This is a genomic window from Lysobacter sp. 1R34A, from assembly GCF_051217035.1.
In the GTDB taxonomy this organism is placed as follows: Bacteria; Pseudomonadota; Gammaproteobacteria; order Xanthomonadales; family Xanthomonadaceae; genus Lysobacter.
On the sequence record NZ_JBPKJP010000032.1, the window covers coordinates 1 to 40,609 of the forward strand.

The window sequence follows — 40,609 nt, forward strand, 5'->3', positions numbered from 1 at the left end:
CACCCGCAGCCGCGCCGCCGGCCGCAGCGCCGAGGCCAAGCGCATCGCCGCCGGCGGGCTGGCGCACGCCGGCAGTTCCGATGTACGGCGCACGCCGAACCTGTCCGAGGAAAAACGCATCGCCGCGCAGCGCATCGCCCACGACCTGGTCGAGCGCATCGGCACCTTGCAGGCGCTGGGGCTCGGCTATCTGGCGATGGACCGGGCGACGCCGAGCCTGTCGCCGGGCGAACTGCAGCGCCTGCGCCTGGCCACCCAGATCCGATCCAATCTGTTCGGCGTGGTCTACGTGCTCGACGAGCCTTCGGCGGGCCTGCATCCGGCCGACAGCGAAGCTTTGCACCGAGCGCTGGACCAACTCAAGGCCGCCGGCAACACGGTGTTTGTGGTCGAGCACGACCTGGACACCCTGCGCCGCGCCGACTGGCTGGTCGACGTCGGCCCGGGCGCCGGGCAGCACGGCGGACGCATCCTCTACAGCGGCCCGCCGGAAGGATTGCGCGCGGTCGAAGCGTCGCGCACCCGGCCGTACCTGTTCGATCTCGTCGCCGCCGCGCCGCGCTCGCCGCGAAAACCGTCGGGCTGGCTCGAAGTGCGCGGCCTGCATCGCAACAACCTGCACGGCCTCGATGCGCGCTTTCCGCTGGGTGCGTTCACCGCGGTCACCGGCGTGTCGGGTTCGGGCAAGTCGAGCCTGGTCAGCCAGGCCCTCGTCGAACTGGTCGGCGAACACCTCGGCCACGAACCGGTGGTCGAAGAGAGCGACAGCGATGCACCGCAGCCCGGCCCGATCGCGCGCGCCTCCGGGCGCCTGCACGCCGGCGCCGATGCGATCAAGCGCCTGGTCAACGTCGACCAGAAACCGATCGGCCGCACCCCGCGTTCGAACCTGGCCACCTACACCGGCTTGTTCGACCACGTGCGCAAGCTGTTCGCCGCGACCGCGATGGCGAAGACCCGCCGCTACAACGCCGGCCGGTTTTCCTTCAACGTCGCCCAGGGCCGCTGCGACACCTGCGAGGGCGAAGGCTTCGTCCAGGTCGAACTGTTGTTCATGCCGACCGTATACGCACCGTGCCCGACCTGCCACGGCAGCCGCTACAACGCCAAGACCCTCGAAGTCGTCTGGAACGGCCGCAACATCGCCGAAGTGCTGGCGATGACGGTCGACGAAGCGCTCGCGTTTTTCGACGGCGAAGCGGCGATACGCCGCTCGCTGAGCCTGCTCAGCGAGATCGGCCTGGGCTACCTGCGCCTGGGCCAGCCGGCGACCGAACTGTCCGGCGGCGAAGCGCAGCGCATCAAACTGGCGACCGAGCTGCAGCGCAGCCAGCACGGCGACACCTTGTACGTGCTCGACGAGCCGACCACCGGCCTGCATGCGGCCGACGTCGACAAACTGATGGCGCAATTGCACGGCCTGGTCGAGGCCGGCAACACCGTGGTCGTGGTCGAACACGAAATGCGCGTCGTGGCCGGTGCCGACTGGGTGATCGACATCGGACCCGGCGCGGGCGAGCAGGGTGGGCAGATCGTCGCCAGCGGCACGCCGCAGCAGGTGGCGCGCGCGAAGAAGAGCCGCACTGCGCCGTACTTGCGGGGGGTGTTGGGGTGATTGGCGGTCGGGGCGTTCGCACCCGGCTTGTGTAGGAGCGGCGTGAGCCGCGACCGCGGGACGCGCGGAGGCCGCAACGCCGAGGCCATTGATCGAAGCGGTTGGCTCTCGCGGGTAGGAGCGACGCAAGTCGCGACGGCGTCGCCTCCCTTAGCGGCGCCACTGGCCGTAAGGCGGTGCACAACATCAACAGCAAAGCTTCCGCCCCCTAAAGAGTGCGGGTAACTTTCTCGTCCAAAGCAACAAAAGAAGGCCACCAAAGAAAAGTGCTTCTTCCTGCAAGGGCACCAGCCCGCGCGTTCGATGCCGACGCAGGGATGCTCCAGACGGGCCATCCATAGCCTGCTAGCGCACGCCCCGCCTCCGTGCGGCCCGCCCGGCGGGTCTTCATTTGACCGGCAAAGCGGAAATCAGAATCTCGGCAACGCAACGGCAACGGCAGGCGCTTCGCGTCTGCTCTTGGGTAGGAGCGGCGCAAGCCGCGACCACGAAACTCCGAATGCCCGCGCCGCCTGCCGCAGATTCGCGGTCGCGGCTTGCGCCGCTCCTACCCCGGCGATAGCGCACCACTTCGATGGATGGCATAGGCATTGATGTCTCTGCGCGTTCCGCGGTCGCGACTCACGTCGCTCCTACAGGGATGGTGACGTCGCACGCGCCAGTTGTTTGCGATTGCGCCTTTGCTTTGGCTGTGCGCCGCCTCGCACTCGCGAAGCCCATCGAAGACCCGGAGGGCGACCCGCAGAGATGCGGGCCGTTTTTCATCGGGACAGGAAGGTCCCGGATGTAGCTCCCCGCGGATGCACCGCTCGTGCGGGCCCTTGATTCAAATGAAAAGCGACTTCTATGGTTAGCTTTCTTTTGTTGCTCTAGACAAAAGAAAGTAACCCGCCGCTTTGGTGGCGGAAGCTTTGGGTTTGATGTTGATCTGGATCTTCCTGGATCCATACGCCGCAAGACCGTAACGGCGCGGTCGCGGCTTGCGCCGCTCCTACCCCGGCGGAAGCACACAGCTTCGATGGGCGACACAAGCATTGGAGTGTCAGCGCGTCGCGCGGTCGCGACTCACGTTGCTGCTACACAGAGCCCCGACGGCGAGGCGAGATCGAAGCATGACGGTCGCGGCTTGCGCCGCTACTACCCTGGCTGAGGGCACGGCGCTTCGGCGAACGACTACGGCCCCGTCGTCTCTGCGCGTCCCGTGTCGCGACTCACGTCGCTCCTACAGGGAGGGGAGACGCTGGCCTAACCACTAGACGACCGGTCTAATTGCCGCTATCGTGCCGTCCATGAACGCTGCCTCAGCCTCCATCGACGTCCGCCGGCACATCCTCGAGGTGGCCCATCCGTTGTTCCTGCGCAAGGGCTTCACCGCGGTCGGGCTGTCGGAGGTGCTGGCCGCGGCGCAGGTGCCGAAGGGCTCGTTCTATCACTACTTCGGGTCCAAGGAGGCTTTCGGCGAGGCCGTGCTCGAGGTCTATTTCGCCGAATACCTGGGGCGGATGGACGCTCTGCTGGCCCAGCCGGGCACCGGAGCGCAGCGGGTGCTCGCTTTCTTCGAGGACTGGCTCGACTCGCAGACCGGGGAGGAAAGCCAAAGCCGCTGCCCGGTGGTCAAGCTCGGCGCCGAGGTCTGCGACCTGTCGGAAAGCATGCGCGCGGCGCTGGCGCGGGGCACGCGCGGAGTCGTCGATCGTCTGGCCCAGTGCATCGAAGCCGGGCGCCTGGACGGCTCGCTCTCCCGCCTCGCCGACACATCGGACTCGCACGCGACCGCGGTCGCGCTCTACCAGAACTGGCTCGGCGCCAGCCTGCTGGCCAAGATCGCCCGCGACCGCAGCAGCCTCGACCTGGCCATGGCCGGCACGCGAGAGCGGCTGGGCCTGGCCGAAGTCACCTGAGGGATACCTGAGGCGGGAACGCGTCTGCGTTCCCGCCTTTGTTTTGCCTGTTTCATAGACGACCGGTCTATTTGCGCTGTAGGCCTGGCCGGCCCTCCATACCGGCGCGGCACCGCCGGTGCCGCGATCCAACTCAACTGCTCGAGGAATGCACTCATGCCGCAACGCGATACCGTCAACCGCCGCATCGTTCTGGTGAACCGCCCGAGCGGCCTGCCGACGCCGCAGGACGTCCGCCTCGAAGAGACCGCCGTACCGGTGCCCGGCGAAGGCCAGGTGCTGCTGCGCACCCTGTACCTGTCGCTCGACCCCTACATGCGCAATCTGATGGACGAGGCCGGAACCAGTTATGCGCCGCCGGTGGCGCTCGGCGCGCCGATGGTCGGCGGCACGGTCAGCCGCGTCGCCGCGTCGCGCCATCCGCAGTTCCGCGTCGGCGAGGTGGTGCTCGGCAATGCCGGCTGGCAGGACTACGCCTTGTCCGACGGCAAGGACCTGCAGGCGCTCGGCGAGATGGCGCAGCCGTCGCTCGCCCTCGGCGGACTCGGCATGCCGGCCTTCACCGCATACGTCGGCCTGCTCGACATCGGCCAGCCGCAAGCCGGCGAAACCGTGGTCGTGGCCGCGGCTACCGGCGCGGTCGGTTCGGTGGTCGGGCAGATCGCCAAGCTCAAGGGCGCGCGCGTGGTCGGCATCGCCGGCGGCGCCGACAAATGCCGCCACGCGGTCGAGGAACTCGGCTTCGACGTCTGTCTGGACCGCCACGACCCGCAGTTGGCCGAGCGGCTCGCCGCGGCCTGCCCGGACGGGATCGACGTGTACTTCGAGAACGTCGGCGGTGCGGTGTTCGATGCGGTGCTGCCGCTGCTCAACATCGGCGCGCGCGCGCCGGTCTGCGGCGTGATCGCGCAATACAACGGCGGCGCGCACGCGCACGGCCCCGACCGGCTGGCGCAGACGATGACCGCGGTGCTGCAAAAGCGCATCCGCATGCAGGGCTTCATCATCCTCGACCACTACGGGGAGCGCTTCGAGACCTTCAGCCGCGAGATGGGCCAGTGGGTCGCCGAGGGCCGGGTGAAGTTGCACGAAGACGTGGTCGACGGCCTGGAGAACGCGCCGACGGCGTTCATCGGCTTGCTCGAAGGGCAGAACCTCGGCAAGCGCGTGGTGCGCGTCGCCGCAGCCTGAAACCAGGCCCGGCCCGGACCCGCGATGGCCCGGGCCGGACGCGGGTTTCAATCGGCGCCGGGCCGTTGCGCGATCGCGTACACCGCCTGCACCACTTTCGCCATGCGCGCGTAGTCGAGCTTGTCGTAGGTGTCGCTGGCCTGGTGGTACGTGTCGCTGCGCAGGAATGCGGTGTCGCTGACCATGAAGGCCGGATAGCCCTCGTGCCAATAGCTCAGGTGATCGGAGAAGTCGATGCCCTGCAGCAGCGGCGGGGCATTGATCGAATGCACCGGCAGGTCGCTGGCGCCGGCCATGATCGCCTTGAGCCGGCGCAAGGCGCGGAAGTCGCTCAGCCTGCCGACCAGGATCACGAAATCGCCGCGGTCCGGATACAGGTGCCCCATGCCGCGCAGCGGATAGCGCTGGCTGCCGGGGCGGTCGCTGAAGCGGCCGATCATTTCCAGCGACAGCATGAATTCCACTTCGCGGCCGCCGGCCTTGAGCGCGCGCGCATGCCACGCGCTGCCCATGTGCCCGGTGCGGAAATGCGGCGGTTCTTCCAGCGTATAGGCGACCAGTTCGACCGCGTGCGCGGGCGGTTTGCGGCCGAGCAGGCGCGCCAGCTCGAGCAGGCCGGCGACGCCGCTGGCGTTGTCGTCGGCGCCCGGGGTGTGGGTGCGCGGCGAATAGCCGCGCGCGTCGTCGGTGTCGATGCCGACGTCGGCGAAGGAGTCGTAATGCGCGCCGATCACCCGCACCGGTCCGGTGTCGGGGCCGAAACGCACGATTACGTTGCGGTAGCGGCTCTCTTCCACCGCCACGTCCTGGTAGGACACCCGGCCGCCGCTGCGGGCGAATTCGTCGTGGATGAAGCGCGCGGCGCGCTCGATGTTGTCGAACTGGTCGTAGCTGCGCGGGTACAGATCCACCGACAGGTGTTTGACGTCGGCCTTCAGCCGGGCCGCGTCGACGGCGACGGGCGGCGAGGGCAGGGGACTGACGAAGGGTTGCACCACGGCGGCGACGGTGCCGACGGCGATCGAGGCGAGCACCGCGAGGAGCAGGAGAAAACGACGCAACAGCATGGGGGCGACGGCCTTGTCTGCGGGACGGCCAGGACGCGGCCGGAAGCACAGATATACCAGCGAATGCGCCGGCACGGCGAAGCGGGCGCCGCTTCGCCTGCGTGGCCGGGGCGCTGAGAAGGCGGCCCCGGCTTGGGAGTCGGGGCCGCCGCGCCCGACTCAGCCCGGGAAATCCGCGAGCGACTGCCACACGTCCGGCCTCACCCCGATGCGCAGATCGATCAGGTTCACCCCCACCGGCGACATCACCAGCAGTTCCTTGGGCCGCGCAAACCAGATCACCGCGATCTTGGTCGCCGTGTCGAGATCGTTGCTGTTGAGGTACAGCTTCATCTTCGCCACGTTGTCCTTGCCGAGCACCGTCCACGGCTGCTGGACCAGGCCGTTGGTATTGATGCGATAGAAGTACTGGTAGGTGTCGTAGGCGGTTTCCTCATCCAGCCCGGTGCTGAAGAACCAACCGTTCTCGCGGTTCTTGTCGATGCACCAGCGCTCGGCTTCGACCGCCAGGGTGCCGTTGTTCACCAACTGCCTGAGGTTGGCGCGGCTGGTCTGGATGTCGTCCGACCTCCAGGGCCTGAAGCCGCCGGATCGTTTGACATCGCCCGGGGTGCGCCCGGGTTTGCCGCCGCTGGGGCCGTCTTCGCCGCGATAGGCATAACTCGTCATTGCAGGTCTCCGTTTCGATGAGGGAGGCGATCGCGCGCCGCATGCGCAGCCGCGGTCGACCACGGGCGCGACGCTGGCCGTACCCGCATCGGAAACGAACGTCATCGGGGGAGCGAACGTGAAGAGCCGATCGGCAGACGCAGGCAACGCGGCCGCGGGCGCGTGTCCGCTCATGCGCCGGCTGGCGACGTCGCGCTATCAAGCCGCGCCACGCAGTCACGTCGGCCCGATCTCCAACTCGACGGGCGGCTCGCGCGGCCGCGGCCATCGCGCCCACTCAACTTCCGTTGTAGTCCTTGAGGGGCTGCCATACATCCGGGTTCTTGCCGGTGCGCAGGTCGATCAGGTCGACGCCGACCGGCGACATGACCAGCAACTGCCTCGGGCTGGCCATCCAGATCACCGCGATCTTGGTCGCCGTATCGAGATCGTCGCTGTCGAGGTACAGATTCATCTCCGGCGCGCCGATATTGCCGAGCACCGTCCATGCCCGCCGGCTCAAACCGGTGATGTCGAAGCGGTAGAAATAGGGGGACCCCTGGTCGTCGGCCGGTTCGTCGAGATCCGCGCTGAAGAACCAGCCGTTCTCGCGGTTTTTATCGCTGGACCAGCGCGCCGCCTCAAGGGCCAGAGTGCCGTTGTTCACCAGCCTCCTCAGGTTGGCGCGGCTGATCGCGAGGCTGTCCGACCCCCATGGCTTGAAACCGCCGGCGAGCTTGACCTCGGCCGGTGTCGATCCGAAAGCGCTCTGGCCAGGGCCATCCGCGCCGAGATAGGCATGAATCATTGCAAGTCTCCCTTTCGGTTGGGGCGTGTTCGGTTGGGGGCGTGTCGGTTGGGATCGTGTCCGATGCCGCTTTGGGCGTGTCGGGCTAAGTCGTAGCCGGCAGCGGCGCCCGCGCGCCGGACTCGGCGCCGAGCCGGCTTGCGATGCGCTTGCCCATGCGGATGCCCGGCTCTTCGACGTAGCGATAGCCGAGCAGCGCGCTCGCGCAAAGCAGCAGGGCGCAGCCCAGGTAGACCAGACAGAAGGCCGGGCCGCTGCCGGCGGCATAGGCGCCCACGCCGGGGATCGCGAACACCGCGACCAGGATCAGTCCTTGCGAGAGGTAGATGCCGTAGCTGAGGTTGCTCAACCGGCGCGAGGCCGGCCACGCCAACACGCCGAACAGGCGGTTGCCGGAGCAGACGATGAAGAAGAACGCGCCGGCCAACGGGCACAGCAAGAACAACTGCGCCAGTCCGATGCGCGGGGCGCCCGCAATCATGATGGCGAACACGGCGGCCAGGCAGAGCAGGGCGACGACACTCCACACCGGTTGCAGCCAGCGCCGGCGCGCGCCGAAGCCGGCGTGCAGCAGCGAGGCGACGAACATGCCGGTGCCGAGCATCAACGCCAGCTCGGCCAATACCGCCAGCAGCAGGACCGGTCGCGGCTTGACCCCGGGTTCGAAGCCGCCGTTCCAACTCGCCGCGGCGATCGTCAATAGGCACAGGGCGACCAATCCGCTGGTGAAGGCCAGGTGGCGGCCGCGGCGCACGAACCAGGCCGAGATCGGCAAGGAGAAATAAAACAGCCACTCGAAGAACAAGGTCCAGGTCACCCCGGCCAGGATCGTGCCCGTGTCGGCATACCCGTTGAGGGTCGGCGGTGGCGGCACGATGCCGAGCGCCAGCCAGCCCAGGGCCGAGGCGATCGCTTGCGACGGCGGCACCCGCCATTCGAAACCGGTTCGATAGGCGACGATCGCGATCATCGTCAGCACCGCGAGCAGGTACATCGGCCCGAGCCGGAACACGCGGCCGACATACAACGCTTTCCAGCCCGGGCGGCCGCCGGCCCTGAGCAGTTTGTTCCAGAACAGAAAGCCGGTGATCATGAAGAACAGGCAGATCCCGAGCAGGCCGGCGGTGTTGTAGAACGCCGACGGCGAGGGTTTCCACACGCCGGTGCGCAGGTATTCGTGATGCACGATCGCGTGGCTGGCGAACACGCTCAGGGCGAGAAAACCGCGCAGCCCATCGAGGGTGTCGCTGCCTTGGCCGGCCCGCGGCGGCCTCCGCTCGGCACCGCGGAACCAGGGCAGAGCGGCGAAGGCCAGCGCCGATGCCAGCATCGCGAAGTACGGCCATGCCTGATGGATATCGACCATGCCGGGTCCGATGCGGGGCGGGAATGTCCGCCGAGACTAGCTGCGCCCCCGACGGGCTTCCGGTGGCTGGATCACGCTTCCTCATGCGCCGCCCGGCGGATGTCGAGACTCGGAACGCAGTTGCGGTTCGAACGGGCACCGGTCGCATGCGCGCCGCTTTGGCGCAGACATCGGCCCAGCGCGTGATTCCGCCTCGCTTAGGCGCGCGACGTCATGGCGCTTGCATCGACCGGTGGCCTGGGGCAGCTTCCTGTCGCATGACGCCTGATTCGACGACGGTCCTGGACACACGGCACGCAGCGCCCCCGGCGGCATTCGCCGCGAAGTCGCTCTGGCTGCGCGGGTTACTGCTGGCGCCGGCGATCGTGCTGAGCGCCGCCTGGGGCGGCCTGGCCTTGTGGTATCGGCTGCCCCTGGCGCCGACGTTCAAAGGCGCGATCGTCGCGGCGTTCGTGTTGACCGCATTGAGCGCATTGGCCGCATCGGCTGGCGTAGGTCGGCTCGGCAAGCCGGCCTGGTGGCTGTATCTGCTGGCCCTGGCCGGCGTGCTGCTGTGGTGGAGTACCTTGCGGCCGTCGCAGGACCGGGCCTGGGCCGACGATGTGTCCCGCCAGTTGCATGCGCAGGTCGACGGCGACCGGGTGCGGCTCGACAACGTGCGCAATTTCGACTGGCGCAGCGACAGCGACTACACGCCGCGTTGGGAACGCCGCGATTACGACTTGTCCCGGCTGGAGTCGGCGGACCTGGTGCTGTCCTACTGGATGGGGCCGGCGATCGCCCACACCCTGGTCTCGTTCGGTTTCGACGACGGCCGCAAGCTGGTGTTCTCGGTCGAGATCCGCAAGGAACGCGGCGAAGCGTTCTCGACCGTCGGCGGTTTCTTCCGCGAGTTCGAAACCGCCCTGGTCGCGGCCGACGAGCGCGACATCCTGCGGGTGCGCAGCAACGTGCGCAACGAAGACGTGTACCTGTACCGGCTGCGGCTGCCGAAGGCGGCGCTACGTTCGTTGTTCCTCGGCTATCTGGCCCAGGCGCGCGAGTTGGAGAGGCAGCCGAGCTTCTACAACACCCTGACCAGCAACTGCACCACCATCGTGTTCGACCTGATGCGGCAGATCGCCCCGGGCTTGCCGCTGGATTACCGCTTGCTGCTGTCGGGCTACCTGGCCGAGTACGCCTACGACCAAGGCGGCCTGATGCCGGGCTACGACTACCGCAGCCTGCACGAGCGCGGGCGCGTGACCGATCGCGCCCGCGCAGCGGGCGACTCGGCGGCGTTTTCGGAACTCATTCGCGAAGGCGTGCCGGGCGCGGCGTCCGAACCGGCTCGCGCGCGCTGAGGCCTCGCCGGGTCGCGTCGTGGCCGGCGCTCAATCGACGCGCGACAGGCCGAAGCCCTGCAGGTATTCGTCGGTGACCTCGGGCATGCCCGGGCCGCTCCAGACGAACGAGAAGATCGCATCCTCGCGGACGATGTCGGTGATCTTCGGCGCGTTGACGCCGGGCACGCCGTCCAGGGCGGCCACGCCCAGGTCGGACAAGGGGACGGGCGACAGCTTCGGATTGCCGTTGCGTCGCAATCGAATCGATAGGCGCATGTCTTTCCCCCAAGTGATGCACGCTGTGTGCGATGTACCCTAAGCCCCGGGCCGTGACTGCTCCGTCAGTTCTCCCGGGCTGCGGGCATAAGTCGCATGCGCCGGGATGCGGCAATGCAGATCGGCCCAGGAGCGCATGAGCCCCAAGTCGGCGAGGCAGCGGTCGTCGAGATCCGGCTCGGCGCGCCGCCGCCATGCGAAAGACACGCACACGCAGGCCGGCGGCTGCCACCCGATCTCGGGGGCCGCCGAGCCGGGCATTGCGTTGATGGCCTGCAGGGCGAGCTCGGCAACGGTGTGGCCAGGAATCGCGGGTCCGGCGTCCGCCTCAATGCCGCGACCCAGCGCGATCCCACTTGCCGGCCGGTCGCCGCGCGGTAAGCGCCGAACTCCTGCGCGCGCTGGTCGTTCGGATGGACGCAGCCGCGCCCGTTCGCGCCGCCCATGACGTGCCCGGCCGCGGTATATGCAGTGAGGTCGCGGTGGCCGTTGCCTGGCCTTCCTGTCGGTAGCTGCATGGGGCGTCCCCTGGCGGAAGTGTGCCTTCCGTAGCCAGCATGGACGCCCCGGGTGACTGCCCCTAACCCCGGCGGCGACGGTTCAGTCCGAGCGCTCGCGTCCGTGCCGCATCGCGTTCGGCCCGGGAGACCATGGCCGCTGCTCCGGCACGCCGCTCATTCGGCGGTGGACTCCAGCATCGTCAGCAGCTCCGACAGTGCGTCGTCGAGCGCGGCCAGGCGGGCCGGCGCCAGCGGCGCCATGATCCGGCGCTCGTTCTCGATATGCGCCTCGACCGCGCGGTCGATCAACCCCAGGCCGGCCGGCGTCAGCCGCACCAGCAGGCTGCGCGCGTCGGCGGGATTGGCCTGGCGTTCGATCCAGCCGGCCGCCTCCAGCCGTTGCAGGCGGTGGGTCATGGTGCCGGAGGTAATCATCAGCGCCGAAAACAGCGCGGTCGGCGCCAGGCAATAGGGCGCGCCGGAACGCCGCAGGGTGGCCAGCACATCGAACTCCCAACTGGTCATGCCGAATTCGGCGAAGGTCCGGTCCAGGCGGCGCTGCAGCAGCGCCGCGCAGCGTTTGGCCCGGCCGATCGCGCCCATCGGGCTGGCATCGAGGTCGGGCCGTTCGCGGCGCCATTGCTCGAGGATGGCGTCGACCGAATCGGGCGGGCGTGGGGTCTTGGCCATGCGGTCTCCGGGATTTGTCTTGACTTCAAGACAAATGGTCGTCAGGCTGGGCTCTTGTCTTGAGTTGAAGATAGTTCCATGAGCTCTGTTTCGCAACGTCCGGCCTCGCCACCCCCGGTCTGGATCGACATCCTGCTGACCGCCCTGGCCCCGGCCATCTGGGGTTCGACCTACATCGTCGCGTCCGAACTGTTGCCGCCGGACCGGCCGTACACCGCGGCGCTGATCCGTACCCTGCCGGCCGGCCTGCTGCTGGTCGCCTTCATGCGCCGTTGGCCGGCGCGCGGCGAATGGCTGCGCCTGCTGGTCCTGGCCGGCTTGAACATCGCCTTGTTCCAGGGCCTGTTGTTCATCGCTGCCTACCGCCTGCCGGGCGGCCTCGCCGCGGTGGTCGGCGCGATCCAACCCCTGCTGGTGATCGGCCTGACCTGGGCCATCGACCAGCGCCGGCCGGTGCAACTCGTGGTCTGGGCCAGCGTGCTGGGCGTGGTGGGCATGGCCGTGCTGCTGCTGTCGCCGAGCACGCACTGGGAGCCGGTCGGCATCGCCGCCGCCCTGGGCGGCGCGGCCTGCATGGCGGTCGGCAATTATCTGACCCGGCGCTGGCGCAGCGACCTGCCGGTGTTCGCCCTGACCGGTTGGCAGTTGTTGCTCGGAGGGCTGATGTTGGCGCCGGTCGCGCTCGCTGTCGATGCGCCGCTGCCGCATCTGAGCACGGTGCAGATCTCCGCCTATGCCTATCTGTCGATCGCCGGCGCCCTGATCTCTTACGCCTTGTGGTTCCGCGGCCTGGCGCGTTTGCCGCAGGTCGCGGTGTCCTCGCTCGGGCTGCTGAGCCCGCTGACCGCGGTGATCCTCGGCTGGGCCCTGCTCGGCCAGTCGCTCACCGGCCTGTCCTTGCTCGGTCTGCTGATCGTGCTCGGCAGCGTGCTGGCGGTGCAATGGGGCAGCAGCCGGCCGGCTTGACCCTTCGCCCGAGCGGGCGGGTTCGCTCAGGGCTTGGGATGGGCGAGAAAGAGATCCCAGCTGGGGTTGCCGGCATCGGGGCCGGAGGGATCGCCGTACAGGCTGCAGGGACAGCCGCCCGGGTCGGCATGCCCGGCGCCGTCGATCGGATAGGGCTCGATCAGGGACGGGCCGCCGGCCGCAGCGCGATGGATCGTGTGGGTATAGGGCCGATGCTGTAGCGCGAGCGCTGCTTGTCGGCGATGCCGTCGATGATCGACGGCATCGCCGAGGCGAGGCTCAGAGTTCGATGCAGTCGAACTTCACGTCCGGGTCGACCTCGGCGTCGTAGTCGACGTCGCTGCGCTCGAAGCCGAACAGCTTGAGGAACTCGTGCTTGTAGGCGGCGTAGTCGGTGAGCTCGAACAGGTTCTCGGTGGTCACCTGCGGCCACAGCGCCTTGCAGGCGTCCTGGACGTCGTCGCGCAGTTCCCAGTCGTCCAGGCGCAGGCGATGTTCCTCGTCGGTCTCCGGCGCCTGGCCGTCTTCGCGGTAGAGGCGCTCGCGGAACAGGCGGTTGAGCTGGTCGACGGTGCCCTCGTGCAGGCCCTTTTCCTTCATCACCTTGAACACCAGCGAGATGTACAGCGGCATCACCGGGATGGCCGCGCTGGCCTGGGTCACCACCGACTTCAGCACCGCCACGTTGGCGCCGCCGCCGATCTTGCGCAGCCGCGCATCCAGGCGCTGGGCGGTGCGGTCGAGGTCGACCTTGGCCTTGCCGAGCGCGCCGTGCCAATAGATCGGCCAGGTGATCTCGGTGCCGATGTAGCTGAAGGCGACGGTGCGCGCGCCCGGCGCGAGCACGCCGGCGCGTTCGAGCGCGTCGATCCACAGCTCCCAGTCCTGGCCGCCCATCACCGTGACGGTGTCTTCGATCTCCTGCTCGGTGGCGGGCTCGACCGTGGCCTGGATGATGGTGTCCTTGTTGGTGTCGATCGCGGTCGAGACGTAGGGCTCGCCGATGGTCTTCAGCGCCGAGCGCTTGAGCTCGCCGGTGTCGGGCAGCTTGCGCACCGGCGAGGCCAGCGAATACACGATCAGATCGATCTGGCCGCCCATCTCGTTCTTGATCAGCTCGATCGCGGTGTCGCGCGCTTCGTTGGAGAAGGCATCGCCGTTGATCGACTTGCTGTACAGGCCCTCGGCCTTGGCGAACTTGTCGAACGCGGCCGAGTTGTACCAGCCGGCAGTGCCGGCCTTCTTGTCGCTGCCGGGCTTCTCGAAGAACACGCCGAGAGTGTCGGCGCCGAAGCCGAACGCGGCGGTGATGCGCGCGGCCAGGCCGTAGCCGCTCGACGCGCCGATCACCAGCACCTTCTTCGGACCATCCCGGCGCACGCCGCGCGCGCGCGTGGCTTCGATCTGCTCGCGTACGTTGAGCTCGCAGCCGAGCGGGTGCGTGGTGGTGCAGATGAAGCCGCGAACCTTGGGGTGGATGATCAACTGGTCTACCTCGTCGTCGATGGGGCGCCCGCGGCGGGCGATGCGCGCCGCGGGCCGGAGTGCTGCTGTCGCGGTCGAAGGCGAGCCGTGGCGCGTCCGTCGCGAGCGACCGTGCGGCGCGGCCGGGCCTGTGACATGGCCCGAAAGGGGCCGGGGACGGCGCGTTGCCGTCGACCGGCGAGGCGAAAAGTATGCCTCGAACGGCTGCGCTCGCCCAGCCGAGCCGGGCGCGGCCGGCGACGCCCGGTTTCTCGGGATGGCTGCGGTTTCCGAACGCTGGCGTATTGCGCATCATGGGCCCGGCGGTGCAACTGCGACGTCGCGCTTGGTACGGCAGGCTGGCGACGTCAGGCCGGCACCAACAGGCCAGCACCAGCAGGCCTCCGACATTCATCGGACACCGGCGATGCCAGCATGGGCCGATGGCGTGCCGGCGCGGTGCCGAGCGCGCGAGCGGGCTCGGTACAATGCCGGCGCTTCGCGTGGCCGGCGCTCGCAGCGGCCGCCGCCTTGCGCCTCACGCTTCGAGACCCCACGCCATCACCGATCACGCGATGACCACGACCCTGCACAACGCTGCGCCGCATCGCCTCGCCCGACGCCACCAGACCGCGCTGTTCTGGCTGCTCGCGCTGCTGGTGCTGGGGGTCGGGCTAGGCCTGCGCGATCCCTGGCCGGCCGACGAGCCGCGTTTCGCTCTCGTCGCCAAGCAGATGATCGAGAGCGGCGACTGGCTGTTCCCGCACCGTGGTCACGAGCTGTATTCGGACAAGCCGCCATTGTTCATGTGGCTGCAGGCCGCCGCCTACCGGCTGTTCGGCGAATGGCGCATCGCCTTCCTGCTGCCGTCGCTGCTGGCCTCGCTGGGCACGCTGTGGTGCGTGGTCGATCTCGGCCGCCGCTTGTGGACGCGGCGGGTCGGCCTGTACGCCGGCTACGCCTTGTTGTTCGCGCTGCAGTTCACCTGGCAGGCGAAGAAGGCCCAGATCGACCCGCTGGTGGTGTTCTGGATCACCCTGGCCAATTACGGCCTGTTGCGCCACGTCTTGCTGAGCGCGCGCAAGCGCGGGCCCGACTGGCCGATGTGGATGCTCGGCTGGGCGGCGGCGGGACTGGGCACGATCAGCAAGGGCGTCGGGGCGATCGCCTTGTTGATGCTGATCCCGGCCGGCCTCGCCTCGGTGCGCGGCTGGGGGGCGAAACTGCATGTCCGCAGCGCGAAGTTCTGGCTCGGGCCGCTTGCCTTCGTCGCCGCCACCGGCATCTGGCTGGTGCCGCTGGCGATCGCCGCGCTCGGCCCGGACGGCGGCCAATACTCGGCCTATCTCAACGACATCCTGGTGCGCCAGACCGCCAAGCGTTACGGCGCGTCCTGGGACCACGGCCAGCCGGCCTGGTACTTCCTGGAAGTGATGGCGACCATGTGGTTGCCGACCATGCTGGCCCTGCCGTGGGCGTTGCCGGCCTGGCGCCGTCGCCTGCGCCGCCGCGATGCGCGCTATCTGTTGCCGTTGGCGTGGTGGTCGCTGGTGCTGGTGTTCTTCAGCATTCCCGGCGGCAAGCGCGACATGTACATCCTGCCGGCGCTGCCGATGGTCGCCCTGGCGCTGGCGCCGTTGCTGCCGGGGTTGCTGCGCAAGGCCTCGGCGCAGCGCGTCGCGCTGGGTTTCACCGCGGTGTTGTCCGCGGCGTTGCTGATCGGCGGCCTGGCGATGTGGTTCGGCGATCCCGGGTTCGAACGCCGCTTCGTCGCCGAGCGCTCGCTCGAGGACGTGTCCTCGGCGCTGGCCGCCAGCGTCGCCGCGGTCGGCGGCTGGGGCCTGGCCTGCCTGCTGTGGAGCGGGCGTCGCCGCGCCTTCGCCGGCATGGCGGCGATGCTGACCGGCTTGTGGGTGGCCTTCGGCTTGGTGATGGCGCCGTTGCTCAACGACTCTTCCTCCGCGCGCGGCCTGATGACCGAAGTAGGCAAGCGCATCGGCCCGACCGCCGAATTGGGCCTGGTGGCCTGGCGCGAGCAGAACCTGTTGATGGCCGACCGGCCGGTCGCCGAGTTCGGCTTCAAGGCCGTGTTCCCGGTGCAGATGCGGCGAGGCCTGGAATGGCAGCGACAGTCGCCGCACACGCGCTGGCTGTTGGTGCAGGACATCGCCCTGGCCGCCTGCATCGACACCGCGCGCAGCCAGCACCTGGGTCATGCGAACCGGCGCGGCTGGACCCTGGTGCCGGGCAGCGCCGCCCTCGGCTGCACCTGGAGCCAGGCCGAGCATGCCTTGAGCATGGACTGGGACGTCTGCCTGGCGCCGGTGGTGGCCGACGCTTGCAGCCTGCGCGAGCTCGTCGCCGCGTCGAGTGCGCACTCCGGCCTCGGCCGCGAGCTGGGCCGCTGCGCACGCGCGTCGGCGCTTTAGCGGCTCGACGTGAGCGGCCCGTCGCCATAGCGGCCCGACGCTGTAGCGGCACGACATCCGCGCTGCAGTCGGCGCGGCAAGCGTGCGCTGGGTGGCGGAACCGCACTCTGCGGCGGTTTTCGTCGAGATCGATGCACGAAACTGTGAGGCGCTTGGAAGCGCTCGAACAGCTTGCAGGTCACCTTCTGCCTCATCGGCTCGCGCAGTCCGCGCCGCCGGACATCTGCAGGAGGACGCATGCATCGCTATCCCATGGCCGCAGCGACGGCTCGTCGGCAACGCCCGCGCGGTTTCGTCGCCGGTGTCGTCGCCCTGTGCTTCGCCGCGCTGGCCCCGAGTGCGGCGAGCGCGGCCAATCAGAACAGCGGCTTTTATGTCGACCCGAATTCGAACCCGGCGATCTGGGTGCGCGACCACGCCGGCGATCCGCGCGCGACGCGCATCGGCAGCGCGATCGCGACCAAGCCGATGGCGCGCTGGTTCGGCAACTGGAGCGGCACCATCAACACCGCGGTGGCGAGTTTCGTCGGTGCGGCGCAGGCCGCCGACAAGCTGCCGGTCCTGGTCGCCTACAACATCCCCGGCCGCGATTGCGGCAGCCACTCCGGCGGCGGCGCCGGCAGCCCCGAGGCTTATCGCGCCTGGATCTCCGGTTTCGCCGCGGGCATAGGCAACCGCCGCGCGGTGGTGGTGGTCGAACCCGACGCGCTGGCCCAACTGGACTGCCTGCCCGCCGATCAGCGCGGCGTCCGCACCGGCCTGCTGCAGTACGCCGCCAGCGAGTTCAAGCTGCGCGCGCCGAATGCGCTGGTTTACCACGACGGCGGCAACGCCCAGTGGATCGGCGCCGACGAAATGGCGCGGCGGCTCAACGCGGCCGGTGTCAAGGGTATCCGCGGCTTCGCCCTGAACGTGTCCAACTACTACACCACCGCCGATTCCAACCGCTATGGCGCCGCGGTCGCGGGCGCCCTGCAGCGCCAGTTCGGCTACGCCAAGCCGTTCGTAGTCGACACCAGCCGCAACGGCAACGGTTCCAACGGCGAGTGGTGCAACCCGCCCGGCCGCAAGCTCGGCGCGGTCTCGCAGAACAGCGGCAGCGGCGCGGAAATGCTGTTGTGGGTCAAGGTGCCGGGCGACTCCGACGGCAACTGCGGCATCGCACCGGGCATTCCGGCCGGGCAGTTCTCGCCCGACATCGCGATACGCCTGATCGACGGGCTGTGAGCGCGTAATGCTTTGAAGGGCCGGAGCGGTGCGAGCCGCGACCGCGAACTTCGACATGCATCGCCAGGGTTCGCAGGCGACGGTGGGCGCGATCGGGCGACTTCCGGTTCGATAACGTTGCGACGGCTTTCAGCACTTCGCAGTCGCGGCTCGCGCCGCTCCTACCCTGGCGATGCGGGGTGCTGATTCGTGCGGAACCGGCTCGGCGTGGCGCCGGTGGCCTTGCGCATCAGCCGCCGCAATGCGGTCGCGTCTGCGTAGCCGACCTGCGCGGCGACCTGTTCGATGCTCATGCGGCTGGTTTCGATCAGCCGCCGGGCACGGTTCAGGCGCACGCTCTGGATCAGGGCCAGAGCGGTCCGTCCGGTGGCCGCGCGCACGTGCCGGGACAGGGTTCTCGGCGACATCGCGAATTGCGCGGCGAGTTCGGGCAGGCTCGGCGGGTGCGGCAGGCAGGCTTCGATACGGCGGGTCAGGCACGTCATGAGTTCGTCGCCGCCGGCCAGCATCGACGGAATCACGAACGGCGACTGCGCCTGGCGGCCGTCGAGCAACAGCATCTTGGCGACGACCTCGGCCAGTTCGCCGCCGAAACGCCGGCGCAGCAACTGCAGCATCAGGTCGGATTGGGCGAACGCGGCGCCGGCGGTGCTGACCGGGCCGTCGCTGCAGACCATGCGGTCGGCCTCCACCCTGCAATCGGGCGCGATGCGTTGCAGCTGCGCCGCCAACCACCACGAGGTGGTGACCCGGCGTCCGTGCAACAGGCCGGCCGCCTGCAGCAGGAACACCGCCGAGCAGGAAGCAGCGACGTGGCCGCCGTGCGCGGCATGCCGGCGCAGCGCGGCGATCGCGCGCTGTGCATCGGCGCGAGTCAGCCGAGCGGCCAACGGCGCAGCCTGGTCCACGCCCAGGCCCGGCACCACCCAGGTCGAGGCATCGTCGCGCGTTCGCGCGGGGATCGCGCGGGTGTCGACCCGCAGGCCGTTGCCGAGCAGCACGCTGCCGCCGTCCGGCGACAGCACCCGCCAGCTCGGTCGCGGCATTTTCAGTCGCGGCGCGAGCGCGGCCGCGGCGCCGAGCAGATCGAGGGTGACGGCGACGCTGCTCGCGTAGGCGCCGGGCAGGATCAGGACGGTGAAATCGTGCATGGCCGGAAACGCCCGAAACATGTCCAAGCGGACACTCGCAGTCTAGCCCGCGGCGGGTTGCAATGCGGCCGAGCCGATGCCGCGCCGCCTGCGCGGCGCTCCGCCACGAGACACCGCGATGCCATCCGATCCGAGCAGCCACGCCGATTCCATTCCACCCGACCCGCTCGACGATTTCGAGCCGCGCACGATCGCCGTCGACGGCGTCGGCAAGCGCGTGCACGTCGCCGGCGCCGGGCCGGCGGTCATCGTGATGACCGAGATGCCCGGGATCAGCCCGCAGGTGGCGCGTTTCGCCCGTTGGGTCCGCGATGCGGGCTTCACCGTCTACATGCCGTCCTTGTTCGGCCGTGACGGCGCCGTACCCGGGGTCGAAGAGAGCAAGGCGACCTTCCAGCGCGCCTGCGTCAGCGCCGAGTTCCGCGCATTCGCCGGCCAGGGTTCGAGCCCGGTCACCCGATGGCTGCGTGCGTTGGCGCGCTACGCGCATGGCGAATGCGGCGGCCCCGGCATCGGCGCGATCGGCATGTGCTTCACCGGCAACTTCGCCCTGAGCATGATGCTGGAGCCGGCGATGTTGGCGCCGGTGCTGGCGCAGCCGTCGCTGCCGCTGGACGATCCGGCCGGGCTGGAGAGTGAGCCCGAGGAACTGGCCGCGGTGCGGCAACGGCTGGAGCGCGAGGACCTGACCGTGATGGCCTATCGTTTCGACGGCGACCGCTTCTGCCGGGCGCAGCGTTTCGCCGCGTATGCGCAAGCGCTCGGCGAGCGTTTCGTCGCGCGGGTGCTGCCCGACAGTGCAGCCAATCGCGAGGGCCTGGCGCCGTTCTTCGAGCACGTCGTGGCCGGCCCGCATAGCGTGGTGACCGCGCATCTGATCGACGAAGCCGGCCAACCGACCATCGCCGCGCGCGACGAGATCCTGGCGTTTTTCAAGCGCCGGCTGGCGCCGAGGGACTGACGTGTGCGAATCGACGACAGAAAGGCGATCGCAACGACCGCAACGACTCGAAGCCGGCGGCGGCCGCCTGCGCGAATCCGGATGCAGGCGGCCGCCGTAACCTGGGACGTGCGCGCAGCGCGGGAACCCGGCGGCGTCAGCGCCAGCACACCAGCGGATAGCGCTGGCCGTTCCAGGTCGTCCATCCCTTGCTGCGGTTGCCGGTCGGCGTGGGCAGATACCAGCGATTGCCGTCGGCATGGTTGAAGAACAGGCCGCCGTTATTGCCGCGGCGTGGATTGTTCAAGGCCACCCAACGCGAGCCGTTGTCGGAGAAGCGCCCCTGCCAGCGCACGCCGAACGTGCGTGTGCAGTCGTCGCCGTCGCAGCTCGTCTGGCTGTCGTCGACCGGGCTCCATTTCATCCGCGCCGGGCGGCCGTCGATGGTGCAAGTCCAGTTGCCGCCCCACCAGCCGCTGACCTGGCTGGCCGCGACCGGGCTGCAGCCTGCGGCCGCTGCGGCGAGGGCGAGAGAAATCCAAAGTACGGTGTGCAACACGGTGTTCATGATCGGCTACTCCTGTGGCCTCGAGTCCGGTTACGACCAAGCCAACGCCAGCGCCCGGCCGGACAGGCCAGCCCTGGAGGCGTCAGGAATGCAACGCGAAGTGAATCGGCGGCCGTTGCGCCGGCATGGCGCCGGCGGATGGACGGATCGGCGCGCGGCTTGCGTTATGCGCTCGCAAGCGGAGCCTCATCCGCGCGGGTTCGCCGAGCGGACGGTTCTCGTCGATTTCTTCACCGACTTCATCGCCGACGGCGCGGCCGCCGCGTCGACGGCCTCGCGGAACCGCGGCGCCTGTTCGCCGAGGTACGCCCATAGTCGGTTCGCGACCGGGCCTTGCGCGCGGTCGCCGCGCCGCGCCGCGACCAGTTCCTCGACGCTGCCGGGCAGGTAGCGGCCGGCGATCGAGTGCAGGCGACCTTCGCGCAATTCCTGTTCGACCAGGAAGCGCGGCACGTGGCCCCAGCCCATGCCCTGCAGGATGATGTCCTTCTTCATCAGCTGGTCGGCGACCGTGCACTGGTGCGCGCCCTCGATCATGAAGTAGTCGCGCGGCGGCGAATGGCGCGCGCTGTCGCGCATCACGCACTGGGTGAACTCGCGCATCCGCTCGGGCCGGATCGCGCGCGAGACCGGGAACGGCAGGAAGCCCGCGGCGACCACCGGCACGAACGGCACCGGGCACAGGTCCAGCCATTCGATGCGCGGATCGCGTTTGTCGATGCGATGCAGGATCAGATCGGCGTCGCCGTCGAGCAGGCGCTCCAGCGGGCCGCCCACCGCCTCGAAATGCAGGTGCAGGCGGGTGCCGGGACAGTCGGCGAAGAAGCGGCCCAGCAAGGCCAGCATCTGCGGCCTGGGGCAGAGATCGCCGATCACCACCCGCAGTTCGCTTTCCTCGCCCATGGCCAGTTGCGCGGCGTGAGTGCGCAGCGCCTCCATCTCGCGCAGCAGGGCCTGGGCGCGGCGGTGAAAGGAGCGGCCCGCGTCGGTCGGGCGCACCCGATAACCGCTGCGGTCGAGCAGATCGAAACCGAGCTGGCGCTCGAGCTTGGCGACCGCGGCGAACACCGCCGGATGCGAGCGATGCAGGCTCGCCGCCGCGGCCTGGAAACCGCCGGCGCGGATCACCGCATCGAAGCATTGCAGGTCGTGCAGGGTGAAGGCGCTCATGTCGGAGATAGCTACAAAGACTGTGGGTACTTTGTAATATCCGCCGCGATCGGCCGCAACTAGGATTCGCTCCACGGCCTGCGCCGTTGCAAGAGCCGGGCCGGCCGAATCAAGGCCCTCCGCGCTCCCAAGCGACCTGTCCCGAACGGAGCAACGCCATGAACCCACTGTCCTACCTCACCGCCAGCGATGGCGCACGCATCGCCTACCGGCTCGATGGCGATGCCGACCGGCCTTGGCTGGTGCTGTCCAACTCGATCGGCACCGACCTGCACATGTGGGACGCGCAGGTGCCGGAGCTGGCGCGGCATTTCCACGTACTGCGTTACGACGCCCGCGGCCACGGCGCTTCCGACGCTCCGCCGGGCGAGTACACGCTGGAGCGGCTCGGCCGCGACGTGATCGAACTGCTCGACGCCCTGCGCGTCCAACGCGCGCACTTTCTCGGCCTGTCGCTCGGCGGCATGGTCGGGCAGTGGCTCGGCGTGCATGCCGGCGAACGCATCGATCGCCTGGTCCTGAGCAATACCTCGGCTTACCTCGGCCCGGCCGAACAATGGGCGGAGCGGATCGCCTCGGTGCTCGGCGTCGAGGACATGGCCGACACCGCCGAGATGTTCCTCGGCAACTGGTTCCCGGCAGCGATGCGCGAGGCGGACGGGCCGCAGATCCAGGCCTTCCGCGGCATGTTGCTGTCCACCGACCCGCGCGGCCTGGCCGGCAACTATGCCGCGGTGCGCGACCTCGACCTGCGCGAAGCCCTGGCCGCAGTGTCGCGTCCGACCCTGGTGATCGCCGGCCGCTACGACACGGTAACCCTGGCCAGCCATGGCGAGGAGATCGCCGCGCGCGTGCCCGGCGCGAGCCTGCTGGTGCTGCCGGCGGTGCACCTGTCGAACGTCGAATACCCGGACGAGTTCATCGGCGCGGTGCTCGGCTTCCTGCTGCGCGCCTAGCCGGCGCGCGCCAGCGCCGGCGCCTGCAGCCGTCCGGCCAGCAGGTCCATGCCGCGCTTGCCGGGCGCCATGGCGATGCCCGAGGCGACCAGGAGAAAGCGCTCCAGTTCGAACGACACGCAGCTCACCACGCAGAACTCGTCGCCCTGGCGATGGTTGATCGCGTGGTAGATCTGGATGCCGTGGTCGCGCAGCCGGGCCAGCATTTCGCGCAGCAACTTCGCGGGCGGCTGCGGCTCGCGCGCGGGATACGACCATTCGACGGTGTCGAGCCGGTCGGCCGCGACCTGGAAGTAGGCGCAATCCCTGAGCTTGGGATATTCGGACAAGGCGTCCAGGGCGAGGCGGCTGTACTCGTGCATGCTCGGCAACTGGTCGCGGATGCCGACGCATTGCACCAGTTCGGTCAAGGCGCGGATGGCGGCGTGCGCGGCGTACAGCGAGGCGCCGAAGCCGCTTGGGTACACCACCTCGCCGGGGAGAATCCGGTCGGTGGTGGCGATGAAGGCGGGGAAGCCCAGGTCGCTGGTGACGTCGATCAGGACGATGCCGCGGCCGAGCTGGCGGCTGGCGGTCTGGTGGATCGCGGCGACCTGCGCCGGCAAGGAATGCGGGTCGACGACCAGGCCGAGGCTGGCCGGTTCGCCGAGATAATGCGCGATCAGGAACAAGGACCAGGAATCGCGCTCGACCAATTCGCCGATGGCGTGGACTGCGGCTTCTTCGAGGCTGGCGCCGATCGCGATGCCGCTGTTTGAGCCGTAGCGGATGACGCTGGAGTAATCGAAGTCGTCCTGGGCCGGCAGTTTGTCCAGGTAGTTCGGATAAGTCAGGAACAGGGGCACCGGCACTTGATCGTCGCCGCCGGCGAAGGTGCGATAGGTGCGGCAGGCCAGACGTTGTTGCGGGTGCTGTTCGAAGGCCGACAGGAACGGCAGCCCGGCGTAGCGCGGGTGCCGGTGCAGTTCGAGCGAACGGACGAAGGCGATCGGTTCGCCTGCCGGCGGCTCGTTGGTGTACAGGTGTTCGATGGCCTCGTAGAGGGCGCCGACGCGAGCCGCCTCGCCATCGCCCTTGCCGAAGCCGCTGGCGATGACCTCGTCGTCGCCGTCGTGCAGGGTGCACACGGTCGATTGCAGGCCGTCGCCGTGGGCTTGGGTGCGTATGCGCCAGCCTTGTCGATCGACGAACGCCCGGGCGATGCGTTCGGCTTCGGCCAGCGAGCGTTCTCGCTCCAGCGGGATCATGCGTGCGCTCCTTGCGGGTGAACCGGCAGTCAGCGGCACGGCCTTGGGGCCGTGCCGCCGGTTGATCGGACGGGCGAGCGTTTACTTCGCCAGCCTGTCGAGGATGGCCTTTTCTTCCGGTGTAGGCGCCGGCTTGAGGTCCTTGTCCTGCTCGATCCTGTTCGCCAGCAGCAGGTAGGGTACGGATTTGACGATGGTCGTTCCGATGAGCTTCTTCATACGATCCCTCGAGGTGGTGTCGCGGTGTGGATGCGGCGGCCGGCGTGCGGCGTCGCGGGGGCGTGCGGGCGTTCGCCGTCGGCGGCGGAGAATCCGGGCGGCTTCGACGATCGATGCACGAGCGCGCGGTTTACTTGGCCAGTTTCTCCAGGAGTTCCTTCTCCTGAGGCGTCAGCACCGGCTTGATGTCCTGGGCGGCGATCGCCTTGCTGGCGTCGATCAGCACCGGACGCGATTTGATGATGAACATCTCGATCGTCTTCTTCATACATTCCCTCGTTGTGATGTGACTTGCGAGTTTCCCTGTGGCAAGCCGGGGCGTTCGACGGCAGCGTCCGAGTCCTGCGGCCCGCGCGCCAGCTATACGGGCCGGCTGCGAGCGCGGTCAATCTCGATTCGGGCGGCGATCTCATCGCTTGTGAAACCGCAGGCCCAGTTTCGGGAACGGCCGCTGACGGGCGGTGCGCCGAGGATCCGGCCGGTATCGGCAAGGGGAGAGGCCAGGTCAGGCCAGGAGGGGACGCGGCGTAGCGCCGAGTCGTCCTGTCGCCATCGCCGGCCGGGCGCGGCCGGATCCACGAGTCCTGCCGGCGCAGCGCGGCGGCATCCGCGCACGCTGCGCGGAGGAGCTGCGGGTAAATCGGAATCGCGAACCGATGACGCGGTTCGCAGGAGGCTTCGGCGCCTGCGCCGGCCGCATTGCGCACGCCGGCACCCAGATACGGGCGCGAAGCTCGCCTCGCGGACGAGGCGACTGGTGCGGCATCAGAACGCCGGCAACACCGCGCCGCGGTACTTCTTCTCGATGAAGGCCTTGACCTCCGGGCCGGTCAACGCCGCCGCGAGTTTCTTGACCCGCGGGTCGGCGAGATTGTCCGGGCGGCCGACCAGGAAGTTGACGTAGGGCGAGTCGCGGCCTTCGATGGCGAGCGCGTCCCTGGTCGGGTCGAGGCCGGCGTCGAGCGCGTAGTTGGTGTTGATCAGGGCCAGGTCGACCTGGTCGAGGATGCGCGGCAGCATCGCCGCGTCGAGTTCGCGGAACTTGAGCTGCTTGGGGTTGGCGGTGATGTCGCGCAGGGTCGCCAGCGCGTCGCTCGGGTCGCGCAGCTGGATCACCCCGGACTTGTGCAGCAGGATCAGCGCGCGGCTGTTGTTGCTGGGGTCGTTCGGGATGACCACGTCGGCGCCCTGAGGCAGCGCGTCGAGCGATTTGAACTTGCGCGAGTAGGCGCCGAACGGCTCGATGTGCACGCCGACGATGGTGGTCAGTTTCGTGCCGCGGCTGCGGTTGTAGGCATCCAGATAAGGCTCGGTCTCGAAATAGCTGACGTCGAGCAGCTTCTGCGCGACCTGGTCGTTGGGCTGCACGTAGTCGTTGAACACGCGCACGTCGAGTTCGACGCCCTGCCTGGCCAGCAAGGGCTTCACCACTTCGAGGATTTCCGCATGCGGCACCGCGGTGGCGGCGACGGTGAGCTTTTGCGATGCGGGGTCGCCGCCGCAGGCGCTCAGGCCGGCGACCGTCAATGCCAGGATGGCGATCAGCTTCTTCATCTTGCGTCCTCGATCGTTCGATAGCTTGGAGCGGCGGCTCAGCGTCGGCTGAAGCGCGCCACGAGTTTGTCGCCGAGCGTCTGCAGCGCCTGCACCAACAGCAGCAACAGCAGCACCGTCACCACCGCCACGTCGGTGTGCGAGCGCAGATAGCCGTCGCGGTAGGCGAGGTCGCCGAGGCCGCCGGAGCCGATCGCGCCGCCCATCGCGGTATAGCCGATGAGGGCCACGGTGGTCACGGTGGCGCCGGCGATCAGGCCGGGCAGGGCCTCGGGCAGCAGCGCGCGCAGCACGATCTGCCGGGTCGTCGCGCCCATCGCCTGGCAGGCCTCGATGATGCCGCGGTCGACTTCGCGCAGCGAGGTTTCCACCAATCGCGCGTAGAACGGCGCCGCGCCGACCACCAGCGGCAGGATCGCGCCGCGCACGCCGAGCGAGGTGCCCATCGCGGCGAGGGTCAGCGGAATCATCACGATCATCAGGATGATGAAGGGCACCGAGCGCAGGATGTTGATGAGCAGCGACAGCACGCCGTACAGACGCGGCTGCGCGCGCAACTGGCGCGGGCCGGTCAGGAACAGGGCGATGCCGAGCGGCAGCCCGATCAGCAGGGTCAGCGGCAGCGCGCCGGCCAGCATCAGCAAGGTATCGAGCGTGGCCTGGCCGATCTCGGCCCACTTGCCGGCGTCGAGGTGTTGGAACCAGCCTGGGTTCGGGCTCATCGCGCGATCTCCTCGACGTGCACGCCGGCCTGGCCGAGTGCGGCCACGGCGGCCTCGCTGTCGCCGCCGACCAGGGCGATGGTGAGCTGGCCGTAGGGCGTCTCCTTGATCCGGTCGATGCGGCCGGCCAGGATGTTGTAGTCGACGCCGGTCTCGCGCGCGACCCGGCCGAGCAGGGGCTCGTAGGTGTGCTCGCCGATGAAGGTCAGCCGCAGCAGGCGCCCGGACACCGCAGCGAAATCGCGGTGCAGGCCGCCTTCGTCGACGTGCTCGGCCTCGGAGACGAAGCGGCGCGTGGTCGGATGGCGCGGGTGCAGGAACACCTCGGCGACCGGACCGCTTTCGACCAGGCGGCCGGCGTCGAGCACGGCGACGCGGTCGCAGACGCGGCGGATCACTTCCATCTCGTGGGTGATCAGCACGATGGTCAGGCCGAGCTCGCGGTTGATCTCGGCCAACAGCGCCAGCACCGAGGCGGTGGTCTGCGGGTCGAGCGCGCTGGTGGCCTCGTCGCACAGCAGGATGCGCGGCCGGCAGGCCAGAGCGCGGGCGATGCCGACCCGCTGCTTCTGTCCGCCCGACAACTGCGCCGGGTATTTGCCGGCGTGCGCGCTCAGGCCGACCCGGGCGAGCAGCTCGGCGACGCGGGCGGCGATCTCGGTGCGCGGCGTGCCGGCCAGTTCCAGCGGAAAGGCGACGTTGGCCGCGACCGTGCGCGAGGACAGCAGGTTGAAGTGCTGGAAGATCATGCCGATGCGCTGGCGCAGCGCGCGCAGGCCGGCGCCGTCGAGCGCGCTGGCGTCTTCGCCGTCGACCAGCACCCGGCCGCCGCTGGGACGTTCGAGGCCGTTGATCAGCCGGATCAGGGTGGATTTGCCGGCGCCGGAGTGGCCGATGATGCCGAATACTTCGCCTTCGACGATGTCGAGATCGAGCGGCAACAAGGCCGGCACCTCGTGACCGCCGGCGCGGAACGATTTATGGACCTGCTGGAATTGGATCATGGACCGTCGTGGGCGTGGCTGTGCGGGAGAGGCGAGGCCGTGCGGCGCGGCACGGCGCCACTCCGAGGCCGGGCGTCGGACCGCCACACTATCACCCGGCAAAGCGTGAGGCGGTCGGCATTGTAAGGCGGCCCCGCGGTGGGGACCGGCCGCCGCAGTTATGTGGATATGCCCAATCGCGCTGAGCCTCAGCGACGAGCGACTGCGACAGTGTCGGTGAAGGCGGACGGCGCAGGGCAAAATGTGACGTGATAAGCAGTTTTCCGCCTGCGCCGACTAGTGTGCTTTGTATCGCGGTGCGCGCCGTTGCGGGCTCTCGCGCGGCTTCGGCGTTGGCACGATTCGTGTGCATTCACTCATGCAGGTATCGGCATGGCAGGAGCCAGCGGCATGAGCGGTAAACATGAGCGGTAAACCGGACAGGCAAGTTACGCACGACGAGCGCGAACGCGAGCACGGGCCGTCGGCCTCGCTGGTGGCCGCCCTGACGGTCGCCTCGATCCTGGCGGTGATCGCCGCCCTCATCGCCAGTCTGGCCCGCACCTAGCGCCAACCCAGGCGCAAGCCGTGCACGCACCTGCAACCGTCTCCCGTCACCGAGGTTGTTCATGCGTCCGACCCCGCCCAGTTTCCCCATCTTCTTCCTTTCCCTGCTGGCCGGCGGCGCCGGCATCGCCGCGCGCCTGGGCTATCTGCCCTTCCTCGCCGGCGTCGCGTTCTGGCTGGTGGCGCTGGGCTTCGTCCTGCTGTTGATCGGTTCGCTGTTCCGCAACCTGTGACCGACCTCGTTGATTGAATCCGGCCGGGAGCGGCCGTGCACGGCCTTCAGCGGCCCGCTTCGCCGAGCCGGTTCATCAGTCCGCTTCCGGGCCCGGTGGTCGAAGCCGGTTTTCGAACCAGCCTAGGCCTTCGACGGCACCGCCGAGCTGCTGCGCTCGAAGCGCGGCAGTGCGTCGTCGACCTCGAACCAGGGCAGTTGCGAACCGGTCCAGACGTGGTCGTCGATGCGCACGCGCTCGGGCTGGTCGAGGCTGCCGATGCAGACCTGCACCCGATCGGCCAACACGCTCTCGCGCATGCCGAGGGTGCTGCCGCAGTTCGCGCAGAAGCCGCGTTCGGCGTAGTCGGAAGAGCGGTACCACGCCGGCGGCGAGGCGAGCCAGGCGAAGGCCCCGGCCGGAAAATGCACGAAGGCCAGCGCCGGCGCGCCGGAATGGCGACGGCACAGGCCGCAGTGGCAGATCACCCCACGCAACGGCGCCGCGGTCGCGCGGTAGCGGATCGCGCCGCACAGACAGCCGCCTTCGAAAATCGTATCGGTCATCGCAAGTCTCCGGTTCGGCGCCGGCGACGGGCCTGCCGTCGCGCGCCATGCGCTTTCGCAGCGCCACAGTACGCCAGAACTCCAACCGCGGCGCCGACCTGCGCTAGGCTGGAGCCCCGTCGCTCCGCGTGGATGCCATGCCGCAACGTTCGTCCCCGGCCGACGCCGGCCGCGGCCCCGGCGCAGATCTGCGCGGCATCGGCCGCCTGACCGTCGATGCGATCACCGGCGTGGTCGATCTGGTCGAATCCGTCCACGCCACCATCGTCGCTCTGCCGGGCCCGCTCGGCGCACCGGTGCTGAACCCCACTCGCGGCATCAGCGGACTGGTCTATCGCAGCGTGCGCGGCATCGCGCGCTTCGTCGGCGACGGGCTCGACCTGGCGTTGGCGCAATTCGCGCCGTTGCTGGACCGGATCGAGTCCCCGCCGCAGCGCGACGGCGTGGTGTCCGCGCTCAACGGCGTGCTCGGCGACCACCTGGCCGCGACCGCCAATCCGCTGGCGATCCGCATGCGCCTGCGCCGCGACGGCAAGCCCTTGCGACTGGGTCGCAAGGCCTTGGCCGCGGCGTGTCCGCAAGCCACCGGCAAGCTGTTGGTGATGGTGCACGGGTTGTGCATGAACGATCTGCAATGGCAGTGGAACGGGCACGATCACGGCGCCGCGCTGGCGCGCGATGCCGGCTGGACGCCGGTGTATCTGCACTACAACAGCGGCCGCCATATCTCCAGCAACGGCCGCGAGTTCGCCGCGCGCTTGGAGCGGCTGCTGCGCGAGTGGCCGGTGCCGGTGGAACGCTTCGCCATCGTCGGCCACAGCATGGGCGGCCTGGTCGCGCGCAGCGCCTGCCACGCCGCCGCAGGCTCGGGACAAGGCTGGCTGGCGCGTCTAGACAGCCTGGTCTTCCTCGGCACGCCGCACCACGGCGCGCCGCTCGAACGCGCCGGCAGCTGGTTCGACATGTTGATCGGCCGCAGTCCCTACACTGCGCCGTTCGCGCGCCTGGGCAAGATCCGCAGCGCCGGCATCCAAGACCTGCGCCACGGCAACCTGCTCGATTCGGACTGGCGCAAGCCCGGGCACGCCGGCGACGGCCGCCAAGACACGCGTACACCGGTGCCGCTGCCGGCGCAGGTGCGCAGTTATGCGGTGGCGGTGTCGACCGAGCAGCGCGCTGCAGCGAAAGGCCGGGATCGTTCCATGCCGGACGGCGACGGCCTCGTCCCGATCGCCAGCGCGCTGGGGCAGCATGCCGATCCGGCCTTCGATCTGCGCCTGCCCAAGGCGCGGCAATGGGTCGGCCACGGCCTGCATCATCTCGATCTGCTCGGCGACCCGCGGGTATACGAGCGCATTCGGCGTTGGCTGGAGTGAGCCGCGTCGAAGCGGCATCGCGGCGTAAAGGGCTCACCCCGAAACTAGGGAGCGTACCCATCCATCGACAGGCCGGCGGCGGCCGCCGGAGGTTGCAGTGGTAGACATCTCGCAGGAAACGATCGAACAGACCGATGCGCGCTTACTGGCGGTGACCAAGCAGGCGCGCCTGCTGGCGTATTCGGGCTCCTATGCCTTTCTCGAATTCCCTTTGGCGGATTTCCCCGCCGCGGTGCGCGCCGATGCTCTGGCCCTGGTCCGCGACGACGCGGTCTGGAGCCAACTGGTGCCTTGCGAGGACGCAGGCGAAGATCTGTTCGCCGTGTTCCGTTTCCATTTCCCCGACCGCATCGACAACAGCGGCTTCGTCGGCTGGCTGGCCTCGCGGCTCAAGCGCAAGTTCGGCACCGGCGTGTTCGTGACCTGCGGGCAAAACCGCCGCGACGGCGGAATCTTCGACTACTGGGGCGTGCCGCTGGCGGTCGCTGCGGAGACCGCCGCCGAACTCGATGCGCTGGTCTCGTCGTAGCGGGTCGCGCCGGCGCCGTAGCCGATCCGCACGGGCGTGCGCGCATCCGCCGGCAATCGCCCGATCGCGTGCCTGCCGCGCCCGCGGCGATTGGCTATCCTGGCGGCCCTCTCGAGTTTCAGGATCGTCATGGCACAGGGTCGTGCAAGTTTTCTCAAAATCCTTCCGTTGATCATCGTCGGCGCCATCGTGGGCCGGATCATGGCCTCGATGGCGAGCGGGTCTAGCGTCTTCAGCTGGCTGATCGGCCTGCTCGTCGTCGGTTTCGGCGCCTACCTGGTCTGGCTGTTCGCGTTCAAGAACCAAGCCACCCGCAAGGCGACGCCGGCGCAGACCGCGGCGGCCCTGAACTTCCAGCCCGAGCCCGGCCAGGGCGTGATCTATCTCTACCGCAAGCAGTTCGTCGCGGTCCTGGTCGGCATGGACGTGGTCCTGGACGGCGATCTGATCGGTCAGACCCGCGGTTTCTGTTTCTATCGCCTGGTGGTCGAACCGGGCCGGCACGTGCTCGGCGGCGACGGCAAGTGCAAGGACCCCTTGAGCTTCGAGGTGGCGGCCGGCGAGGTGGCCTACATCGAGAAGGAAATCCTGATGGGCGCGTTGAAGGGCGGTTATCACTACCGGCGCATCGACGACGTCGCCGCGGCGCAGGCCACGATCCGCAGCTGCAAGCTGCTGTTGCCCAAGGGCTGAGCTTTCGTTCGCGATCCGGCGACTCGCACGGGTCGGCGGCGCAGTCGTCAAGCCAGCGCCGCCGCGGACACCGCAGCGGCGCTGGTCTGATGTCCGTCAGTGGGTGGCCTGCGACTCGCCCAGATGGCGGCCCAGGAAGCTGCGGATGCGCAGGGCGATCGATTGGGCGTCTTCTTCGAGCGCGAAGTGGCCGGTGTCGAACAGATGCACCTCGGCCTTCGGCAGGTCGCGCTGGTAGGCGTGGGCGCCGGCGCTGAGGAAGATCGGATCGTTCTTGCCCCAGAGCACCAGCATCGGCGGCTGGCGCTCGCGGAAATAGGCCTGCCATTGCGGGTACTTGCCGGGATTGGAGCCGTAGTCGTAGAGCAGGCGCAGCTGTATCTCCTGCACGCCGGGCCGGTCGAGCAAGGCCTGGTCGAGCAGCCAGTTTTCCGGCGCGATCGCCGACGGGTCGCGCACGCCTTCGAGGTAATGCCATTTCGTCGAGGCCAGACTCAGCAGCTTGTCCGCGAGCAAGCTCGAGCGTTGCGGGGTCGGCTCCCTCCAATAAGCGCGCAACGGGTCCCACAAGGCGCCCATGCCTTCGTCGTAGGCATTGCCGTTCTGCACGATCAGCGTCTGGATGCGTTCCGGGTATTCGACGGCCAAGCGAAAGCCGACCGGCGCACCGTAGTCGAAGAGGTAGAGGCTGTAGCGCTCGACCTTGAGTGCCTGCAGCAATCGGTCGACGCTCTGCGCGAGCCGGTCGAAGCTGTAGTCGTACTCGGCCGGCGAGGGCGTGGCGCTGGCGCCGAAGCCGGGGTAGTCGGGCGCGATGACCCGATAACGGTCGGCGAGCAGCGGCATCAGCTCGCGGAACATGTGCGAGGAACTCGGCAGGCCGTGCAGCAGCACGACGACCGGCGCGTCCTTGGGGCCGGCCTCGCGATAGAACAGTTCGGTGCCGTCGACGGCGATACGGTGATGGGTGGTCATGGGGCGTTCGGCAGTGGACGGCAGAGTCGCCGCGATGGCGGCAGCCTCGGCCGAGAGCGGGAAGGACAGAAGTACGGCGCTGGCGAGGGCTGCGCTTAACAGGGTTGCGGGCAATCGAGGCATGACGGTTCTCGGGCGAGTAGGGGATCGCTGCGGTCGCGGGGGCCGGCGGATCGAAACGAAGCTGGGTGCGGCGACGCTAGAGATCCAGCGCCAGATGTTCGGAATGCGCCCGCGACACGCAAATGCACATCAAGGCGGCGCGCTCCTTCTCGGCGGCGCTGAGGGCGTTGTCGCGATGGTCGGGTACGCCGTCGAGTACCTTGACCGCGCAGGTGCCGCAATTGCCCGCCCTGCAATCCGATGGCGCGTTCACCCCCGCCGACAGCAGCGCGTCCAGGATCGTTTGCGTGCCGGCGACGCGGATCCGCCGCTCGGAACGGCGCAACTCGACTTCGATGGCGCGGTCGTCGGGCCGGGCGGCCGCATCGAAGCGTTCGATCCGGACCTGCTCGCCGATCCCCAGGGTCGCCGCGACGATGTTGAGCTCATCGATCAGACGAGCGGGGCCGCAGGCATAGATCTGCGCATCCGTCGCCAGGTTCGACAACAGCCGGCGTAGGTCCAGGCGCACGCCCTGATCGGCCGGATACAGGCTGAGCCGTTCGCCGAACTGCGTCTGCAGGGCCTGCAGGAACGGCAGTTCGCGCAGGCCGCGGCCGGCATAGTGGATCTGGAACGGCTGTCCGCGCCGCGCCAGCGTGTGCGCCATGGCCTTGATCGGGGTGATGCCGATGCCGCCGGCGATCAGGATCGCCGGACGCGTGTCTTCGCCCAGCGCGAAATCGTTGCGCGGCAGTTCGCAACGCAGGCGCAGCCCCAGCTCGAACCCCGCATGCACGGCCTTCGAGGCGCCGCGTCCGGACTCCTCGCGCAGCACCGCGATTTCATAGGCGTCGCGTCGCGCCGGGTCCGAGCTGATCGAGTAGTGGCGCAGTTCGATCTTGCCGCCCAGCCGCACCGGCACGCGCAGATGCGCGCCGGCGGCGACCGCCGGCAAGGCCTCGCCTTGAGGATGGCGCAGTTCGTAGGCTCTGACCCGCGCGGTGAGCTGGCGGACACCGGCGACCACCAGTTCCAGCGGGCCCTCGCCCCAGACCGCGGCTTCGGTGTCGGCCGCGCGCGGGGTGTCCTCGGCCGGCGGCGTCCGTTTCGGCGCGATGCGTTCGATCTCCGCCTCGGTGTAGCGGGGAGTGATGTGTTGCGGGCAGTTCCAGTCGCAGGCCTCGACCTCGATGACGATGCCGCGTTCGACCCGGGCGCGGTACTCGGGCACTTCCAGGCGCGCGATCACAGCGGCGTCCTCGCCTTCGTGGACGATGCGCGCGCGGCCCCATATCTTCAGGCGGCGCCGGTTCGGGTAGTCCATCAGGATCAGCGAAATGCGCCCGTCGGCGCCGAGATTGCCGACGCTGAGGTATTGGCGATTGCCGCGGAAATCGGCAAAGCCAATCGTTTTCGCATCGAGCACCTTGAGGAAACCAGCCGGGCCGCCGCGGTGCTGCACATAGGGCCAGCCCGATTCGGACACGGTCGCCTGATAGAAGCTGTCGCGTTCGGCGATGAATTCGGCCTCGCGCTCGCCGATCGAGTCGCGCGCGTCCTCGGCCAGTTCGAAGGCGCGGTTGGCCTCGCGGCTGCCGTGGCGTTGTTGCGCCTCTTTGACGCTGGGGGTGAAAGCGATATCGGCGAATGCGCGGCTCATGCGGTGCTCCGGCCGGCGGCGTCGTCGCGCCGCCGGACTGGGTTCGGGAAGCGATCGTCTTGGCGACTCAGGCCGCCTGGGCCAGGGTCACTTTCGGGAAATCGATCTCGACGCGGCTGGCCTTGCCGAGGATGTTGGTCAGCAGGTTCATGCCGACGTGGGTGATGATCTCGACGATGTTGGCGTCGCTGAAGCCGGCCTCGCGCACCTCGGCGATCTCGGCGCTGGTGACCTCGCCCTGGTGTTCGACCAGGGAGCGGGCGAACTTCACCGCGATCGCGGCCTTGGCGTCCTGGCTGCCGCCGGCGCGGTTGGCGGCGATCTCGTCGCCGTTCAAGCCGGCGTTGCGGCCCAGGGCGGTATGCGCGGACAGGCAGTACTCGCAGGCGTTCTGCTGGGCCAGGGCCAGGGCGATGCGCTCGCGGGTCTGCAGGTCCAGGCTGCCTTCCTTGGCGATGCCGTGCAGGCCGAGGAAGGCGCGCAGGGCAGCCGGCGAATTGGCGAAGACCTTGAGGAAGTTCGGCACCGAGCCGAGCTCGCGCTGGATCGCGTCCAGCAGCTGCTGTTGTTCGGTGTCGGCGGTGTGGCGGTCGATGACGGCGATGCGGCTCATGGGAAAGCTCCGGAGGGAAGGGGACGGGGCCGAGGCCGGCGTCGTTGGGCGTGTGGCTTCGGCGTGGCGTCACTGTCTTCCATTTCGCTTGCCATAAGAATCACCGCGTCGCAAAATTCATTATTGCGTTGGAAGGAATAATCCGGATGGACCGACTGCATCTGATGACGGTCTTCGTCGCGGTCGCCGAAGAGGAGAGCTTCGCCCGCGCCGCGCGCAAGCTGCGGCTGTCGCCGCCGGCGGTGACGCGGGCCATCGCCGGCCTGGAAGAACGCCTGGCGGTGAAGCTGCTCGACCGCACCACCCGCTTCGTCCGCGCCACCGAAGCCGGGCAGCGCTATCTCGAGGATGCGCGGCGGATCCTGGCCGAGATCGACGAAGCCGACGAAGCCGCGGCCGGCATCAACGCCGAGCCGCGCGGACACTTGGCGGTGACCGCGCCGGTGCAGTTCGGCAGGCTGTTCGTGTTGCCGATCGTCGTCGATTACCTGCAGCGCTATCCCGGGACCCAGGTGTCGGCGCTGTTTCTCGACCGGGTGGCGAACCTGATCGAAGAGGGGCTCGACGTCGGCGTGCGCATCGGCGAGCTGCCCGATTCGAACATGCAGGCGATCCGCGTGGCCCGGGTGCGCAGGCTGCTCTGCGCCTCGCCGGAGTATCTGCGCCGGCATGGATTGCCGAAGACGCCGGCGGACCTGGCCCAGCACGACATCGTCTCCGCGCTCGGCATCAACCCCACGACCGAATGGAAATTCGGCGACGGCCGCAAGGCGCAGTCGGTGCGGGTGCACCCTCGCCTGAGCGTGACCACCAACGACGCGGCGATCGAAGCGGCGGTGCAGGGTTTCGGCATCACCCGCCTGTTGTCCTACCAGATCGCGCCGCACCTCGCCGCCGGCCAGTTGCAGATCGTCCTGGGCGAGTACGAATCCGCGTCCCTGCCCGTGCACGTGCTGCACCGCGAAGGCCGCTATGCCTCGGCGAAGGTCCGCACCCTCGTCGACCTGGTGGTCGCGCGATTGCGCGGGAACAGCGCGTTGAATTGAAATCGGACCTGCCTGCAAATCCCCGGCGCGGCCGCAACATCGCCTCGCCGGACGACACAGGCGCCAGCTCCCTTCTGCAAAGAGGGCGAATTACAAGGGGCGCGCGGGATGATCGGGATCGGCCGAGCGGCCTCGCAGCTCCGCGCTCGACCGCGGCCGGCGCTCAGAACCGTTCGCCGACCGGCAGGTAGCGCCATTCGCCGACCGGCATCTTGCTCAGCGAGATGCGGCCGATGCGCAGGCGGCGGATCGAGACCACCTCGAACCCGACCTGGCGGCACATGTCGCGCAACTGCCCGGGCTGCACGTCCTTGATCGCGAAGCGCAGGCGGGTTTCGTTCTGCCAGCTGACCTTGCACGGGCGCAGCGCGCGGCCCTGGTAGCTCAGGCCGTGGCCGAGCTTCTGCATGCCGTAGGGCAACAGGTCGCCGGACACTTCCACGACGAATTCCTGTTCGAGCTGGGCGTAGTCTTCGGTCAGGCGGCGCCAGACGCGGCCGTCCTGGGTCAGCACCACCAGTCCGCTGGCCTCGCGGTCGAGCGGCACCAGCGGGGTCAGGCGGTGGAAGTGGCGCTTGAGCAGGCGGACCTCGGACAGGTCGCCGGGCGCGCGGGTGGCCGGGACGACCAGGCCGGCGGTGTCCTCGAGCCCCAGGCCGGCCGGTTTGTGCAGCAGCATCGTCGCCGGCTCGATCGGTTCCAGGCGGGCGTCCGCGGCCAGTTCGACGGCCTGGGTCGTGACCAGAGTCTGCGGTTCCTCGACGATTTCGCCGTCCACCGACACCCAGCCGCCCTCGATGTACTGCTGGGCGTCCGTGCGCGAACAGGGCAGTTGTTCGGCGAGGCGTTTGTCGAGGCGGACGGGTTCGGACATGACGGAATTCGATACTGGGGTCGCCAAGTGTAAAGATATACGCCTGTTACGCCGGGATTCCCCCTCAGCCGGCGCCGTTTCCCCCACAGGACTACATGAAGACTCCACCCGGATTGCAGGCGCTGATCGACGACGGCGTGATCGACGAGGTCATGCGCCCGCTCAAGAGCGGCAAGGAGGCCGCGGTCTACGTGGTACGTACCGGCGACGAGGTGCGCTGCGCCAAGGTCTACAAGGACATGGCGCAACGCAGCTTCCAGCAGCGCGTGCAGTACCAGGAAGGGCGCAAGGTACGCGGCAGCCGCGAGGCGCGCGCGATCGGCAAGGCCACCAAGTACGGGCGCAAGCAGCAGGAAACCGCCTGGAAGAACACCGAAGTCGAGGCGCTGTACCAGTTGCGCGATGCCGGCGTGCGCGTGCCCGAACCGTACGGTTATTACCACGGGGTACTGGTGATGGAACTGGTCACCGACGCCGACGGCCATTCCGCGCCGCGCCTGGGCGAGGTCGAGCTCGCGCCGGATCAGGCCCGCGGTTTCCACCGTTTCCTGGTGCGGCAGGTGGTCAAGATGCTCTGCGTCGGCCTGATCCACGGCGACTTGTCCGAGTACAACGTGCTGGTCGCCCCGGACGGTCCGGTCATCATCGATTTCCCGCAGGTGGTCAGCGCCGCCGGCAACAACGCCGCGCGCAAGATGCTGCTGCGCGACGTCAACAACCTCACCGCCAGCCTCGGCGCCTGGGCGCCGGAACTGCTGGACACGTGGTACGCCGAGGAAATGTGGGCGCTGTTCGAGGCCGGCGAGCTGCGTCCGGACAGCGAACTGACCGGCGTGTTCGCGCACGACGAGTCCGCGGTCGACCTCGACAGCGTCCGCCACGCGATCAACGACGCCCGCGAAGAAGCCCTGATCCGCCAGCAGGGCCGCGAAGCCGCGGCCGAAATGGACTGAGGCGGCGGTAATAGAACGGCCGGACGCACCGATCCGGCTTTGCCGCCGCACCGTCCGCCGTACGCGCGTCTTGGGATCGCTGTCCCGATCGTCGCGACCGGCCGATCGGGGCCACCGATCGGGGCCGCGGTCGGATCAGTAGGACTGGATCGGTACGACCGGATCGGTGCGACCGTATCAGTATGATCGGGGCCCGACGCGGAACGGTTCGGGCGTCGCCGCCGGACGGGCGCAGAGTGAGACGGCGTCGGCTTTTCACGGCGGCACGGGCGCGGGAGCGCTATAACCCGGGGGCGCTGCGAGCGACGCTCGCCGGTGCCGTCAGCTACATTGAACGGAGCCGGGTCGGACGGAAGCGGTGGGCAGGGCGCAGGCGCATGCCTACACTGGGCTTCGTCCGCGACAGGCGGTCGCGATAATCATTGCCCAGGCAGGTAATGCTTCATGGCATATGCGGGGATCGGTCATGAATAACATCACGATTCGGCAGCGGATCATCCTGAGCTTCGCCGTGATCATCGTGGCGATGGTGGTGATGGGCGGCATCGCCCTGCAGCGGCTGTTCCACATCCAGGCCGAAGAGAACCGGATGCGCGAGGATTCCATTCCCGGGCTGTACGCCGCCGGGCAGATGGAAACCGAATGGCATGCCTACTACACCGCGCTCAACGGGCTGGCGTCGGCCGATGCCGCCCAGCGCGCGCGCGCGCAAGAGCGTCTGCGCGCTCGCCGGGCCGCGTTCGAGCAGGCGTTGGCCCGTTACCGCGCCACCGCCACTCTCGCCGAGGACCGCCACAACATCGACACTCTGGCCGGTTTCAGCGCCTCGCTGTTCGCCCTGCAGCCGGAGCTGGCCCAGGCCGGCGAAGCCGGCTCGGCGGCGCTGCAGGAGGCGATACGCACGCGCGCCGAACCGATCTTCGGCAAGTCCGTCGACGCCATCACCGGCATCATCCAGTACAACTACAACGAGGCGGTGGAGTCCGGCGACCGCATCGACACCGCGGTCAAGTCGGCCGAGCTCGGCATCGGCCTGACCTTCGCCAGCGCGGTGCTGTTGGCGGTGCTGGCCGGGTTCTTCCTGTTGAAGGCGATCACCCGGCCGCTGCATCGGCTGGCGCGCGCCGCCGACATCATGGCCAAGGGCGATTTCAGCCAGCGCCTGAACTTCTCGCGCACCGACGAATTCGGCGCCGTGGGACACGGCTACGACCGCATGAGCGGCGAGTTGGCCGAACTGGTCGGGCAGATCCAGACCTCGGGCATCCAGGTCAATTCCTCGATCAACGAAATCACCGCGACCTTGCGCGAACAGCAGGCCACCGCCGCGCAGATCGCCGCCACCACCACCGAGATCGGCGCCACCTCGCGCGAAATCGCCGCGACCTCGAAGGAACTGGCGCGCACCATGGGCACGGTCGCCGGCAGCGCCGAGCAGACCGCCTCGCTCGCCGGCCACGGCCAGGAGGGCGTGGCGCAGATGGAGCAGACGATGGGCCGGATGATCGACGCCACCGCGGCGATCAGCGCCAAGCTCGCGGTGCTGGCCGAGAAGGCCAGCAACATCAGTCAGGTCGTCACCACCATCACCAAGGTCGCCGACCAGACCAACCTGCTCTCGCTCAACGCCGCCATCGAGGCGGAAAAGGCCGGCGAATACGGCCGTGGTTTCTCGGTGGTGGCGGTCGAAATCCGCCGGCTGGCCGACCAGACCGCGGTGGCGACGCTCGACATCGAGCAGATGGTGCGCGAGATCCAGTCGGCGGTGTCGGCCGGCGTGATGGGCATGGACAAGTTTTCCGAGGAGGTCCGCCGCGGCACCAGCGACGTGCAGCAGGTCGGCGGCCAGTTGTCGCAGGTGATCGAGCACGTGCAGGCGATGGTGCCGCGCTTCGAGGTGGTCAACGAAGGCGTGCAGGCGCAGGCGGCCGGCGCCGAGCAGATCAACCTGGCGCTGGGCCAGCTGAGCGAAGCCGCGCAGCAGACCGTCGATGCCCTGAAGCAGTCCAACCAGGCGATCGACGAGCTGCACCAGGTCAGCGCCGGGCTGCGCGACGGGGTGACCAAGTTCAAGCTGCTGGGCTGAGCGCGACGACTTCGGGCCGCGGACGCAACGGGAGGACGATGCCGTGCTTTTCCTTGTCTTCCAACTGGATCGCGACCGCTACGCCATCGATGCGGCGCAGGTCGTGTCGGTGCTGAATCTGGTCGAGCCGAAAGCCATACCTCAGGCGCCCGCGGCGGTCGCCGGCGCCTTCGACTACCGCGGCGAGCCGGTGCCGTTGATCGACTTGTGTCAGCTGGCGCTCGGGCGGCCGGCGCGCGCGCGGCTGAGTACGCGGGTGATCGTGGTCGACTATCCGGCCGGCGACGGCGGTTCGCGCAAGCTCGGCCTGATCGCCGAGCAGGTGCTGGAGACGGTGCGGCGCGAGGCCGCCGAGTTCGCGCCCGCCGGCGTCGATGCGAGCCACGCGCCGTATCTCGGGCCGGTCGCCTCCGATGCGCAGGGGCTGCTGCAGTGGGTGCGGATCGAGCGATTGTTGCCCGATCCGGTGCGCGCGCTGTTGTTTCAAGCCTCGGTGGAGAGCGCATGAAGCCCGGGGGCTTCCAGCAATGGCTCAAGGACACGATGGGGCTGGACGCCAGCACCATCGGCCCGACCGTGGTCGAGCGCGCGGTCGCCAGCCGCATGGCGGCCTGCGAGTGCGGGCAGCTCTCCGAGTACTGGCAGACGCTGCGCGCTTCGCCGTTGGAGCAGCAGGAGCTGATCGAAGCGGTGGTGGTGCCGGAGACCTGGTTCTTCCGCGACGCCCAGGCGTTCAGCGCCTTGTCGGCGAGCTACGGCCTGGAATGGGCGGCGACCCATCCCGGCGAGTGCCTGCGCCTGCTGAGCCTGCCGTGTTCGACCGGCGAGGAGCCGTACACGATGGCGATGTGCCTGCAGGACGCTGGATTCCCGCTCGAACGCCTGCGCATCGATGCGGTCGACATCAGCGAGCGCGCGTTGGCGAAAGCGCGCCGCGGGCTGTACGGCGGCAACTCGTTCCGCGGCCGCGAGCTGCAGTTCCGCGAGCGCCATTTCGCCGCGGTCGGTGGCGGCTGGCAGTTGCCGGAGGCGGTGCGCTCGCGGGTGAATTTCATCCAGGGCAACGTGCTCGATGTCGCCTTCCTGCCGGGCGAGGCGGTGTACGACGCGATCTTCTGCCGCAACCTGCTGATCTATTTCGATGCCGACACCCAGGTCCGCACGGTCGGCATCCTCAAGCGTCTGCTGCGCCCGCAAGGCCTGTTGTTCGTCGGCCCGGCCGAGGCCGGGTTGATCCTGTCGCAGGGCTTCGCTTCGGCGCAGTTGCCGATGGCGTTCGCGTTCCGCCCGCCACAGGCCGGCCGCGCCGGCGCGGTGTCGGCGGCGTCGTTGGCGACGACGGCCTCGGCGCTGGCCGGCGCCGCGGCCAAG

Annotated in this window: 38 protein-coding genes and 2 pseudogenes; 19 read left to right on the plus strand and 21 right to left on the minus strand. The window is 68.9% G+C overall.

Annotated features, from left to right (window positions below; all coding sequences use genetic code 11):
• From ACSAMQ_RS09815 to ACSAMQ_RS09825, 3 genes and pseudogenes are all read left to right on the plus strand, one after another.
• Positions 1-1,615: pseudogene (locus tag ACSAMQ_RS09815) on the plus strand (excinuclease ABC subunit A); the annotation flags it as partial.
• Between the two features lie 1,289 nt (positions 1,616-2,904).
• Complete coding sequence (locus ACSAMQ_RS09820; RefSeq protein ID WP_435395472.1) at positions 2,905-3,516, plus strand: TetR/AcrR family transcriptional regulator; 612 nt, start codon at positions 2,905-2,907, stop codon at positions 3,514-3,516.
• 156 nt (positions 3,517-3,672) lie between these two features.
• Positions 3,673-4,707: an NADP-dependent oxidoreductase gene (locus tag ACSAMQ_RS09825; RefSeq protein ID WP_435395473.1), complete on the plus strand. Its 1,035-nt coding sequence runs from the start codon at positions 3,673-3,675 to the stop codon at positions 4,705-4,707.
• A gap of 47 nt (positions 4,708-4,754) precedes the next feature.
• Here the strand turns inward: ACSAMQ_RS09825 and ACSAMQ_RS09830 are convergent, their stop codons facing one another.
• From ACSAMQ_RS09830 to ACSAMQ_RS09845, 4 genes are all read right to left on the minus strand, one after another.
• Entirely contained in the window at positions 4,755-5,774 is a 1,020-nt protein-coding gene (locus tag ACSAMQ_RS09830) for a M28 family peptidase (RefSeq protein WP_435395474.1), read from the minus strand.
• A gap of 159 nt (positions 5,775-5,933) precedes the next feature.
• Complete coding sequence (locus ACSAMQ_RS09835; RefSeq protein ID WP_435395475.1) at positions 5,934-6,443, minus strand: hypothetical protein; 510 nt, start codon at positions 6,441-6,443, stop codon at positions 5,934-5,936.
• Between the two features lie 277 nt (positions 6,444-6,720).
• A complete protein-coding gene (locus ACSAMQ_RS09840) occupies positions 6,721-7,230 on the minus strand; it encodes a hypothetical protein (RefSeq protein ID WP_435395476.1) in 510 nt (169 codons plus the stop codon).
• Positions 7,231-7,315: 85 nt separating this feature from the next.
• Positions 7,316-8,596, minus strand: a complete 1,281-nt coding sequence (locus ACSAMQ_RS09845; protein ID WP_435395477.1) for an acyltransferase family protein — start codon at positions 8,594-8,596, stop codon at positions 7,316-7,318.
• 257 nt (positions 8,597-8,853) lie between these two features.
• Between ACSAMQ_RS09845 and ACSAMQ_RS09850 the strand changes: the two genes are divergently transcribed.
• The gene (locus tag ACSAMQ_RS09850) at positions 8,854-9,939 is read left to right on the plus strand and encodes an Lnb N-terminal periplasmic domain-containing protein (RefSeq protein WP_435395478.1); all 1,086 of its coding nucleotides are present in this window, start codon (positions 8,854-8,856) and stop codon (positions 9,937-9,939) included.
• A 30-nt stretch (positions 9,940-9,969) separates the two neighbouring features.
• On the opposite strand, the gene ACSAMQ_RS09855 is transcribed toward ACSAMQ_RS09850, so the two are convergent.
• Positions 9,970-10,197 carry a hypothetical protein gene (locus tag ACSAMQ_RS09855; RefSeq protein ID WP_435395479.1) on the minus strand — a complete coding sequence of 76 codons (228 nt, stop codon included), beginning with the start codon at positions 10,195-10,197 and terminating at the stop codon, positions 9,970-9,972.
• Between the two features lie 674 nt (positions 10,198-10,871).
• Positions 10,872-11,387, minus strand: coding sequence for a MarR family winged helix-turn-helix transcriptional regulator (locus tag ACSAMQ_RS09860; protein WP_435395480.1), 516 nt, complete (start codon positions 11,385-11,387; stop codon positions 10,872-10,874).
• Between the two features lie 78 nt (positions 11,388-11,465).
• Between ACSAMQ_RS09860 and ACSAMQ_RS09865 the strand changes: the two genes are divergently transcribed.
• Positions 11,466-12,353, plus strand: coding sequence for an EamA family transporter (locus ACSAMQ_RS09865; protein ID WP_435395481.1), 888 nt, complete (start codon positions 11,466-11,468; stop codon positions 12,351-12,353).
• A 279-nt stretch (positions 12,354-12,632) separates the two neighbouring features.
• On the opposite strand, the gene fabV is transcribed toward ACSAMQ_RS09865, so the two are convergent.
• Entirely contained in the window at positions 12,633-13,838 is a 1,206-nt protein-coding gene (fabV, locus tag ACSAMQ_RS09870) for an enoyl-ACP reductase FabV (protein WP_435395482.1), read from the minus strand.
• A gap of 554 nt (positions 13,839-14,392) precedes the next feature.
• On the opposite strand from fabV, the pseudogene ACSAMQ_RS09875 reads away from it, so the two are divergent.
• Both ACSAMQ_RS09875 and ACSAMQ_RS09880 read left to right on the plus strand, forming a co-directional pair.
• Positions 14,393-16,111, plus strand: a pseudogene (locus ACSAMQ_RS09875) (ArnT family glycosyltransferase); the annotation flags it as partial.
• Between the two features lie 372 nt (positions 16,112-16,483).
• Positions 16,484-17,473, plus strand: coding sequence for a glycoside hydrolase family 6 protein (locus tag ACSAMQ_RS09880; RefSeq protein ID WP_435395483.1), 990 nt, complete (start codon positions 16,484-16,486; stop codon positions 17,471-17,473).
• Between the two features lie 161 nt (positions 17,474-17,634).
• Here ACSAMQ_RS09880 and ACSAMQ_RS09885 read toward each other — a convergent pair whose 3' ends face one another.
• Positions 17,635-18,624 carry a GlxA family transcriptional regulator gene (locus ACSAMQ_RS09885; protein ID WP_435395484.1) on the minus strand — a complete coding sequence of 330 codons (990 nt, stop codon included), beginning with the start codon at positions 18,622-18,624 and terminating at the stop codon, positions 17,635-17,637.
• 118 nt (positions 18,625-18,742) lie between these two features.
• On the opposite strand from ACSAMQ_RS09885, the gene ACSAMQ_RS09890 reads away from it, so the two are divergent.
• Complete coding sequence (locus ACSAMQ_RS09890) at positions 18,743-19,585, plus strand: dienelactone hydrolase family protein (protein ID WP_435395485.1); 843 nt, start codon at positions 18,743-18,745, stop codon at positions 19,583-19,585.
• Positions 19,586-19,721: 136 nt separating this feature from the next.
• Here the strand turns inward: ACSAMQ_RS09890 and ACSAMQ_RS09895 are convergent, their stop codons facing one another.
• Together ACSAMQ_RS09895 and ACSAMQ_RS09900 are read right to left on the minus strand one after the other, a co-directional pair.
• Entirely contained in the window at positions 19,722-20,132 is a 411-nt protein-coding gene (locus ACSAMQ_RS09895; RefSeq protein ID WP_435395486.1) for a DUF6006 family protein, read from the minus strand.
• A gap of 186 nt (positions 20,133-20,318) precedes the next feature.
• Positions 20,319-21,302, minus strand: coding sequence for a LysR family transcriptional regulator (locus tag ACSAMQ_RS09900; RefSeq protein WP_435395487.1), 984 nt, complete (start codon positions 21,300-21,302; stop codon positions 20,319-20,321).
• Positions 21,303-21,460: 158 nt separating this feature from the next.
• Here ACSAMQ_RS09900 and pcaD point away from each other — a divergent pair, with 158 nt between their 5' ends.
• Complete coding sequence (gene pcaD / locus ACSAMQ_RS09905; RefSeq protein ID WP_435395488.1) at positions 21,461-22,258, plus strand: 3-oxoadipate enol-lactonase; 798 nt, start codon at positions 21,461-21,463, stop codon at positions 22,256-22,258.
• Here the strand turns inward: pcaD and ACSAMQ_RS09910 are convergent.
• The 6 genes from ACSAMQ_RS09910 to ACSAMQ_RS09935 form a co-directional block, all read right to left on the minus strand.
• Positions 22,255-23,505: a YcaO-like family protein gene (locus tag ACSAMQ_RS09910; protein ID WP_435395489.1), complete on the minus strand. Its 1,251-nt coding sequence runs from the start codon at positions 23,503-23,505 to the stop codon at positions 22,255-22,257. The genes pcaD and ACSAMQ_RS09910 overlap by 4 nt on opposite strands.
• 81 nt (positions 23,506-23,586) lie before the next feature.
• Positions 23,587-23,724, minus strand: a complete 138-nt coding sequence (locus tag ACSAMQ_RS09915; protein WP_435395490.1) for a hypothetical protein — start codon at positions 23,722-23,724, stop codon at positions 23,587-23,589.
• A gap of 130 nt (positions 23,725-23,854) precedes the next feature.
• The gene (locus ACSAMQ_RS09920; protein ID WP_435395491.1) at positions 23,855-23,992 is read right to left on the minus strand and encodes a hypothetical protein; all 138 of its coding nucleotides are present in this window, start codon (positions 23,990-23,992) and stop codon (positions 23,855-23,857) included.
• A gap of 497 nt (positions 23,993-24,489) precedes the next feature.
• Positions 24,490-25,278, minus strand: coding sequence for a MetQ/NlpA family ABC transporter substrate-binding protein (locus tag ACSAMQ_RS09925; protein ID WP_435395492.1), 789 nt, complete (start codon positions 25,276-25,278; stop codon positions 24,490-24,492).
• 38 nt (positions 25,279-25,316) lie between these two features.
• Positions 25,317-26,000 carry a methionine ABC transporter permease gene (locus tag ACSAMQ_RS09930; protein WP_435395493.1) on the minus strand — a complete coding sequence of 228 codons (684 nt, stop codon included), beginning with the start codon at positions 25,998-26,000 and terminating at the stop codon, positions 25,317-25,319.
• Complete coding sequence (locus ACSAMQ_RS09935) at positions 25,997-27,004, minus strand: methionine ABC transporter ATP-binding protein (protein WP_435395494.1); 1,008 nt, start codon at positions 27,002-27,004, stop codon at positions 25,997-25,999. Before ACSAMQ_RS09935 ends, ACSAMQ_RS09930 begins: the two co-directional genes overlap by 4 nt.
• Before the next feature lie 403 nt (positions 27,005-27,407).
• On the opposite strand from ACSAMQ_RS09935, the gene ACSAMQ_RS09940 reads away from it, so the two are divergent.
• Together ACSAMQ_RS09940 and ACSAMQ_RS09945 are read left to right on the plus strand one after the other, a co-directional pair.
• Complete coding sequence (locus tag ACSAMQ_RS09940) at positions 27,408-27,551, plus strand: hypothetical protein (RefSeq protein WP_435395495.1); 144 nt, start codon at positions 27,408-27,410, stop codon at positions 27,549-27,551.
• Between the two features lie 61 nt (positions 27,552-27,612).
• A complete protein-coding gene (locus ACSAMQ_RS09945; protein ID WP_435395496.1) occupies positions 27,613-27,783 on the plus strand; it encodes a hypothetical protein in 171 nt (56 codons plus the stop codon).
• A 122-nt stretch (positions 27,784-27,905) separates the two neighbouring features.
• On the opposite strand, the gene ACSAMQ_RS09950 is transcribed toward ACSAMQ_RS09945, so the two are convergent.
• Positions 27,906-28,328 carry a GFA family protein gene (locus tag ACSAMQ_RS09950; protein WP_435395497.1) on the minus strand — a complete coding sequence of 141 codons (423 nt, stop codon included), beginning with the start codon at positions 28,326-28,328 and terminating at the stop codon, positions 27,906-27,908.
• 137 nt (positions 28,329-28,465) lie between these two features.
• Here ACSAMQ_RS09950 and ACSAMQ_RS09955 point away from each other — a divergent pair, with 137 nt between their 5' ends.
• The 3 genes from ACSAMQ_RS09955 (at position 28,466) to ACSAMQ_RS09965 (ending at position 30,926) form a co-directional block, all read left to right on the plus strand.
• The gene (locus tag ACSAMQ_RS09955; protein ID WP_435395498.1) at positions 28,466-29,704 is read left to right on the plus strand and encodes an esterase/lipase family protein; all 1,239 of its coding nucleotides are present in this window, start codon (positions 28,466-28,468) and stop codon (positions 29,702-29,704) included.
• Between the two features lie 97 nt (positions 29,705-29,801).
• A complete protein-coding gene (locus ACSAMQ_RS09960) occupies positions 29,802-30,233 on the plus strand; it encodes a DUF6196 family protein (RefSeq protein WP_435395499.1) in 432 nt (143 codons plus the stop codon).
• Between the two features lie 129 nt (positions 30,234-30,362).
• Positions 30,363-30,926, plus strand: coding sequence for a hypothetical protein (locus ACSAMQ_RS09965; protein ID WP_435395500.1), 564 nt, complete (start codon positions 30,363-30,365; stop codon positions 30,924-30,926).
• A gap of 96 nt (positions 30,927-31,022) precedes the next feature.
• Here the strand turns inward: ACSAMQ_RS09965 and ACSAMQ_RS09970 are convergent, their stop codons facing one another.
• The 3 genes from ACSAMQ_RS09970 to ACSAMQ_RS09980 form a co-directional block, all read right to left on the minus strand.
• Positions 31,023-31,901 carry an alpha/beta fold hydrolase gene (locus tag ACSAMQ_RS09970; RefSeq protein WP_435395501.1) on the minus strand — a complete coding sequence of 293 codons (879 nt, stop codon included), beginning with the start codon at positions 31,899-31,901 and terminating at the stop codon, positions 31,023-31,025.
• Between the two features lie 199 nt (positions 31,902-32,100).
• On the minus strand, positions 32,101-33,666 hold the full coding sequence (locus ACSAMQ_RS09975) for a 2Fe-2S iron-sulfur cluster-binding protein (RefSeq protein ID WP_435395502.1): 1,566 nt from the start codon (positions 33,664-33,666) through the stop codon (positions 32,101-32,103).
• 67 nt (positions 33,667-33,733) lie between these two features.
• Positions 33,734-34,279, minus strand: coding sequence for a carboxymuconolactone decarboxylase family protein (locus ACSAMQ_RS09980; protein ID WP_435395503.1), 546 nt, complete (start codon positions 34,277-34,279; stop codon positions 33,734-33,736).
• Between the two features lie 146 nt (positions 34,280-34,425).
• On the opposite strand from ACSAMQ_RS09980, the gene ACSAMQ_RS09985 reads away from it, so the two are divergent.
• Positions 34,426-35,325, plus strand: a complete 900-nt coding sequence (locus ACSAMQ_RS09985; RefSeq protein WP_435395504.1) for a LysR family transcriptional regulator — start codon at positions 34,426-34,428, stop codon at positions 35,323-35,325.
• Between the two features lie 163 nt (positions 35,326-35,488).
• Here ACSAMQ_RS09985 and ACSAMQ_RS09990 read toward each other — a convergent pair whose 3' ends face one another.
• Positions 35,489-36,199 carry an rRNA pseudouridine synthase gene (locus ACSAMQ_RS09990; RefSeq protein ID WP_435395505.1) on the minus strand — a complete coding sequence of 237 codons (711 nt, stop codon included), beginning with the start codon at positions 36,197-36,199 and terminating at the stop codon, positions 35,489-35,491.
• A gap of 95 nt (positions 36,200-36,294) precedes the next feature.
• On the opposite strand from ACSAMQ_RS09990, the gene ACSAMQ_RS09995 reads away from it, so the two are divergent.
• The 4 genes from ACSAMQ_RS09995 to ACSAMQ_RS10010 all read left to right on the plus strand — a co-directional run.
• Positions 36,295-37,152, plus strand: coding sequence for a PA4780 family RIO1-like protein kinase (locus tag ACSAMQ_RS09995; RefSeq protein ID WP_435395506.1), 858 nt, complete (start codon positions 36,295-36,297; stop codon positions 37,150-37,152).
• 466 nt (positions 37,153-37,618) lie between these two features.
• Positions 37,619-39,238, plus strand: coding sequence for a methyl-accepting chemotaxis protein (locus tag ACSAMQ_RS10000; protein WP_435395507.1), 1,620 nt, complete (start codon positions 37,619-37,621; stop codon positions 39,236-39,238).
• A gap of 43 nt (positions 39,239-39,281) precedes the next feature.
• Positions 39,282-39,746 (plus strand): chemotaxis protein CheW, encoded by a 465-nt coding sequence (locus ACSAMQ_RS10005; RefSeq protein ID WP_435395508.1) that lies wholly within the window; start codon positions 39,282-39,284, stop codon positions 39,744-39,746.
• A partial coding sequence (locus ACSAMQ_RS10010; protein WP_435395509.1) for a CheR family methyltransferase occupies positions 39,743-40,609 on the plus strand: 867 nt, incomplete at its 3' end. The genes ACSAMQ_RS10005 and ACSAMQ_RS10010, both read left to right, overlap by 4 nt.

Coding starts and splice junctions, on each gene's coding strand:
- ACSAMQ_RS09820 (WP_435395472.1), top strand. CDS start 2,905: ATGAACGCTGCCTCAGCCTCCATCGACGTCCGCCGGCACATCCTCGAG.
- ACSAMQ_RS09825 (WP_435395473.1), top strand. CDS start 3,673: ATGCCGCAACGCGATACCGTCAACCGCCGCATCGTTCTGGTGAACCGC.
- ACSAMQ_RS09830 (WP_435395474.1), bottom strand. CDS start 5,774: ATGCTGTTGCGTCGTTTTCTCCTGCTCCTCGCGGTGCTCGCCTCGATC.
- ACSAMQ_RS09835 (WP_435395475.1), bottom strand. CDS start 6,443: ATGACGAGTTATGCCTATCGCGGCGAAGACGGCCCCAGCGGCGGCAAA.
- ACSAMQ_RS09840 (WP_435395476.1), bottom strand. CDS start 7,230: ATGATTCATGCCTATCTCGGCGCGGATGGCCCTGGCCAGAGCGCTTTC.
- ACSAMQ_RS09845 (WP_435395477.1), bottom strand. CDS start 8,596: ATGGTCGATATCCATCAGGCATGGCCGTACTTCGCGATGCTGGCATCG.
- ACSAMQ_RS09850 (WP_435395478.1), top strand. CDS start 8,854: ATGACGCCTGATTCGACGACGGTCCTGGACACACGGCACGCAGCGCCC.
- ACSAMQ_RS09855 (WP_435395479.1), bottom strand. CDS start 10,197: ATGCGCCTATCGATTCGATTGCGACGCAACGGCAATCCGAAGCTGTCG.
- ACSAMQ_RS09860 (WP_435395480.1), bottom strand. CDS start 11,387: ATGGCCAAGACCCCACGCCCGCCCGATTCGGTCGACGCCATCCTCGAG.
- ACSAMQ_RS09865 (WP_435395481.1), top strand. CDS start 11,466: ATGAGCTCTGTTTCGCAACGTCCGGCCTCGCCACCCCCGGTCTGGATC.
- ACSAMQ_RS09880 (WP_435395483.1), top strand. CDS start 16,484: ATGCATCGCTATCCCATGGCCGCAGCGACGGCTCGTCGGCAACGCCCG.
- ACSAMQ_RS09885 (WP_435395484.1), bottom strand. CDS start 18,624: ATGCACGATTTCACCGTCCTGATCCTGCCCGGCGCCTACGCGAGCAGC.
- ACSAMQ_RS09890 (WP_435395485.1), top strand. CDS start 18,743: ATGCCATCCGATCCGAGCAGCCACGCCGATTCCATTCCACCCGACCCG.
- ACSAMQ_RS09895 (WP_435395486.1), bottom strand. CDS start 20,132: ATGAACACCGTGTTGCACACCGTACTTTGGATTTCTCTCGCCCTCGCC.
- ACSAMQ_RS09900 (WP_435395487.1), bottom strand. CDS start 21,302: ATGAGCGCCTTCACCCTGCACGACCTGCAATGCTTCGATGCGGTGATC.
- pcaD (WP_435395488.1), top strand. CDS start 21,461: ATGAACCCACTGTCCTACCTCACCGCCAGCGATGGCGCACGCATCGCC.
- ACSAMQ_RS09910 (WP_435395489.1), bottom strand. CDS start 23,505: ATGATCCCGCTGGAGCGAGAACGCTCGCTGGCCGAAGCCGAACGCATC.
- ACSAMQ_RS09915 (WP_435395490.1), bottom strand. CDS start 23,724: ATGAAGAAGCTCATCGGAACGACCATCGTCAAATCCGTACCCTACCTG.
- ACSAMQ_RS09920 (WP_435395491.1), bottom strand. CDS start 23,992: ATGAAGAAGACGATCGAGATGTTCATCATCAAATCGCGTCCGGTGCTG.
- ACSAMQ_RS09925 (WP_435395492.1), bottom strand. CDS start 25,278: ATGAAGAAGCTGATCGCCATCCTGGCATTGACGGTCGCCGGCCTGAGC.
- ACSAMQ_RS09930 (WP_435395493.1), bottom strand. CDS start 26,000: ATGAGCCCGAACCCAGGCTGGTTCCAACACCTCGACGCCGGCAAGTGG.
- ACSAMQ_RS09935 (WP_435395494.1), bottom strand. CDS start 27,004: ATGATCCAATTCCAGCAGGTCCATAAATCGTTCCGCGCCGGCGGTCAC.
- ACSAMQ_RS09940 (WP_435395495.1), top strand. CDS start 27,408: ATGAGCGGTAAACCGGACAGGCAAGTTACGCACGACGAGCGCGAACGC.
- ACSAMQ_RS09945 (WP_435395496.1), top strand. CDS start 27,613: ATGCGTCCGACCCCGCCCAGTTTCCCCATCTTCTTCCTTTCCCTGCTG.
- ACSAMQ_RS09950 (WP_435395497.1), bottom strand. CDS start 28,328: ATGACCGATACGATTTTCGAAGGCGGCTGTCTGTGCGGCGCGATCCGC.
- ACSAMQ_RS09955 (WP_435395498.1), top strand. CDS start 28,466: ATGCCGCAACGTTCGTCCCCGGCCGACGCCGGCCGCGGCCCCGGCGCA.
- ACSAMQ_RS09965 (WP_435395500.1), top strand. CDS start 30,363: ATGGCACAGGGTCGTGCAAGTTTTCTCAAAATCCTTCCGTTGATCATC.
- ACSAMQ_RS09970 (WP_435395501.1), bottom strand. CDS start 31,901: ATGACCACCCATCACCGTATCGCCGTCGACGGCACCGAACTGTTCTAT.
- ACSAMQ_RS09975 (WP_435395502.1), bottom strand. CDS start 33,666: ATGAGCCGCGCATTCGCCGATATCGCTTTCACCCCCAGCGTCAAAGAG.
- ACSAMQ_RS09980 (WP_435395503.1), bottom strand. CDS start 34,279: ATGAGCCGCATCGCCGTCATCGACCGCCACACCGCCGACACCGAACAA.
- ACSAMQ_RS09985 (WP_435395504.1), top strand. CDS start 34,426: ATGGACCGACTGCATCTGATGACGGTCTTCGTCGCGGTCGCCGAAGAG.
- ACSAMQ_RS09990 (WP_435395505.1), bottom strand. CDS start 36,199: ATGTCCGAACCCGTCCGCCTCGACAAACGCCTCGCCGAACAACTGCCC.
- ACSAMQ_RS09995 (WP_435395506.1), top strand. CDS start 36,295: ATGAAGACTCCACCCGGATTGCAGGCGCTGATCGACGACGGCGTGATC.
- ACSAMQ_RS10000 (WP_435395507.1), top strand. CDS start 37,619: ATGAATAACATCACGATTCGGCAGCGGATCATCCTGAGCTTCGCCGTG.